Raw genomic sequence first — 57671 nt, forward strand, 5'->3', positions numbered from 1 at the left:
GTTGGCGTGTTCGTTGGCGTCACAAACGCCAATTATCCTTCAGGGGCTAGCTACTGGTCCATTGCAAATCGGGTCTCCTATCTCTTAGATTTCCATGGCCCGAGCCTGGCCGTCGATACAGCTTGCTCTTCATCTCTTACGGCTATTCATCTGGCACTCGAAAGCTTGTATAGCGGCACGAGTACCTGCGCTATTGCTGGTGGAGTAAATTTAATCGTCGATCCAGCACACTACATCAAGTTATCAGAGCTAACAATGCTCTCGTCGGGCGAGCAGTGTCGGGCCTTTGGTGATCAAGCTGATGGTTTTGTGGATGGTGAAGGAGTAGGAGCAATTGTACTGAAACCGTTGCCGCAGGCTATTGCCGATGGCGATCATATCTATGGTGTCCTTAAGGGAAGCATGCTCAATGCTGGAGGTAAAACCAATGGCTATACGGTTCCTAATCCTCATGCTCAGGGTGATCTCGTACGAGCAGCGCTGGAGAGAGCTGGCATTAATGCTCGTACAATCTCTTATATAGAGGCACATGGAACCGGAACAACTCTCGGCGATCCGATTGAGATTACAGGACTGACACGCGCATTCACACCAGATACAACTGATACACAATTCTGTGCCCTGGGTTCAGTTAAATCTAATATTGGACATACTGAGAGTGCAGCGGGCATCGCGGGTTTGAGTAAAGTCCTGTTACAACTCAAATATGCTCAATACGCTCCTTCACTACATTCACAAGTGCTAAATCCTTATATCAACTTCAATACAACTCCATTCACAGTTCAACAGGAACTCGCTGAATGGAAGCGTCCGCTGATCAAAAGCGATGGGCAGATACGGGAATATCCACGTCGCGCCGGTATCTCCTCCTTTGGTGCCGGGGGGGCCAACGCTCATATACTTGTCGAGGAATATATTCCTGCGCAACAGACTCTGCCATCATTTAGTATTACGTCCCTCAATCCAGCAATAATTGTTTTATCAGCCAAAAGCGCACAGCAATTACAGGAACAAGCACAAAGATTATTAGCCTCTATTCAAGAGCAAGCTGTTACCGCATCTGATCTGGCTGCAATCGCCTACACGCTTCAAGTAGGGCGCGAGGCCATGGAGGAACGGCTAGCCTTGCTGGTACACTCATTGGCAGATTTACAGGAAAAATTGCAGGCATTTGTGTCTGGGAAAGAGGATATTGCTGATCTCTATCGCGGTCAAGTCAAGCAGAACCAGGAAACTATCACGCTCTTTGCAGATGATGAACTACAGATTGCGGTAAAACGCTGGATTGAAGCACGAAAATATACAAAAATCGCAGATCTATGGGCCAGAGGGCTAACATTCGATTGGAACTATTTCTATGATCAACACAAACCTGGGCGCATCAGCCTGCCAACCTATCCTTTCGCCAGGGAGCGCTATTGGATGTCCAGAGATGAGATGCCAGCAGCCGGATCAAGTATTGCTGCTGTCAGTCATGTGAGCGAGAGTTCCAATCAAACTCAACTGCCCACCAACACAGAACTTCTGGTCTTTGAAGAGACCTGGCAAGAAGCTACAGCAGGACTTTCTGCTACTCCTGGTCTCTGGACACCGCGCACTCTGGTCTGCTTCCTTTCACAACCCCAATCCCAGCAGGAGATCACTACTGCTCTGCGTGTATTTGCACCAAACTGTACCATTATCTTCCTCTCACAGGGTTTATCTTTTGCACAATCCTCTCCCAACCACTATACGCTCGATCACACGCTCCCCTCGTCCTATCAGGAGGCATTGCAAACATTGCAAAATCTATATGGGCACATCGACACAATTTTTTATCTCTTTCCGTTAGAAGATCCCTCGTGCCGACGTGATCCTGCCTCCCTACTCTCACTCATTCAGGCACTACCAGTCACACCAACACATACAACTACACGCCTGCTCTGGGCCTCCTCCTTCTCCTCTGATCTGGAGCAGGCAACCCTGGAAGCATGGATCGGTCTGGAACGTTCGCTGGGTCTGATTCTGCCTCAACTTCAACTCTCTGGACTCCTTGCTCGCACTTCAGAGCAAGAACATTCGTTACCTATTGCACGCTGGGCTCAGTGGCTCTGGCAGGCGCTGCAAATGCCCAAAGCAGAGAGCCTTCTTTATACAGACACAGCTACGCCTAAATATTTGCGAACGCAACCAGTCCTTCTGCAACCAACCACAGCTAGCCTTTTACGTCAGGGAGGCACCTATTTGATCACAGGCGGTCTGGGCGGACTTGGTGTACTCTTCGCTACCTATCTCGCTCGCATGTATTCGGCGCGCATACTTTTACTGGGTCGCTCATCACTAGATGAATCCCGACAAGCCGCACTCGCCTCTATACAGGCTGCAGGCGGCGAGGTACTCTATCTACAGGCAGATGTCTGCAATGCCATCCAGCTACGAGAAGCACTTCTCCAGGGTAAAGAGCGCTTTGGCCCATTGCATGGTGTGATTCATGCTGCGGGACTGTCTGGTCATGAGACGATCTTACAGAAGAGCCATGCCTCCTTCCGGCACACTCTGGCTGCTAAAATCCAGGGCACGCTCCTTCTCGACGAGTTACTGGCACAGGAACCATTGGACTTTACCTGTTACTTCTCTTCTTCTGCAGCCATCCTCGGTGACTTTGGCGCGGGCGACTATGCTGTAGGCAATCGTTTCTTGATAAGCTATGGTAGCTTACGCGAGCAATGGCGGCAGCAGGGAAAACGGAGCGGGAAGACTCTGGTAATCAATTGGCCTCTCTGGAGAGAGGGTGGAATGAGGATGGATGATGCAGAGCAGACACAGATGTATCTGGCCTCCAGCGGACAACGCTATCTGGAAACTGCAGAGGGACTGCGCATCTTCGAACAATTACTCACTCAGGCTGGCACCCAGTATCTGATCCTGGCAGGTCAAACAGATCGCATCACACACTTTCTCGGACTGACAGATGATAAGCCTGCTCCCACTCATGAAGGCATACACCATACCCATCATAACGGCACTGGCAGGCAGGCATATATGAAAGGCTGGACAGTTGAACAATGTCTGGAATGGGATCTCAGCACTCTGATAGGTCAGGTGCTCAAACTGGGACGAGAGCGCCTGGATCAAACAGCAAACCTGACGGATTTCGGCTTTGATTCTATCAGTCTGGCTGAGTTTGCCAGAGTGCTTTCTCAACACTATACATTGAATATCACTCCAGCACTATTCTTCGGCTATCCAACCCTGCGAAGACTGCTACACTACTTCCTTTCTGAGCATGCTGCAGCCATTCATACATTTTATGAAGAAGAATCCACGCCTGTCGCATCCATCACCACACCGGCGGCGCCCGCACCCGCTGCAACGTTACATCCATCTCATAAGATTTACGAGCAGAGTAGTGAGTCAACTCTATCCGAGCCCATCGCGATTATTGGAATGAGCGGGCGTTTCCCTCAGGCACGCAATATTGACGAATTCTGGAACACGCTAAGTGAGGGTCAGGATGTGATTAGCGCACCACCAGTTGAGCGCTTCTCACAACAGAAGCAAAACTGGCGCGGCGGCTGGATTCCAGGGGTACGGGAGTTTGATCCAGCTTTCTTTGAAATATCTCCACGCGAAGCCGAGTTTATGGATCCACGCCAACGTCTTCTTTTGCAGGAATCCTGGAACGCTCTAGAAGATGCAGGCTATGGTTCTCAACAGATCACTAACAGTAAAATTGCAATGTTTGTCGGAGTGGAGAGCGGCGACTATCAACTTCTAACGGGGACACAGACGCCCATTACCTCTAATCACGATGGCATTCTGGCTGCTCGTCTGGCGTATTTCCTCAATTTACACGGACCGGTAATGTCTATCAACACCGCCTGCTCATCTGGACTGGTGGCCGCTCATCAGGCTTGCTTGAGCCTGCGCAACCAGGAGTGCGATACCGCTATCGCCGCCGGAGTGAGTCTTCTCCTGGCAAGCGAAACAATGGAAGCAATGGATCACGCGGGAATGCTCTCTGAGGATGGGCGCTGCTATGCGTTCGACAGACGTGCTAATGGGTTGGTGCCCGGTGAGGCCGTTGCGGTTGTTGTCCTCAAGCGGCTTTCACAGGCCATAGCTGATGGCGATCCCATCTATGCTCTCATTAAGGGTAGCGGCATTAACTACGATGGTAAAACCAACGGCATTACCGCACCAGGCCTGATAGCGCAAACAGATTTGCTGCAAACTATCTATGATCGTTATCAGATCAATCCAGAACAGATCAGCTATATTATTACTCATGGCACAGGGACCAGATTGGGAGATCCCATTGAGATTCAGGCTCTATCTGATGCCTTCAAAAAATATACCCATCGTGAAGGCTACTGTGCATTGACCTCGACTAAGACAAATGTGGGTCATACCTTTGCAGCCTCAGGTCTGGTCAGTCTTATCGCACTGGTCCAGGCGCTGCGTCATAATACTATTCCCGCCAGTTTGCATTGTGAAGAGGAAAACGATTTTATCAACTGGAAACAAAGCCCATTCTATATCAATAAAACGGCCCGACCCTGGACTCCCCCTCTTTCGCAGCCAGCTCTCGGTGCGGTCAGCGCTTTTGGTGTCAGCGGAACCAACGCTCACATGGTGGTGGAGCGTTACGATGTGGAGCGTTACGATTATGCATCAGTTACACGACATACAAATCCACATCCTGTCTCGCTATTACTTTTCTCGGCACGCACCAGTGAGGAACTAATCGCTAAAATCACTGCCATGCTCACTTTCTTACAAGCCCATAATGCACAGGATTTCGATCTTACTGCTCTCAGCTATACATTAATGATAGGGCGCCAGCATTTCGCTCAGCGCTGTGCCATGGTAGTACAGGATTATGAGGATGCTCTCCAGGCACTACAGCGGGCGGCACAAATGGAGGCGTGGCCAGGCATATTAAGAGGAAATGTAGCTCGCGATTTTAGCAGCCAGAAAGCACTGGAAACTTTTGCGCAAGATCTGCTGGTACAATGCCGCTCGCTACACACAAATAAGCAAAAATATCAGGAAAATCTGCACGCGCTAGCTGATCTGTACTGTCAGGGATATACACTGCCCTGGCAAGAACTCTTCACACCAGAGACGCCAGAGCGGCTTCACTTACCAACGTATCCGTTTGCTAGAAACCAGTACTGGATACAGGTACGGGAGAATCGAACAGCCAACAACAAGCCAAAAGATACTTCAATACTCGAATCACCTATCGATCTTCAAGGCACCAGCACTTTCACCTTGCCGTCACTTATTCCTGCATCACAGATACACAACGGCGAAAAATCCGCAGTCCAACCACAGACAAAACCGCGGGAAATCGTTTTGAGTACCTTAACAACTGATCCTATAATCCCAATGCCCGAAGCAACAACTCGGCTTGAGCAAGGGAAAACAGTATTGCCACCGCTCGGACTCACACCACAAGTTCAAAATGAACATCCATCACAAAATACAGCACAATTAAGCATGGAGGCTCCTGCCATGGATATGATAGAAACGTTGCAAGAGGACCTGGCTCTTAGCCTGGCAGATATCCTCTATATGGAACGCAATGAAATTGACCTGGATAGAAAATTTGTCGAGTTGGGATTGGATTCAATCATTGGCGTGGAATGGATCAAAACGATCAATAAACAATACACTATGTCACTTACAGCCAGCCGCGTCTATGATTATCCTACGATCCGTGAATTTTCAGATTTTCTGGCCAGACAAATCTCTAAGCAGGGGAAACAGCCAGCCGCCGCTGCCCCCCCATCACGTAGTGCCCCACCACCGGAGCCCGCACCATTAGAGTCTGAAATCAAACCATCATCACGTATGATCCAAAGTTCGAATACTTCCAGCGCAGCCTGGACCAGCCCGAGCGAAAAACCACAGGTCCAGTTACTAACAGGCACTGAACAATCACGCGAGGCCATTGCACAGCCACAGGAAGAAATCCTGCCAGCGCGCCTGGGAAATCCTCTTTTTCAGACCCGCTATCACTGTAAATGGAGCTACTACGCCGGTTCCATGGGAGATGGAGTAGCTTCGGTAGAGTTGGTTACCGCCTTAGGCAATCACGACCTTCTGGGTATTTTCGGCAGTGCTGGACTCCGTAGCGAGCAGGTTGCAGACCATCTGCAACGCATTCGTGCTCGACTCGCGCCAGATAAAATCTACGGCATGTGCTTGCTATCTAATTTTCATCATCCAGAAGAGGAACAACGTCTGGTTGATTTATTCCTGAAATGGCAGGTTCCAGTTATCGAGGCCGCAGCATTTTCAGCGGTCACTGAGCCACTGGTCTACTTTAGAGTCAAAGGTCTTTCACAGCAAGCTGGCCGAATTATTATTCCCCGACGTATTATCGCTAAATGTTCACACCTCAATGTCGCGCGTCTCTTTCTGTCGCCACCACCGCTGGAGCATGTACAGCGCTTGCTACAAGCTGGCTTGATTAACGCCGAAGAGGCTCAACTTTCCCAGCAAATCCCACTGGCAGATGACCTGGCCGTGGAAACAGATTCGGGCGGTCATACTGATCAGGGAGTTGCCTTTGCCCTCCTGCCTGATGTCATTGCACTCAAGGCGGAGTTGCAACAACACTATGGATATCAGGAAGAGATTATGGTGGGTTGCGGCGGCGGCATTGGGACCCCGGCAGCCATTGTCTCCGCTTTTGCTCTGGGTGCTGATTTCGTCTTTACCGGTTCCATTAATCAATGCACGCTTGAAAGTGGCGCTCACCCGGTCATCAAAGATATTTTGAGTACCGTATCATTACACGATACAACGATCTCAATCGCTGGCGATATGTTTGAGATTGGGGCCAGGGCTCAGGTTGTGCGCAAAAATAGCCGACACGCACTTCGCGCCAATACACTCTATCAGTTGTACACACACTATAAATCTCTGGATGACCTTTCAGCTAGTATCAAAAGAGATCTCGAAACCAACTACTTTAAACGTTCCCTGGCCGAGGTCTGGCAACTTGTTTGCGATTATAAGCGACAGCGCAATCCAGAACAGATTGAGGAAGCTAACGAGAACGCTCATCTAAAAATGGCGATGATCTTCAAATGGTATTTCGCCCATTGCAGTCAGATTACCCGTGATGGCGATCTCTCGGAAGCGGACAATTTCCAGATCTTCTGTGGCCCGGCTATGGGCGCGTTCAATCGCTGGGTCGCCGGGACACGCTACGAACAATGGCAAAACCGCCATGTACATGAAGTGGCTGCCTTATTGATGAACGCAGCCTACGAGTATGCTCAATCCAGACCAACTGCATTGCGCGTTGGAAAAGAATCACAGCGTCCAGATGCGCCTCCGCAAAGCTCAAATCTGGCTCCCACCTTAACGACTTCGCCACAACATACGGAGGCGGCCATTGCGATTATTGGGATGTCAGGAAAGTTCCCTGCATCAAAAGATCTAACAGAGTTCTGGCACAATCTAGCGCAAGGTATGGACTGCATTTCAGAAATTCCAGCTGAACGCTGGCCTATTGCTGACTATTATGATCCAGATCATGAAGCCCCAGGAAAAACCTTTGGACGCTGGATGGGTGCATTGGATGATATTGATAAATTCGACCCGTTCTTTTTTCGTATCACTCCGCATGAGGCTGAGCTGATGGACCCTCAGCAACGTCTGTTCCTTGAACACTGCTGGAGCGCAATTGAAAATGCTGGCATCAAACCTTCAGGATTATCTGGGACACGCTGTGGTGTCTTCGCTGGCTGTGCAACCGGAGATTATGGTAAGCGCGTCAGCCAGCAAGAGCTTAATGGACTGGCGATGATGGGCGAGACTACCTCGATCCTGGCTGCGCGTATCTCATATCTCTTAAACTTAAAGGGCCCAAGCATGGCCATTGATACCGCCTGCTCTAGTTCACTGGTCGCCATTGCAGAAGCCTGTAATAGCCTGCTTCTTCATAACAGTGATCTGGCATTAGCTGGCGGGGTCAATGTTATGGCAGGTCCATTACCCCATATTTTGATCAGTAAAGCTGGCATGATGTCAAAAGATGGTCATTGCTATACGTTTGATAACCGAGCCAATGGCTTTGTTCCTGGCGAGGGTGTCGGCGTGATACTTTTAAAGCGTCTCTCAGATGCCATCCATGATCAAGATATCATTCATGGGGTCATTCGTGGCTGGGGCGTCAACCAGGACGGAAAGACCAATGGGATTACCGCTCCGAGCTCTAACTCACAACGAGACCTCTTACAGCACGAGGTTTATAGCCGCTTTGGTATTAATCCCGAAACCATTACTTTACTTGAAGCTCATGGCACCGGGACAAAGTTGGGCGATCCAATTGAAGTGGAGGCACTGGTTGAGGCATTCCAATCTTTTACAGACAAAAAACAATACTGCGCTCTGGGTTCGGTAAAAAGTAATATCGGGCACCTGCTAGCAGCGGCTGGCATCGCTGGCGTTATGAAGGTCTTGCTGGCCTTGCAGAACTCAATGCTTCCTCCAACCATCAACATGAAGAAGCTCAATGAACATATTTCGCTTACCGAGAGCCCATTTTATGCCAATACCACCCTGCGTCCATGGCAGGCAACGCCAGATAGTCCACGCCGTGCAGGTGTCAGCTCTTTTGGTTTTAGTGGTACAAATGCCCATCTGGTCATTGAAGAGTATCTCCCAACTTCAGTACCAACAATGAGCAGTCAACCACACACGAAAGGGAATCCACTCGTCTTTGTCCTTTCAGCCAGAAGTGAAGCCCAACTACAGACGTATGCGAAAAGTATGCAGGCCTATATTCAGCAGCAAAAAGAGTTGGATCTGCAGGCTCTCATCTATACACTGCAGTGTGGCAGAGATGCAATGGAATACCGCCTGGCATTCCTGGCAGAATCCAGGGAAGAGCTCCTACAACGCTTACAAAGCTTTATCATGGAGAAACCAGATGCAGGAGTACGAACTGGACAAACCAAAAAGAGTCAGAAAACGCAACTCTTCGAAAAAGATGACGATGCCCGGTCCTTGCTCTATACCTGGTTCCAGCGTGGCAAGTTCAAAAATATTTTAGAACTCTGGGTCGAGGGTGTGGAAATCGACTGGCAGTCACTATATAATGAACCAAAACCTCGCCGTCTCAGCCTGCCTACATATCCATTTGCCCGTCAGCGCTACTGGCTGGAAAGCAAAGCGCAACTTGATACCCATACCAGCACCCCGCCCACTCCCATACAAACGCGCTCAGTTTCTTCCCAACCAGTACTAACATCGCCAGTTGCATCTGTTGCCACGTCAGGAAAACAGCATGGTATTTCGCTACCACCGCTATCAGATATTATGCCCGGCACACAAGGACCATCACATCAGCCCGGTCCACATATAACGTTAGCGCCACTTTTCTCTCCAACAGCACAGGCTACTAATCATCAGGCCGCACAGCAGACACAAAATGGCGCGCATGACAGATCTATTTCTGCCCACCAACCCACTCCTGCTGTACAACATATACAAGACGAACTGATTGAAATTGTTGCGGAATGCCTTTATCTGGACCCGAAGGATGTTGATCTGGATAGCACCTTTGTCGATATGGGCATGGATGCTATCATTGCAAGCGAATTGGTGCATGCGATCAATAAAGGCTATGGAGCCTCACTTCCAGCGACAATTCTCTATGAACATCCCGGTATTCGTGAGCTCGCTGAATTCTTACAGCAGGAGCAGGAACCACGCGCCCAGTCTTCTGCTCAAATGGGCCCACAAAACCTTATCATCAATCCGCCAGCCTCACTCGCTGCTCATCCTCTTCCCTCGCGGATGGCTCTACTCGATGAATTGGGTCTTAGTCTGGCGGAAGCACTCTTTAAAGAAGAGGGCAACATCGATGTCGATGCTTCATTTGTTGATATGGGCATGGATTCAATTGTTGCCGTCGAATGGGTACGGTCAATTAATAAGAAATATGGAACCTCACTCCTGGCTACAGCAATCTATGATTTTAGCAGCCTGCGAAAACTGGCGGAATCACTCTACCAGGAATTCACCCAACGCGGTTACGCCTACCCCCATCAATCTCAGGCGGCGATAGCCAAAACTACGTCACCAATGGAGCCACAGAGACCGATCACACCCATCGTGTCTCCAGAACATCAGCCAGCAATAAAACCAGTTATTGAAACACCAGCAACTCTAGCGCCACTTCAACGAGAACCACAACAGACTCAGCCCAAACAGAGCATCAAGGAGGCTACAACAGGCTCGAACGAAGCAGAGGCTATTGCGATTGTGGGCATATCCGGTCGCTATCCCGGTGCAAGCGATCTGAATCACTACTGGGATAATCTCGCACAGGGTAAAAATTGCGTGCGAGAGATTCCCCGAGAACGCTGGGACAGTAACCGCTATTATGATCCACGTCCGTTTCAGGAGGGCAAAATCAACTGCAAATGGCTCGGTGCTCTTGATGATATTGAATATTTCGATCCACTCTTCTTCAATATCTCCCCTGGAGAGGCAGAAGTCATCGATCCACAACAGCGTCTCTTCCTTGAAGAGGCTTATAAGGCCTTTGAAGATGCAGGCTATAGTCCACAATCCTTAAATAATCTGAAGTGCAATGTATACCTGGGCATTATGGGAAATGAATACGGACAGATGGTCTCACAGCGACACTCAGGAGTCGCGAGTACGACCGGGAACAGCTTTGCGATTGCTGCAGCACGCATCCCTTACTTTCTTAATCTTAAAGGCGCGGCTATTGCAATTGATACCGCCTGCTCCTCTTCGCTGGTGGCAACACATCTAGCCTGCCAGGCTCTGGCACACCATGAGACTGACATGGCGTTGATTGGTGGTGTAACCTTGTACCTGGCACCGGAAAGCTATCTGGATATGTGTGCGGCGGGTATGCTCTCACCCGATGGTCAATGTAAGACCTTTGATACGAACGCCAATGGCTTTGTCCCTGGTGAAGGGGTAGGAGCGGTAGTTCTCAAGCGATTAAGAGATGCCGAGGCGGACCACGATCCTATTTATGGGGTGATCATTGGATCGGGCATCAACCAGGATGGCAAAACAAATGGGATTACCGCTCCGAATATGAGTGGGCAAATGGAACTACTCCGCGAGGTCTATCAACAGTACCATATCGATCCTGAAACAATTAGTTATGTGGAGACACATGGCACGGGCACGAAATTGGGCGATCCGATAGAGCTGGAGGCACTCTCGCGCGTCTTTAAGGAATACACGACGAAAAAACAGTTCTGTGCGATTGGCTCGGTCAAGAGTAATATCGGGCATACCTCTGCGGCTGCTGGCGTTGCCAGCCTCCATAAAGTTCTCTTGTGTTTGCAACATCAACAACTTGTCCCCAGCATTCATTTCCAAACTCCCAATGAGCATTTTGATTTTGCGAACTCTCCTCTCTATGTCAATACAGAAACGCGCCCCTGGACCAGTTCAGGAGATGTACCACGCCGTGCGTGCATCAGTTCCTTTGGCTATAGCGGTACCAATGCACATCTGATCATCGAGGAATATCGCTCACGCACATCCAGTCCACAACGTATCAGACAGGATCATGACCTTCAGCACGCTATCCTGTTCACCCTCTCGGCTCAGAGTGAACCACAACTACTCACCTATACTCGTTCTTTACACAATTGGATTGCAACTCATCCAGATTTCTCCCTGAAGGATCTGGCCTATACCTTACAGGTTGGTCGACGTGCCATGGACTATCGTCTGGCTTTTGTGGCCCATTCACGAGAAGAACTACTTCAAACATTGGCTGATCTGCTCACCAAACAGCCTGCATATGGCATTCGTATGGCTCAAGTTAAAAAGGGCAAGCACGGACGCGGGCTCCTTGAAGGAGATGAACAGGCCCAGGTCAGATTGCGCAGCTGGCTAAACAATAAAGATCTACACCATATAGCCGATGCCTGGGTCACAGGACTTGATGTGGATTGGTCACAGCTCTATGATGATCACCAGCCTTATCGCCTCAATCTACCAACCTATCCCTTCGCCAGGGAACGTTACTGGCTTGTAGAACAGAACATAGGTGCTGCATCCAATCATAGTGCACCAATTGCCAGTTCAATGGCTATCCATCCATTAGTACAAAACAATATTTCAAATCCAACGGGTCAGCACTTCTACTCGACCTTTACCGGGAATGAGTTTTTCCTGGCTGATCATGTAGTAAAAGGCGTTCGGACGTTGCCCGGGGTAGCATATCTAGAAATGGCTCGTGTGGCATTTGTAGAGGCCGCCGGACCTTTGTATAAAACACAGGCCCGGCTACAACTCAAAAATGTTGTCTGGCCCAGTGCGCTTATGGTGGAGGACCATCCACGTGAAGTCCATATCAGACTCACGCTGAACCATTATCCTGACGTTTCCTATGAGATTTACAGCTCGAAGCCAGAAAATGAACAGGAACAACAAATTCTTAGCCAGGGATTGATCGTGCCGAATACTGAACGGCTGACTCCATCAATGCTGAATATTGATACGTTAAAAACACAATGCAAGCAAGATCATCTCTCTTCAACCGAGTGTTACTCAGCCTTTAGCTCGCTGGGTATTGAGTATGGCCCTGGATTTCAGAGTATCCAGGATCTCTTTATCGGTCAGGGGTGCGCGCTAGCAAAACTTTCACTACCAGCATCAGTAATTGGGACGCAGAATGACTATCTCCTGCATCCCAGCCTGCTTGATGCCGCCTTCCAGGCTTCTCTTGGGCTGCATATCGGCGGGCATGGTCACGCTTTATCTCTTCCATTTGCACTTGAAGATTTGGAAATTCAGCGGCCCTGTACCTCAACGATGTGGGCCTGGGTTCGTTATAGAGCAGAAAATAATGCGACCAATCTATCCGCAACCCAACATACCCTGGAGCCACGCATAGACATTGATCTATGCGATGAAGTTGGAGCTCTCTGTCTCAGCCTGAAAGGTTTTCTTACACGAACATTGCGCGACCAGAAGTTTCTGACCAGTTCCCAGGCGTCAGAAGGCGTTCTTATGCTGCAACCACATTGGCAGGAGCAACCTGTTACGGGAAGCACACAGACGCCTGACTATACGACGCGACGGGTCATTTTTCTTGAAGAGGATACTGTACCATCTACAAGCAACTGAAAGTACATGAAGTGAGTGAAATACATTGTCACACGAGAAAGATATCATGAGTATTTGGGAACGCTTTCAAACATATGCTATTCAAGTATTTGAGGAGATTCAGGGGATCTTACGTTCAAATCCCACTGGCAAAGTGCTGGTACAATTGGTCTTACCTTTCCAGGCTGATCAACCACTGTATCCTGCACTCTCGGCACTCTTAAAGACGGCCCAATTGGAAAATCCACACTTTATCGGTCAGGTTATTGAAGTAGAAGCAGGTGATCGTCAGGAGAGTATTGAGTCAAAGCTATACGAAAATAGCCTCTGTCCTGCTGATCACTGGATTCGCTACCAGAATGGGCAGCGTTATGTTGCCCGTTGGAGTGAGCTAACCACGACGACAGATCAACTGACTATTCCATGGCGAGAAAGGGGAATCTATCTGATTACAGGTGGGGCCGGTCGACTGGGTCTGCTCTTTGCCAGAGAAATTGCCAGCCATATCAGCCAGGCTACGCTTATCCTGACAGGCCGCTCTCCCTTGAATGCCGAGCAATCTATACGCTTGCAGGAGATTGTAGAGTTGGGCCTGGAGGTACACTACTGGCAGGTTGATGTAACCGATGAACAGGCAGTTACCACTCTGATACAACGTATTCAGACCATCTATGGAAATCTTCATGGAATTATTCATAGTGCTGGTATCATTCGCGACAATTTTATTATTCAAAAAAGTCGGGAGCAGTTTTTAGAAGTATTAGCTCCTAAAGTGGCAGGGCTGGTTCATGTCGATCAGGCCACGCAGCGGCAAAAGCTCGATTTCTTTGTCATTTTCTCCTCTGCCGCTGGCAGTTTTGGCAATGCGGGCCAGGCTGACTATGCCACCGCGAACGCCTTTATGGATGCCTATGCTCACTATCGCAATACATTGGTAGCCCAGGGTCAACGCCAGGGCCATACGCTCTCGCTCAACTGGCCTCTCTGGAAGGAAGGAGGTATGCATCTTGATCCCGAAGCTGAAGATCTGATTGAACAGGCCACAGGTTTGACTGCAATAGACACCTCAAATGGTATTAAAGCCTTTTATCAGGGACTGGCTTCAGGGCAGGAACAGATCGTGGTGATGAAAGGCGATTTGCCACGCCTTCAATCAACCTTCCTGGCACAATCGAAGCAGGCTGAGCCAGTCCAACCACACTCAGCCAGTACGCAGAACAATACAGCTTCATCTGACGAGGAAACTCAGTTCGACGAAAAAGCGCTTTACTACTTTAAGAAGTTGCTCTCCCCGATGATCAAAGTGCCAGTCGAGCGTATTCAAGCTGAGGCCGCCCTGGAGATCTATGGCATTGACTCCATTATGATTATGAAGTTAACCAATCAGTTAGAAAAAACCTTTGGGCCATTGCCGAAAACCCTTTTCTTCGAATATCAAACCACTCAGGCACTCACCTCATATTTTATTGCTACCTATAACGAACAGTTGAAAACGGCTCTACATATCACGACTCCTGCGACTCAAGCCGTAAGCGGGGACAGCGAAAAATCTGCGTCGCTGCCCGCGAAACCTTTCAAACAAACAAATGGACTATACAAATCTACCCATACGCTTACACTTCAACCATCCACTACGCCACCTGCAGCGCTACAGTCCAGAGAAATTGCCATAATTGGGCTGGCTGGTCGCTATGCTGGAGCCCAAAATGTGCAAGAATTCTGGCAGAATCTATCCACAGGCACTGATTCGGTTAGCGAAATTCCATCAGAACGCTGGGATTCCACTCAGTATGCTTCTGGCCATTGGGGCGGCTTCCTTCAGAATGTGGATCATTTTGATCCACTCTTCTTCAATATTTCCCCTCGTGATGCGGAAATGATGGACCCTCAGGAGCGTTTGTTTCTGGAGTGCGTTTATGAAGCGCTAGAAGATGCTGGCTATACCCGTGAAACGCTCCAACTCTCGGAGGAAACCGATTATGCAGGTGATGTCGGTGTCTTTGTCGGCGCGATGTATCACGAGTACCAGTTATATGGGGCTCAGGAACAACTGCAAGGCCATGAAATTGCACTTTCGGGAAATGCCGCAGCCATTGCCAATCGTGTCTCTTATTTCTGTAATTTCTCTGGTCCCAGTATTGCGCTTGATACGATGTGCTCTTCTTCACTGGCAGCCCTGCATCTGGCCTGTCAGAGTATCTTGAACAAGGACTGCAGAGTGGCCATTGCAGGAGGTGTAAATGTCTCTATCCATCCCAACAAGTATGTCGCGCTGGGGATGGGTAAGTTTCTTTCCAGCAAAGGACGCTGCGAGAGCTTTGGTGCTGGTGGGGATGGCTATGTACCAGGAGAAGGTGTGGGAGCTGTACTCCTCAAATCTCTACCCCAGGCCATCGCTGACGGTGATCATATCTACGCCGTTATTAAAGGTACAGCTATCAACCACGGCGGTAAAACCAATGGCTATACAGTGCCTAACCCTCATGCTCAAGCTAGCGTCATCGAACACGCATTCGCCACTGCGCATGTTGAACCGCGCGCAATAAGCTATATCGAGGCTCACGGCACAGGCACATCCCTGGGTGATCCAATCGAAATTGCGAGTCTGAGCAGAGCATTCCACAAATATACGCAGGAAAAACAGTTCTGTGCTCTGGGCTCGGTAAAATCTAATATCGGACACACCGAGAGTGCAGCAGGTATTGCCGCGCTCACCAAAGTACTCTTACAGATGCAACATCAACAAATCGTCCCGTCTCTTCATTCACATACCCTCAACCCACATATTGATTTTGCCCACACACCTTTTTTTGTGCAGCAGGAACTCACGGAGTGGCAACGGCCCACTATCTCTGTACAGGGAAAGATACGTGAATATCCAAGAATCGCTGGTATTTCATCCTTCGGTGCCGGTGGCTCTAATGCCCATATTGTGGTTGAGGAGTATATCCCGGCAGTTCAGGAGTCACCTCTGACCAGCACTCCCCAACATCCAGCCCTGATCATCTTGTCTGCGAAAAGTCAGGCACAATTGCGGCAACGCGCCACACAACTGCTGACCGCTCTGCAAGAAACATATACTCAGACAGCCGATCTGACGGCACTGGCCTATACGCTCCAGGTCGGACGAGAAGCAATGGAAGAACGTCTGGCTATTGCGGCAGCAACCCGTACCGTCCTGATAGAAAAACTCGGGGCGTTTGTGACGGGTCAGGAAGAGATTGAGGAGACCTACAGCGGTCAGGCTCGATCATATAAAGAACTCCTGGAAGTCTTCACTGCCGATAAAGATATGAACACGACCCTGCAGGCATGGATAGACAAAGGTAAATATCACAAATTGCTCCAACTCTGGGTCAAGGGTCTACAGATTGATTGGAACAGGCTTTACAGTGAAAGCCGCCCGAGACGTATCAGTCTCCCAACCTATCCATTCGCCCACCAACGCTATTGGGTTCCTGCTGCCACATCAACAACGATAGCAGCACCATCCAACACGCCTGCAATCTTGCATCCGTTACTACAGTACAATGTCTCCGATTTCTTCGCGCAACGCTTTCAAACAAGGTTGACTGGCCAGGAGTTTTTTCTGGCTGATCATGTAGTGCAGGGACAGCGCATCTTGCCCGCTGTAGCATATCTGGAGATGGCTCACGCTGCCGTCATGCAAGCCATGAGAGCAACAGAGAAAAATAACCACATGGTCCTGCGTTTATACAATGTTGCATGGGTACGCCCTCTTGTCGTTGACAAGCAAGCGGTAGAGCTTCAAATTGAACTGGCTTTGCAGGAAGAGAAGAGAATCGCATTCGCGGTCTCAAAACAGTCCTCAACAATAGAGGATACATCATTTCTCTATTGTCAGGGAAACGCACAACTGTTAAGCGATGGGGAGATTGAGCATTCTTCCATCAATTTACCCATGCTGCATAGCCAGTGCCAGCAACAATCTCTTTCGGCGTCATCCTGCTACCAGACCTATCAGACATTGGGAATACAATATGGATCACGCATGCAAGGGCTCGAACACATACTGATTGGAGATGGACAGGTTCTCGCTCGCTTATCCCTACCAGAATCTTTCTCGCATAATACAGCGCCCTTCATGCTACATCCCAGCCTTCTGGATGCGGCAATCCAGGCTGGAATTGCTCTGACGCCATGGGCGGGTACTGGAAATGTACCACACCTGCCTTTTGCGCTGGATGAACTGGTTCTACTCAAACCAGTACCAACACGGGCCTGGGCCTGGGTGCGTGGTCGGGGAACGTCAATCCATAATAAGCTCGATATCGATATCAGTGATGAACAGGGGCAAGTCTGCGTTCGTCTGCGCGGACTTGCCACTCGTGCATCGCATCCTACGAATGAGCAGCCTGATGAACCGCAGAACAGTGATCCCGGCTCGCAAAATTCAAATTCTGAGCGCTTACTACTGCTTCATCCTTACTGGGAGCCGGTAAACATCCTGGAAGAAAAAATCACTCCTGCCGTGTCCGAACAAATACTCATTGTCGGAGGCACTTCAGAATATATTCAGGCGCTCACAGGCCTCTATCCTCATGCTGTAACGCTTCCCATTCAGGCGCATCAAACGACAGAGCAAATAGCCAGGCAGCTTGAGGTGTTACCATCCATTGAGCATCTCTTCTGGATCGCTCCGGCAGCCCATCTTTCTGATGATGTGGATGAAGGTCTTATTCAATCCCAACACGAAGGTGTGCTCCACTGCTTCTGTTTGATCAAAGCTTTGATCAAACAAGGCTATGCAAACAAACGACTTGGCTGTACCTTTATGACCAGCCAGGCCCAACAGATCCATCCAACTGACCAGCTAGATCCAACGCATGCCAGCCTCCATGGACTGGTTGGCTCGCTTGCCAAAGAGTATCCATCCTGGCAAATTCGCCTGCTAGATCTTCCAGCACAGGAAACCTGGCCGCTCCATCATTTACTCACTCTGCCATATGATCCGGCTGGTCGTGCCCGGGTGTATCGCCAACAACAATGGTATCGTCAGGAACTACTACCGCTATCGATCCCAATCCCAACTGTCTCGCAGGCCCCCTATCGTCAGACAGGAGTATATGTGATTATCGGGGGCGCAGGTGGAATCGGACAGGTCTGGAGCGAGTATTTGATGCGCACCTATCAAGCACACCTTATCTGGATTGGACGGCGACCGCTAGACACGAGTATCCAGGCACAACGAGAGCGGCTGAGCAGTTGGGGACCACAACCCGACTATATCCAGGCCGATGCCACCAATCGTCAGGAGCTTACCGCTGCTTACCAACAAATCAAGCAGAAACATCCAAGAATCCATGGTGTCATTCAATCAACTGTGGTTCTACACGATCAGAGTATCGCACGTATGGATTTGGATCATTTTCAGGCTGCTCTGGCTGCCAAAGTCGATGTGAGTGTCCGTCTGGCCCAGGTCTTTTCACCAGATGAACTTGATTTTGTGCTCTTTTTCTCTTCGCTCAACGCTTTTGCAACCCGGGCTGGACAGAGTAATTATGCGGCGGCCTGTACGTTTGAGGATGCCTTCACGCGCCATCTGCGCCAACGCTGGTCATGTCCGGTCAAAGTCATGCATTGGGGTTACTGGGGCAGCGTTGGTATCGTAGCCACTTCGAGTTATCGCGAGCAAATGGCCAGATTGGGTCAGGGTTCGATTGAGCCACCAGAGGCAATAGAAGCCGTACAAACCTTGCTGAACGGACCAATAGATCAACTTGCCCTGCTAAAAACGAATTCAAACTGGCAGCCCACAACGCCAGCGGCACAGGATATATTAACACTCTATGCACAAGAGCTGCCATCTAGCCTCCAACAGATTCAACAGCACACACTGCTCTCATCAGCTACAGATACTTATCCTTCTGCTAGCAAGGGCCAGCAGAAAGAGGAGCTAGAAAAGCTTCTCTCACGTGTGCTCCTTGGCCAATTGCATGCAATGGGTCTCTTCAACACGCGGAATACCGACCTCCACACGGCCAGAGTAGAACTAGGAATTCGTGAAGCATATGATCAGTGGCTCCGAGAAAGCATTGTTCTTCTGGCTCAGCAACAAGAGATCAATCCTTCAGAGGATGGTGCCTGCTCTCATTTACTGCTCACCTCTGTAGATAGTCATACGGCCTGGATAGAATGGGAAAACAAAAAAACTTATTGGCTTAATGATTCCCATTTGAGCACGCAGCTGCGTCTGGTGGAAACGATGCTGCGTGCCCTACCCGCTATTCTCACTGGTTCCCAGAGTGCCACCGAAATTATGTTCCCTCATGGCTCAATGGAACTCATTGAAGGTATCTATCAATACAATCCGGTTGTCGATTACTTTAATGAGGTGCTTGCAAACTGTGTTGTCGCGTATGTACAAAACCAATTAAAACATACGAAGAACGGCACCATGCCCCAAATACGTATTCTAGAGATTGGAGCTGGCACGGGCGGGACCAGTGCAGTCGTATTACGAAAACTACTTCCCTACCAGAGCTATATTCAAGAATACTGCTATACTGACGTTTCAGAAGCGTTCTTGCAACATGCACAGCGGATGTATGCTCCCCTTTATCCATTCCTGACAACACGATTATTCAATGTTGAACACGCTCCGGCAGAGCAGGAAATCGATCCAGGAGGCTATGATCTTGTCATTGCCGCCAATGTCCTGCATGCGACACGCCAGATCCGTCGCACGCTGCGCAACGCGAAAGCAATCATAAAAACACATGGGTTGCTACTCTTAAATGAAATCACCAGTGTCAACCTGTACACCCACCTGACCTTCGGCTTGCTCGATGGATGGTGGGCCTCAGAAGATTCAGCTATACGCATGCAGGGAAGTCCTGGATTAACTGTCGAAAGATGGGAAAATGTGCTCCAGGATGAAGGCTTCCCTTTTATCTTTGTTCCGACACGTGCACTTACCACAGCAGATCAACAAATCATCGTAGCGGAGAGCAATGGGCTGGTACGTCAACCTCAATCGCATCAGACAACGGAATTACCACTCGAACCATTGCATAAGCCAGCACAACTGCTCACCCCGGCTCCAACCACATCGATCCCACCTACTTCGTTGCCAGGGGCCAGTAATACACTGATAGATATACGAGATCAGAGCATCGCCTTCTTCAAAACGCTGATCGGCAATGCGCTCAAAATCGCCACAGATCAAATTGACATTTCTGAACCATTCCAGACATATGGCTTAGACTCAATCTTGATTGTCCAATTGACGGACAATCTGCGGGATGTTATGGGGGATATCAGCAGTTCTCTCTTCTTTGAATATCCAACTATTACTGCGCTGATAGATCACTTCTTACAGACCAGACCAGAGGCGCTACGCCAACTCGTCACGCCCGCGCAATCAACTCAATCAACTCAACCATCACAATCAACTCAACCATCACAGCCAGCGAAAACGACACCAGCCCGGCGCTTTCTCGCGCAGCAGTCTGAAGCCGATATCGCAGTAGCACTATCAGAGGCTTCTCCATCAAATGAACCTATCGCTATCGTCGGGTTGGCTGGTCGCTATCCAGGTGCGCCTGACTTGAATAGCTTCTGGGAAAATCTGCTGGCTGGTCAGAGCGCCATCAGCGAGATTCCAGCCGAGCGTTGGAAGTGGCAAGATTATTTTGAACCAACCAGAGGCAAACATGGCTCACATTATACACGCTGGGGCGGTTTCCTCTCAGAGATTGATGCCTTTGATCCACTTTTCTTTGGTCTCTCGCCACGCGAAGCTCGTCAGATGGACCCACAAGAGCGTCTCTTTCTGGAAACCACCTATACGTGTATTCAGGACGCCGGTTACATACCCCAGCAACTCGACGAGCAGCAGCGTGTGGGTGTCTTTGTAGGTGTGATGAATGCCAACTATCCCAGCGGAACTCGCTACTGGTCTATTGCCAACCGCATCTCTTATCTGCTCAACTTTCATGGTCCCAGTATCGCTCTGGATACTGCCTGCTCTTCTTCATTAACGGCTATTCATCTGGCAACAGAGAGCCTACGCAATGGGACCTGCACCTGCGCCATTGCTGGCGGAGTCAATTTGATCGTTGATCCAGTGCATTATCTACGCCTCTCAGAGGCTACCATGCTTTCCTCTGGTGAGCAGTGCCGCGCCTTTGGAGAGCATGCTGACGGTTTTGTGGATAGTGAGGGTGTTGGGGCAGTGCTGCTGAAATCGCTGCCTCGTGCGCTCGCTGATGGAGACCACATCTATGGCCTGATCAAAGGGAGTATGATCAATGCGGGTGGCAAAACGGGTGGCTATACGGTACCAAGCCCCCAGGCACAGGAACAGGTGATCAGTGAAGCCCTGCATCGTGCCCGCGTCCCGGCACGGAGCATTAGCTATTTAGAAGCACACGGCACAGGAACCATTCTAGGCGATCCAATCGAGATTGCAGGACTCACACGTGCCTTTATGGCCGAGAGTACAGATACGCAGTATTGTGCGCTGGGCTCAGTCAAATCCAATATCGGTCATGCAGAGAGTGCCTCAGGTATGGCAGGTCTGACTAAGATCCTGCTTCAACTCAAACATCAGCAACTGGTTCCTTCTCTACATGCACGTACACCTAATCGTCATATCAATTTCGCTTCCACACCATTTATACTCCAGCAAGAACCTGCTCCCTGGCCGCAACCCTATCTGCAACTTGATGGTAGCTTCCAGCATGTCCCGCGTCGGGCAGGAATCTCTTCTTTTGGTGCCGGGGGAGCAAATGCCCACATCATCATTGAAGAATACCAGCCGGATATGCCTGAACACGTTACGGTTACGGCACCACAACATCCTGAGCTTATTCTCCTTTCAGCTAGAACAGAGGAACAGTTGCGCGAAACAGCTCGAAATGTATTGCACTACATCCAAGTGAACAACTACAGTCAGAAGGATCTACCAGCTATCGCCTATACCTTGCAGGTCGGGCGTGAAGCTATGGAGGAACGCCTGGCATTCCAGGCCGAGTATCTTGAAGAGATGGTCGCAAAACTCACAGCATTTCTCAACGATGATCTTACAACTAGCACCATCTATCGCGGACGAGCCAGACAGAATGCGGAACACACGCTCACCCCTGACAACAAGCAGCAAGCACTTGAACAGTGGTTGACTAAGGGAGACTCTGTGGAACTCCTGATGGCATGGAGCAAAGGACTTACTATCGATTGGTCTCTGCTCCATAAGACTGATACACCACACCGGATCAGCCTACCAACCTATCCTTTTGCCCGCGAACATTACTGGTTAACTGAAAGCCAGGCAAAAATAACAAACGCGATTGCTCCGTTGCATGCTCTGGTACAACAAAACACCTCTCACTTTAATGAGCAACGCTTCAGCTCGGTCTTTAGTGGACAGGAGTTTTTCCTGGATCATCATGTGGTGAAAGGAAAACGCATGATGCCAGCAGTAGCCTATCTGGAAATGGCACAAGCAGCGATCACAATCGCACTGGACCACAAATTTTCATTGCAGAATCAGTTCAGTATCCAACTGAAGGATGTTAGTTGGGTTCGTCCTATTGAGGTGGAGAAACAACCAGTACAGGTTCAGATCAGTCTGTCACAGGAAAACGCAAACAGCATTGACTATAAGATCAGTAGTCAATCTAACACGATAGATGGCAAACCCATCTTATATAGCCAGGGACGTGCCAGTGTGCAACCCCTAACAAGGATTCCCACGCTAGATGTATCTGCCATACAAATGAACTGTCAGCAGCAGATACATACGGCATCACAATGCTATGACACCTTCCATGCACTGGACATCGATTATGGTCCCGCTCATCAGGCAATTGAAGCGATCTATGTGGGACTCAATCAGGCGCTGGCTCGACTTTCACTACCAGTATCGGTAGCCCATACACTTGATCAGTTTATCCTTCATCCCAGCCTGCTCGATGGTGCACTACAGGCCATGCAGGGGCTACAACATATGGATACTATGGGAAGCCTCAAAACCGCGCTTCCATTCTCACTAGAAGAACTCAATATCTTCGGTACCTGCTCATCTGAGATGTGGGCCTGGGTTCACTACAGCGATCATCAGACAGCAGGCAATAGACAACAATCGCCCATACAGAAAATAACTATCGAGATCTGTGATTCACAGGGTAATATCTCTGTGCAGATGAAAGGAGTTGCATGTCGGGTGCTTGAAGAGAATAAGACATGGATAGAGGATGGAGAGCGCGCAAGGCTCCTCCCAGAGGCACAGCCTGATTTAAACTCACCCGCGCAACGATCCGCACCAGAGAGTGATGAGAATGAATTTCAGTATTTCCTGCAACTGTCCAAACAAATTTCAGCAGGAGCTATCACTGAAGAACAACTAGCGCATATCCTTTTGCAATAGCATGAAAGCAGAATACGCCATGAATCATGATATCCAACTCTTATATCAACAGATCAAAAATAAACAGATCAGTCACGAAGAGGCGGCACGTCATCTTCAACTGCTGCTTGCTCAAAAGAAGCAACTCCCTGCGTCCTCGATGACAGAAAATGAGCATACTGAGAACCTGGCGAGCACGCTACCACCTGCCCCTGCCACAGAGAACAGGGATTTAGCAGAAAAAGCCAGTCGCTATCTACGCCGCCTGCTCTCTAAGGTTATTGAACTACCAGCAGAACGTATCGAAATAGATGTGGCTCTAGAGAAATATGGTATTGACTCTATCATGGCGATGGAATTGACCAATGAACTGGAACAGACCTTTGGTCCACTCCCTAAAACACTATTTTTCGAGTACCAGACTATTCAGGACCTTACCACCTACTTTTTAACTATTCATCACGAGCAATTGCGTGCAACGCTGGGGCCAGCAGTCACCCAGCCAACCATAGCACGAGATAACCCGCGACGACAAACAGCCATTCCCTTTCAGGAATCATCGGTACAGGAACAGATCAACCATGTACAGGCCACTTCTGATCCATCTACATGGGAGCAAGGCAAAACGTCGCCTCTTGCCATCGCAATTATTGGTCTGGCTGGCAAATATCCCCAGGCAGAAAATATTCAACAATTCTGGGAAAATCTCGCTGCCGGGAAAGATTGTATTCGTGAGATCCCTGCAAATCGCTGGGATCATAGCCTCTATTTTGACGAAAAAAAGAACATTCCTGGAAAAACGTATAGTAAATGGGGTGGCTTCCTGGATGGCATCGAAAACTTTGATCCTCTCTTCTTTAACATCTCACCGCTGGATGCTGAAATTATGGATCCTCAGGAACGCCTCTTTTTACAGTGTGCCTATGAAACGCTTGAGGATGCTGGCTATATCCGACCTATCCAGGACAACTCGACCGGAAATAGTCTGGATCACAATGTCGGAGTCTTTGTGGGCGTGATGTATGAAGAGTATCAGCTTTACGGGGCCCAGGAACAGATCAAAGGTCAGCCTATCGCATTGAGCGGTAATTCATCATCGATCGCCAATAGAGTGTCCTACTTCTGCAACTTCAATGGGCCAAGTGTCGCATTGAATACAATGTGCTCTTCCTCCCTGACAGCGATCCATCTGGCCTGTCAAAGTCTACAGCGTGGCGAGTGTAAGAGCGCTTTAGCAGGAGGTGTCAACGTTTCGCTCCATCCAAATAAGTATTTGCTCCTTGGTCAGGGCAACTTCGCATCCAGCAAAGGACGCTGTGAGAGCTTTGGCGCCGGGGGCGATGGATATGTGCCCGGTGAAGGCGTTGGAGCCGTGTTATTGAAACCGCTCCACCAGGCGATCGCTGATCAGGATCATATCTATGGTGTGATTAAAGGTACAGCTATCAACCACGGTGGCAAAACCAATGGTTATACGGTACCAACTCCCAATCTCCAGGCCGCGCTGATTACGCAAGCGCTGAAAGATTCTGGGATCAATCCACAGATGGTCAGTTACATTGAAGCCCATGGCACTGGTACCGCGCTCGGTGATCCCATCGAGATTGCTGGATTAACCAGAGCTTTTCAAGCATATACATACACAAAACAATACTGCTCGATTGGTTCTGTGAAGTCGAATATTGGACACTGTGAGAGCGCCGCAGGGATTGCGGGCCTTACCAAAATCTTATTGCAAATGCAGCATAAACTCCTGGTACCTTCGCTACATTCCACCACGATCAATCCCAATATTGATCTTGCAAGCACACCCTTCTTTGTCCAACAGGAATTAGCCGCATGGCAACGCCCACAGTTCAAAGACGATGCGGGCATCCACGAATACCCAAGAATTGCAGGCATCTCGTCATTTGGGGCCGGGGGCTCTAACGCCCATATTCTGATCGAGGAGTATATCCCCTCAAGCCCTGTATTGCTACCACTGCCTATTACACCAGAGAATCCTGCGGTTATTGTCCTTTCTGCTCGTACAGCGGACCGACTACGTGCGCTGGCCCGCCAGCTATTAGCCACTCTGGATACCCGGACGTTTACCGACGACGACCTGGCAGCGCTGGCCTACACACTTCAAGTGGGCAGGGAAGCGTTAGAGGAGCGGCTCGCATTTACAGTAACCTCTATACAAGAACTTAAAAATACGCTAAAAGCATTCGTAGAGGATAAGCAAGCTGCCAGTGATTTCTATCGAGGACAGGTGAAGCAAAATAAAGAAACCCTGGGCCTCTTTACTATCGATGACGAACTACAAACCACCATCGACCAATGGGTACAGCGTCGCAAATATGAACGTCTACTAGATTTCTGGACAAAAGGGCTGACTTTTGATTGGAACAAACTCTATGGTACGATCAAGCCTCAGCGCATCAGCCTGCCTACCTACCCTTTCGAAAAAAAGCCCTATTGGCGACCAGCTAAAGATATCCTCACACCTCTCACAACAAAAAACGCATCATCTCAGCTGCATCCACTATTGCATCGCAATACGTCTGACTTCTCTGAACAGCGTTTTAGCTCACGTTTTAGCGGGCATGAATTCTTTTTACGTGACCATGTCGTGCAGGGTCACAAAGTCCTACCCGGAGTCGCATATCTGGAGATGGCACACGAAGCGCTTAAGCAATCGCTAGACCTGGACGATGGGGCAACACAAACTATAATCTCGCTTAAAAATGTCGTCTGGCTACGTCCCATTATCGTTGATGAAACGCCGGTCGACGTGCATATCAGCCTCTCCCCTGAGGAGAATGGCAACATCGATTTTGAAATCTATACACTGCCAGCAGCATCAGAATCAACTGACGAGATCATCATCCATAGCCAGGGAACAGCTATCTTACGAGAAGAAGTCAACCGTACTTCAGTGGATTTGATGGCGCTACAAGCCGCTACACAGCCATGCGCCATCAGTCCGGCAGCGCTCTATCAAACCTTTGCGGACTTAGACATACACTATGGTCCCACCTTACAAAGTATTACGGATCTCTATACAGGTCAAGATTATATTCTGGCAAAGCTGACATTACCCGCCAGCCTGGCTGCGGAACAATCTCGTTTTGACTTGCATCCCAGTTTGCTCGATGCTTCCTTGCAAGCCACGCTTGCTTTGCTGTTAAAAGAGACTGAAGATACCTCTTCACTTACTCTGGCTCTCCCATTTGCCCTGCACGAACTGGAGGTCCTTCAGCCATGTCCACCGACCCTCTGGGCACATATTCGCTTCACACCCACTAGCTCATCCGTTCAGAACCTGCAACAGATAGATCTTGATCTGCTGGATGAGAGCGGTAATCTTTGTCTAGGTTTACGTGGTTATACCTCTCGTACACTGCCAGCCTCTACGCTCGCCAAAAACAATCCACAACAAGAGTCCAGCATCCTTACATTTATCCGAGACTGGCAACCAGCACCACAAACTGTATCCACGATTGTCGCTACTCATGCTGCGCATGCTATTCATCACTTACTCATTCTCTGCGAAACAGCCTCGCTTTCACCTGCTCAGGTGACAACCCGTTTTCCGCAGGCTCAAAGTCTCTTCTTGCAGGACGGGACTTCTGACCTGGCTCAGCGTTTCCACGGCTATGCGGAACGCACTCTCTCAACAGTGCAACATCTGCTACAGGAACACCCACACAAGCCACTCCTGCTTCAACTCCTGGTACATACCGATCCACAATCAGCTCTCTTCGCAGGTCTCTTTGCTATGCTGCAAAGTGCCCAGGCTGAATATCCCACCCTCAATGCTCAACTGATAGTAATGGATACAGATACAGCTGCTACGCTTCTACTCGATAGATTGGAACATGACAGCCTTCAGCCCTGGCAGAATCATTTGCGCTATCAGGGAGATCAACGTCTGCTGGCTACCTGGCGAAATGCATCATCAACCTTGAGTAGTTCCCCTCTACCATGGAGAGAGAAAGGCATCTATTTAATCACTGGTGGCCTTGGTGGTCTGGGCTTCCTCTTTGCGCAGGAAATCATCCGTCAGGCTCCCCAGGCAACGCTCATTCTTCTGGGTCGCTCTGCTCTGACCGACACGCAACAGGCTCAATTGCAAAGTCTGGCAATCGGTGGAGCGCATATCGATTATCAGCAAGTTGATGTTGCGAATACGCAAAATATACACACACTGGTACAGAATATCGTCCAGCGTTACGGAGGATTACACGGTATTCTGCATAGCGCTGGCGTGTTACGCGATAGTTTTGTGCTCAAGAAAACGACACAGGAGTTACATGAGGTGCTGGCGCCTAAAGTTGATGGTGTCATTAATCTGGATGAAGCCAGCAAAGAGCTTCAACTTGATTTCTTTGTTCTCTTCTCTTCACTGGCCGCTGTATTGGGTAATGCAGGTCAGAGCGATTATGCTACAGCGAATGCCTTCATGGATGCATATGCAAGTTACCGCACCGATTTGGTCGCGCAAGGACAACGTCAGGGACGGACCCTCTCGCTCAACTGGCCGCTCTGGGAAGAAGGCGGCATGCAGGTAACTGAAACTACCAGACGACTACTCTTACGTACTATGGGAATGCTACCACTACACACAGCCTCAGGTATGCAAGCTTTCTATCACAGCCTGCAAATGGATAATACCCAGGCTCTGGTCATTGAGGGATATGCAGAACAAATCAAAGCACACTTAAGCACTTTGTTAGCACCGGATACTGTGCCAATGGCATCAATCCCACCAGCCACACAGCCAGAAGTTCCCTCTACAATCCAGACGCACCAGGATGAGATACCAGAGGCAAACGATCTTACGGACAGGTTACAACATGCACTTATCCAGATGGTTAGCAAGCTCTTCAAGGTCAGTGCCCAGGAGCTAGATATTCATGCTGAATTGAGTGACTACGGTTTTGATTCGATTGCCTTGACGCAATTTGCGAACGCATTGAATCATGATTTCGATCTCTACCTGACACCAACAATCTTCTTTGAATGCCCTACTCTGCATCACCTGACAAAATATTTGCTTGAACACCATCAAGCAGCCATGAGCGCGAAGCTTGGCTCTTCCATCCCTACATCAGCACGTCAACAATATGATGGCCTGGATCAGAAAGAAAACAGTAGTAATCATGCGGCAAAAGAGGATCATGAAATCAGCACATCGCCGGCCCCCCATGTCCGCAAAAGAGCAAAAGGACGGCTGACTCGTAGAGGGGAGCTGCCACTCTCTCAATTAAATGAACCATCAGTTACAAAACCACTAGCCGAAGCCATTGCGATTGTCGGTATCAGCGGCACCTTCCCTCAGGCCGGTGATCTAAACGCTTACTGGCACAATCTACTAGAGGGGAAGGATTGCATCAGTGAGATTCCACGCTCGCGTTGGGATTGGCGGGACTACTACGGTAATCCTGTGCAGGAAACCAATAAAACCAATGTCACGCAGGCCGGTATTATCGATGGTATTGATGAGTTTGATCCGCTCTTCTTCAAGATCTCTCCACAGGAAGCCGAGCTGATGGACCCACAACAACGCTTGTTGATGACATATGTCTGGAAAATGCTAGAAGATGCCGGTTATACAGCGCAACATCTGGCTGGTAGCGACACGGGGCTGTTTGTTGGGACCGGAAGCAGTGGCTACTATGAACTGATCACACAGGCAAATCGAGGCATTGAGGGCTACTCCTCTACAGCACTTATACCATCAATGGGACCCAGCCGAATGAGCTACTTTCTTAACTGGCACGGCCCCAGTGAGGCGATCGAAACTGCCTGCTCAAGTTCATTGGTAGCTATCCACCATGCCGTAGGAGCGATTGAGCGTGGGGATTGCACGATGGCAGTTGCTGGCGGTATCAACACGATTGTGGTGCCCGATTTGCATATTAGTCTGAGTAAAGCAGGAATGCTCTGCGCAGATGGGCATTGCAAGCCTTTTTCAGCCCTGGCCAACGGATATGTCCGAGGGGAGGGTGTTGGCATGCTCTTGCTGAAAAAAGTAAAGGATGCTGAAGCGGATGGAGATCACATCTATGGTATCATTCGCTCAACAGCGATGAACCATGGAGGTCATGCTAATTCACTAACCGCACCTAACCCTGAGGCTCAAGCGGAACTCCTAATCTCAGCATATACCAGAGCGGGCATCGACCCACGTACCATTGGCTATATCGAAGCACATGGAACAGGGACCCCCCTTGGAGATCCCATTGAGATCAATGGACTTAAAAGCGCGTTCAAGAAACTCTATCAAGCTACCGGAAGCTCAGAGATCACAGATGTACACTGCGGACTGGGATCGGTTAAGAGTAATATTGGACATTTAGAGCTGGCCGCCGGTGTGGCCGGGGTCATTAAAGTTCTGCTACAGATGAAACACCAGACACTGGTGAAAAGTCTGCACTGCGAACAGGTGAATCCTTATATTCAGTTGGATGGGAGCCCTTTCTATCTGGTCCGCGAGAAGCTTCCCTGGAAAGCGCTGAAAGATGAGCAGGGCAACGAACTTCCAAGGCGCGCTGGCGTGAGTTCATTCGGCTTTGGTGGCGTAAATGCTCACGTGGTCATTGAGGAATATCGCCCTCCCGTACGAGCAAAGCTAACAACAACGGCACCAGAGAACCCGGCACTCATAGTGCTCTCCGCCAGGGATGAACCCCGTCTGAAGGAGTACGCCCATCAACTGTTGACCTATCTTGAGGAAGAGGAAGAGACACATTCCTTCTCTCGGCTCGCGGAGATTGCTTATACCCTCCAGGTGGGTCGAGAGGCCATGGAAGAGCGGTTGGCACTCCTGGTACATTCACTTCCTGAATTGCAGACTGAATTGCATAACTGGCTTCAGGGTCAGCAGACACAATTTGCGCTCTATAGAGGACAGGTCAAGAACCATAAAGATGCAGCCTCGCTCTTGAGCAGCGATGATGATCTACAAGAAGCTATGCAGGAAACGGTAAAAAAATGGCTGCAACGCCGGCAATACGGAAAATTGTTAGAGTGGTGGGTCCGAGGTCTGAAACTGGATTGGAACCAGTTATATGGACCACAACGTCCTGCGCGCATCAGCCTGCCAACCTATCCCTTTGCCCGCGAACACTACTGGGTCTCACCACCCGCCAGCCAGTTACCTGCACCAAAAGCACAGACGACCGGGCAGCTTGCGCCGGTTATCCATCCTCTGGTTCAACAGAACATCTCAGATTTCTTTGGTCAGCGTTTCCGCACAACACTGACAGGGCAGGAATTTTTCCTGCGCGATCACATCGTTCAACAACAACGTATCCTACCAGCTGTGGCCTATCTTGAAATGGCTTATGCCGCCATCACAGAAGCGCTACAACTTCCGCACCATGCCCCCCTGCGCTTGAGTCAAATCGTATGGCTACGCCCAATCTCAGTTGGTGAGCAAGCTATATCACTCCAGATTGAACTAGAACTGCTCGAAAATACTCTCGTTGCGTTCAAAATTACTGATCAGAACACTGAACCTACCATTTTTTGCCAGGGTAACGCAACCATCCTTGATGTGACACAGCTGCCTTCTCCTCTGGATATCAGCAGACAGCAACAGCAATGTCAACACTCGTCGCTCAGCGCACAACAATATTACGAGCAATTCAGCAATCTGGGCATAGCATATGGACCAACATTACAGGCACTAAAACAGGTCACAGTGGGAGATGGGCAGGCGCTGGCTCGCCTGGCATTACCAGCCAGCGTGCTTGAAAACGCCAGGCAGTATACGCTGCATCCCAGTTTTCTAGATTCAGCCTTTCAGGCAGCGCTTAGCCTGGCGCAACAGACACAGACACAGACAGGAGCAGAGGCATATTTGCCCTTTGAATTGCAGGAATTGGAGATCTTTACCCCAACACCTGTACAAGGATGGGCCTGGATTCGTGCTCGGCAGGCTCAATTAGCCAGCCATCAATTCGACCTTGAATTATGCGATGAACAGGGCCAGATATGCATTGGTTTACGTGGTCTGACACTGCGCCCATCACTATCATCGGCCACTCCCCATTTAGAGGCTGCCCCATCATTACCACATACGGGAACCATTAAGCTTACTCCCATATGGGATGCTCAGCCGCTAGAGCAAGGTCCTGTATGGCCTCTTCAGTCTGCTCATGTAGCACTCATTGGCGTAACACCAGAACAACAGCAAACGCTCAAAAATTTCCATCCCAATGCCAGGATACTCCCAATTGAAGCAGATGCTTCAATTGAAGATCTGAGTGCCTATCTTTTGGAAATGCCTCACTTTGAGCATATTTTCTGGGTTGCCCCTGAGAGATCCCACAGCGATCCAGACAGTAATGAGCTCATCACAACCCAGAATACTGGCGTCATGCACTGTTTCCGCTTCATCAAGGCTCTTTTGCAAACAGGCTATGCCACCAAAGCGCTGGGCTGGACCGTGCTCACCCAACAAACATATAGTCCATCTATCACAGATAAAATCATGCCCACCCATGCAGCGCTCTATGGCTTGCTAGGTTCACTGGCAAAGGAGTATCCTCACTGGCAACTACGCCTGGTAGATTTGCCTGCAGGAGCAAACTGGCCATTCGATCAATTGTGGAGACTGCCTGCGGATCCACAGGGCAATGGCTGGCTCTATCATCACCAACAGTGGTATCGGCAACGGCTGATGCCTCTGGCTACGGCATCAGCTACAGATAACATTCATGCCTATCGAACAGGTGGTGTCTATGTAGTAATCGGTGGCGCAGGCGGCATCGGCACAGCATGGACAGACTATATGCTCCGTCATTATCAAGCGCAGGTCATCTGGATCGGACGCCGCAACAAGACTACCATTATTCAAGAACGCTTGCAGTATCTGGCACAACTGGGACCAGCTCCAGAGTATATCACTGCTGATGCCAGCGATGAGCAAGCACTCACACGTGCATACAAGCAGATTAAGGAACGCTATGGACAGATCCATGGAGTTATCCACGCAGCAATAACATTGCATGATCAGAGCCTGCAAAAGATGGATGAAGAGAGCTTCCGTACAGTACTCACGGCCAAGGTGGATGTGAGTGTGCGCCTGGCTCAGGTTTTTCAGCAGGAACATCTGGATTTTGTGCTCTTTTTCTCCTCATTCAATGCCTTTGCCAGACTGGCTGGTCAGAGTAATTATGCGGCTGGCTGTACCTTCGTGCAGGCATTCACAGAATGTCTACGCCAGGATTGGTCCCATACAGCGGTAAAGGTTATCAATTGGGGCTACTGGGGCAGTATCGGGATCGTCTCGACACAGGAATATCGCGAGCGCATGGCACAAGCAGGGCTTGGCTCGATTGAGCCAGCAGAGGCAATGATGGTATTGGAAGAGTTACTGTCCTCTCCAATCAATCAATATGTTCATCTAAAGGCAACACAGCCACAGGCGACCGCCACGATAGATTGGAATGATCAGCTTACGACGGTATCCACAACACAAATGTCTCTGATCAAGTATCTACCAGCACGCCTGCCTGATCTAAGTCAATCATTTGCGCAACTCCAGCGCGATCTAACCCCTCCCGCACAGCGTCTGGATACGCTGCTCGGGCGTCTGCTCATGGCCCAGTTGCAAACCACAGGCTGGTTCTCCAACACACCAGTTACGCTGGAAAGCCTGAAGACCCGTCCGGGTTTTCCTTTACTCTACGATCGCTGGCTCTCTGAAACGATAGAGCAACTTGCTCAGAAGCAGCATCTTCACTACAACAGGCAGACCGCTACCATTACTGATCCAATCACCGTTGATAGCCAGTCGGTCTGGCAGGAATGGGAGGAACAAAAAGCTCTCTGGTCGAAGGATCTGGGCTTGCAAGCTCAAATAACCCTGGTGGAAACAGCGCTGCGCGCGTTGCCAGACATTCTCAATGGTCATATTCCTGCAACCGATGTGCTTTTTCCACATTCATCGATGCATCTGGTTGAAAGTCTCTATAAACATAATCAGCTCGCCGATTTCTTTAATAAGCTCCTGGCTGAGGCTGTGCTGGCTTATCTCACTACACGAATTGAACAGAATGGGCAGACACGCCTGCGTATTCTGGAAATTGGTGCCGGTACTGGTGGTAGTAGTGCACTTATCTTCGAGAAGCTACGCCCCTACCAATCCTATATCCAGGAATATTGTTATACTGATATCTCACAGGCATTTCTATGGCATGCAGAGCAGGCATATGGCCCACAATACCCTTACCTGACCTATCAACTCTTTGATATTGAAGCATCTCCAGCTGAGCAAGGAATGGCTTTGGGAACGTATGATCTGGTCATCGCGGCTAATGTGCTACATGCAACCCACAATATGCGCCAGACGGTACGCCATGCCAAATCTCTCCTTCAGGGAAACGGTCTTCTTCTACTTAACGAACTTAGTCAGAAGAGCCTCTTTCTGCACCTTACCTTTGGCCTGCTTGAGGGCTGGTGGCGCTACGAAGATCCAGAACTGCGTATGTCAGGAAGCCCGACATTAACCTTAGAGGGCTGGAAAGAGGTACTCTACAGCGAAGGATTTGATAATATATATGCAGTAACCAGGGGCCTACCGGACGTCAGTCAACAGGTGCTTGTAGCAGAGAGCAATGGAGTGATTCGCCAACGTCAATTACCTGCACAGGCCCTGGATGCTCATACAGCACCACAACCAGTACAACCCTCACCAATGCCGATCATAACCCACATCGGCTCAGAAGAGGAGTTGCGTCAGCAGAGCACTGCATATTTCAAAACCGCAGTCGCAGAGGTCTTAAAGCTGCCAGTATCGACGATCGACGAAGATGCCCCACTGGCAAACTATGGCCTGGACTCGATTCTGGTCGTTCAATTGACAGAGAGACTACGCCGCGTCATCCCCTCGATCAGCAGTACAGTGTTCTTTGAATATACAACTGTCAGTGCCCTGGTCGATCACTTCCTGCAGGTTGAGCATGAGGCATTACGGCAGTTGAGCATATCCACACCGTCTACACCATCCCCGGTCACACCTGCTGTACATCCAACCCGATCACCCGCAACAATGACGCCGACAAAACGCTTTTTAAACCAGCCTGTCCCTGCTGCATCTCAGCCTGCACCTGATACCACCAATGCGAATGAACCCATCGCCATCGTCGGGCTGGCTGGTCGCTATCCAGGCGCTCCTGATCTGGATACGTTCTGGCAGAATCTGCTGGCGGGACGGAGCGCGATCAGTGAGATTCCTGCTGAGCGCTGGAAGTGGCAAGACTACTTCGAACCAACCCGAGGAAAATCAGGTTCTCATTACACGCGTTGGGGTGGTTTCCTCTCGGAGATCGACACCTTCGATCCTACATTCTTCGGGCTCTCGCCACAAGAAGCGCGCTTAATGGATCCACAGGAACGCCTCTTTCTGGAAGCTGCCTATGCCTGCATTCAGGATGCAGGTTATACGCCAGAACAACTGGATACACAGCAGCAAGTAGGCATTTTTGTGGGCGTGATGAATAGCAACTATCCCAGCGGAGCGCGCTACTGGTCTATCGCCAATCGCATTTCCTATCTACTCAACTTTCACGGTCCAAGTATCGCTGTTGATTCTGCTTGCTCTGCTTCATTGACGGCTATCCATCTTGCGTGCGAGAGTTTACGCAATGGGGATTGCGCCTGTGCGCTTGTTGGTGGGGTAAATCTGATTGTAGATCCTGTCCATTATCTGCGTCTCTCCGAGGCTGGTATGCTTTCAGCCAGTGAGCAGTGCCGCTCCTTTGGGGAAGAGGCAGATGGATTTGTGGATAGTGAGGGTGTTGGTGCGATCCTCTTGAAACCGCTAACAAGCGCACTCGCGGATGGGGACCATATCTATGGCCTGATTAAGGCAACGGCGATCAGTCATAGTGGGAAAACTCATGGCTATACCGTTCCTAGTCCACAGGCTGAGGCTCAAGTGATCGCTAAGGCACTACAACGCGCCAATGTTCCGGCTCGTAGCATTAGCTATCTGGAGGCACACGGTTCCGGTACAGCGCTGGGAGATGCAATTGAAATTGCTGGCTTGAGCCGGGCCTATGCTGAACAAACTACAGACACCCAGTACTGCTCACTCGGCTCGGTCAAATCGAATATTGGTCATGCGGAGAGCGCCTCAGGTATGGCAGGTCTGACCAAGATTCTGCTACAGTTCAAACACCAACAATTGGTACCATCTTTACATGCGCATGCCCCCAACCACCATATCAACTTCAAAACAACACCCTTTGTGCTCCAAAAGGAGACGGCACCCTGGACGCAGCCCTATCTAGAACTTGATGGCAAGTTTCAACATGTTCCACGTCGGGCAGGGCTCTCTTCTTTCGGGGCCGGCGGAGCAAATGCACACCTGATCGTTGAAGAATATATCTCCAACCAGCCCACAAACCCAATGATTATCTCACCACAACAACCGGCACTACTGGTACTCTCGGCAAAAACCGAGCTGCAATTGCGTGAGATAGCACAACAGTTGCTCTCCTTCCTGCAAGAACACCGCTATACGCAAAGCGACCTACCGGCGATTGCCTATACCCTGCAAGTGGGACGAGAAGCGCTGGAAGAACGTCTGGCCTTACAGGTAACCACCCTATCCGATATCCAGACCGGATTAGACGCATGGCTTGAAGGACAGGATAAGGTTCCCAATCTTTATCGAGGACAGAGTAAACACGCGAAAGAGGCTGCCGCGCAGTTTGTTTCCCTCGCAGAACAAGATCAAACTATCGGGACCTGGATACAGACCAAAAATTATGCACAACTTTTACAATGGTGGGTACAAGGCCAACACCTCGACTGGAACAGGCTGTACAGTCCAACCTTCTCGCGACCGCGGCGCATCAGCCTGCCAACCTATCCCTTTGCCCGCGAACACTATTGGCTGACTGTACCTAAAACATCTGACATGGTGAAGAGTACGACTTCTGAACCGGTTGCTTCTGAGTCCAAAAAAACTCATCTTGACGCTGCTTTAAATCAGGCAGGTCAGGAGTTGCCAACAGCTCCTCTTGCTCGCAAGCAAGACACCAATACCTATGCACTGATCTCTCATACTGAGACAAAAGACCTTCAGGAACAGGTGCAAGTAATCTTAATTCAAACCCTTTCCATGCTATTTAAGGTATCTGATGAGGATATAGATCCTCAAGCTGAACTGGGTGACTATGGCTTTGACTCCATCACCTTTGTTCAATTCACCGACGAGCTTAATAAAATATTGCAGCTTGATTTAACGCCTCCTGTCCTCTTCGAATATACAACGCTCCATAGCCTGACGGCCTACCTGATGGATAATTATTACGAAACCTTGCTCACAGCAGTTAGCACCAGGCAGTCCACAGCAGCCAGTACTGAACCGGCAATAAAGATTGAACCAGAACGAAGCGCACCAGATCTATCGGCATCTGATGCGATCAGACAGACTGTGGTGGAGGAATCTCCTGATCACGAAGCTATTGCGATTGTTGGAATGAGTGGTTCATTTCCAATGGCGAAAGATCTGGATATGTACTGGCAGAATTTGCGAGAAGGGAAGGACTGTATCAGTGAAATTCCTCCCTCACGCTGGGATTGGCAGGCTCTATACGGCGACCCTGCTCGTGAAGCTAACAAAACCAACATCAAATGGGGCGGTTTCATTGATGGCGTGGCTGAGTTCGATCCGCTCTTCTTTGGCATTTCGCCCCGCGAAGCAGAGTTGATGGATCCCCAGCAACGCCTGCTAATGACCTATGCCTGGAAAGCCATCGAAGACGCAGGCATCGCGGCCTCCAGCCTGGCCGGAAGTCAAACCGGGATTTTTGTGGGAACGTCAGTCAGCGGTTATAGTGGATTGCTGGCTCAGGCTTATCTTCCTACAGATAACTATTCATCCACGAGCTTTGTTCCTTCCATAGGCCCCAACCGTATGAGTTTCTTCTTGAACATTCATGGGCCCAGTGAGCCTGTTGAGACTGCCTGTTCCAGTTCTCTGGTCGCCATTCATCATGCAATGGATGCGATGGCCAATGGCAGTTGTGAGATGGCCATTGTTGGAGGTGTGAACACCATCGTTACTCCGGACGGTCATATCAGCTTTAGTAAAGCTGGTATGCTGGCTCCAGATGGCCGTTGCAAGACATTCTCCGCGCAAGCTGATGGTTATGTACGCAGTGAAGGGGTAGGGATGCTTGTCCTGAAAAAGCTGAGTGCTGCTGAACGCGACGGCAACCATATCTATGGCTTATTACGCAGTGCAGCAGAAAATCACGGCGGACGAGCCAGTACATTGACCGCCCCTAATCCTAAAGCAGAGGCAGATGTGTTGGTCTCGGCCTATACCAGAGCAGGGATAGATCCTGGCACTGTTACCTATATTGAGACGCATGGCACGGGAACTGAATTAGGCGATCCGATTGAGATCAATGGACTTAAAGCCGCATTCAAAGAACTCTATCGAGCCAACACTCAAACTCAGATGCCAGTCGCCTATTGCGGCCTGGGCTCGGTCAAATCCAATATTGGTCACGCCGAACTGGCTGCTGGTATTGCTGGAGTCATCAAAGTCCTCTTGCAATTAAAGCATAAAACGCTTGTTAAAACGCTGCATTGCGAGACGGTGAATCCTTATATTCAATTGAAGGGTAGCCCGTTCTATCTGGTACAAGAGACACAACCCTGGGTAGCACTCACAGACCAGAATGGTCACGAACTACCTCGTCGTGCGGGGGTCAGCTCATTCGGTTTCGGTGGTGTAAACGCACATGTGGTAATTGAAGAATATCGACCAGCAATAGTACCCACTCGGGAACTCCCTACGCCATCAGAACCAGTCTGTATCGTCCTTTCAGCGAAAAATAAAGAACGCCTGCATGAGCAAGCAGAACAACTACTGACCTTTATTCAACAACCTACCTCACCAGAGGCTATCAATCTAACCAGTATAGCTTTCACGCTTCAAGTGGGACGTACTGCGCTAGAAGAACGCCTGGCCTTCACAACCAACTCTCTTACAGATCTCACGGAAAAATTGACACAATACATCCAGGGTCTGGACAGCAAGGATCTGTATCAGGGACGCATCAAACGCGCAAAGGAACTTCTACACGGCTTTTCTTCTGAAGAAGCCCTGCAAGAGATGATTGAACACTGCCTGCATCAGCGAGAATATGAGCCATTGCTAGATCTCTGGACCAAAGGTCTGACCTTAGACTGGAACAGGTTCTACCATGAACCCAAACCAGCACGTATCAGTCTGCCAACTTATCCCTTTGCTAGAGACCAGTACTGGGTACCAGCTAATAAGCCAGGCACAAGTAATGGGGAAACAACAGGCTGGCTTCATCCACTACTGCAACAGAATACCTCAGATTTTACAGAACAACGTTTCAGTTCGCGCTTCAGTGGTAACGAGTTCTTTTTGCATGATCATCTTATCCAGGGGCACAAGGTTCTGCCTGCTGCTGCCTATCTGGAGATGGCTCATGCAGCCATCTCACAAACACTGGGTCCAGATACTGAACAAGAACAATCATCTATTGTCCTCTCAGATGTTCACTGGCGGAGACCAATTACTGTCGACGAAGGGCCGATCACGGTACACATCAGCCTGACCCCCATAGAAGATAATAGTATTACTTTTACTATCTATACTGGCTCACCTGAGTCTACAAGCGACCGCATCATCCATTGCGAAGGAAAGTCTACCAGGCGGAAAAGGACCGCGCAGACATCTCTTTCTCTGCCTGAATTACAAACAATCTGCAATCAGGATGAGATCAGTCGAGATCAATTGTATGCCGCCTTTCACGCTGTCGGCATAGACTATGGGGCGAGGCAACAGGCAGTACAAACCATCACCCCGGGTACCGACCAGGCACTGGCCAGATTAGCACTACCAGAAAATATGAGTGCCAGTCAATTCAGCTTTGTAATGCATCCCAGCCTGCTCGATGCAGCGCTTCAAGCAACTATTGTCCTACAAATTGATCCAAATCAATCTGATCAGCCAATGGCACCAGCCCTGCCCTTTGCCTTACATGAGATTGAGATACTTCATCAATGGTCATCTTCGCTCTGGGCATTTATTCGCCGCGCCCCTGACAGCACCACAGATCAAGAGCTACAATTAGACCTCGATCTGTTCGACGAGGCTGGTACGCTCTGTGCCCGCCTGCGTGGTTACACGACACGCATGCAGACAAACACATCACATCCACAACAAGCAGACCCAGCTACCCTTCTATTGCTGCCTGAATGGCAACCGGCCCCTCTGACTACAACCTCTACAGTATTCTCGTCACCTCCAGAACAGCATCTGCTCATTCTCTGCGAGCCTGCGATCCTGTCGGCTGAGCTTATTGAGAACCGTTTCCCTCAAGCAAAAACGCTCATTCTGCATGATCAAATCCCTGATCTGGCTCAACGTTTCCATAACTATGCTACTCATATCCTGCACACAATCCAAAATGTATACCAGGAGTATCCACATCAAGCGCTCCTGGTTCAACTCGTAGGGTATGCCAGCCCACCATCATCTCTCTTCTCAGGACTCTTTGCTTTGCTACAAACTGCCAGAATAGAATATCCAGACTTGATTCCTCAGTTACTTATGGTAGATAGCAATATATCAGCTACAGGATTACTCGATCTGCTAGAACATGATCGACTCTTGCCACAACAGAGTCACCTGCGCTATCAAGAAAATCAGCGTCTGATCGCCTCCTGGCGTGAAGCACCCACTGCCACCACAACTCCTCCTCTACCATGGAAAGAGGATGGTATCTATCTGATCACTGGTGGTATGGGTGGGCTGGGCCTTATCTTTGCACAGGAAATTGCTCGTCGGGCACCACAGGCAACGCTACTTCTTATTGGCCGTTCTGCTCTGACCGATACCCAACAGGCTCAATTGCAAAATCTTGCTACCAGTGTTGCTCATGCCGGTTATCAGCAGGTCGATGTCACTGACACAGCAGCAGTACACACACTGATTGGAGACATTGTACGACGCTTCGGAAGGCTGCACGGCATCCTGCATAGCGCGGGTGTGTTACGTGATAGCGTTATCTTGAAAAAGACCGCACAGGAACTGGATGAAGTCCTGGCACCTAAAGTGGATGGTGTTATCAATCTAGATGAGGCCAGTAAAGATCTGGCACTCGACTTCTTTCTCCTCTTCTCCTCTCTGACAGCGATCACAGGCAATGCTGGCCAGGGTGACTATGCTGCGGCAAATGCGTTCCTGGATTCCTATGCGGACTATCGCGCAGGATTGGTCAAACAAGGTCAACGCCAGGGACGCACGCTCGCGCTTAACTGGCCACTCTGGGAAGAAGGTGGTATGCATGTAACTGAGTCAGCCAGAGCAATGCTTAAAAAGGAGATGGGACTGCTCCCTATGCCAACAAGCAGCGGCATCAATGCTTTGTATACAGCACTGGCGTTAGATGCCCATCAGGTTGCGGTCCTCTGGGGAGAACGCCAACGTCTGCAATCAGCTTTGCTCGATGCTCCCTCTGCAAACACTGGAGAAAAAACAGAACCAGCTATACAACAGACGACCGCGCACCCTGACTCAAGCAGCTCACTTCGCGCTAAAACGCTGCATTATATACGACAATTACTCTCTTCAGTTGCCGGATTGCCACTCCATACAATCGAGGCTGATGCACCACTGGAACAGTATGGCATCGATTCACTGATGATTCTAGACTTGAATCGACAGCTAGCATCAGCATTTGGGCCACTATCAAAAACGCTCTTCTTTGAATATCAGACACTGGATGCTCTCAGCGATTACTTCCTGATCAACCATCTGGAACGTCTCAAACAGCTTATAGGAGCATCAGCGTCGGAGAGTTCTCCTGCAACACAACCAGCAAACAGAGCCACGAAAGCACCTGCTCTAGCCGAGCACACGCGTTTTAGCACACAGCCAGTTGCCTCACAGATCAAACCTCAAAAGGAGCAACTGGCTCTGGATATCGCAATCATCGGTGTGGCCGGGCGCTATCCACAGGCGCAGGATCTACAACAATTCTGGCACAACCTTGCCGAAGGAAAGGATTGCATCACAGAGATCCCCAGGGAGCGCTGGGATTATCATCTCTACTATGATGAAGATAAAAATAAAGCAGGCAAAACCTACAGCAAATGGGGAGGCTTCATCGAGGGCATCGATCAGTTTGATCCGCTCTTCTTTAATATTTCTCCGCGCGAGGCAGAGATTATGGATCCACAGGAGCGACTCTTCTTACAATGTGCCTATGCCACACTGGAAGATGCTGGCTACACACGTGATGCGGTCGCTCGCCGCCAGCAACAGGGCATGGGCAGTAACGTGGGAGTCTACGTCGGAGTGATGTATGAGGAATACCAATTATATGGAGCACAAGAGCAGGTGCGGGGTCGCTCAATTGCTATTCCTGGTAGTCCTTCTACTATCGCCAATCGCGTTTCCTATTTCTGTAATTTCTCCGGGCCAAGCGTGGCAATCGATACGATGTGCTCTTCATCGCTAACCGCAATCCATCTCGCCTGCGGTGCTCTGCTACGTGGGGAATGCACGCTGGCTCTGGCAGGTGGAGTAAATGTCTCGCTCCATCCTAATAAGTACCTTAATCTCGCACAGGGCAAATTTGTCTCAAGTAAGGGTCGCTGCGAGAGTTTTGGAGCTGGTGGAGATGGCTATGTGCCAGGTGAAGGCGTCGGCGCAATTCTCCTCAAACCACTCGCGGCAGCCCGGGCTGATGGGGATCATATCTATGGCATTATCAAAGGTACGGCGGTCAACCACGGTGGCAAAACCAATGGCTATACGGTGCCTAATCCAAATGCGCAGGCCAGCGTTATCAATCGTGCACTCACCGAAGCGCAGATCGATCCACGCACAATCAGTTATATAGAAGCTCACGGCACGGGCACATTCCTGGGTGATCCAATCGAGATCGCAGGTCTGACCAAAACATTTCAGGCCCAGACGCAAGAGCGACAATTCTGTGCGATTGGATCTGTCAAATCGAACATCGGGCACTGTGAAAGCGCAGCAGGCATTGCTGGAGTAACCAAGGTCTTGCTTCAGATGAAGCATCGCCAGCTTGTGCCTTCTCTGCATACTGAAGAGCTTAATCCTAATATCGACTTTAGTCAGACGCCCTTTACGGTTCAACAACAGCTCACGCCATGGCACCGTCCCACCATTCAAACAAATACGATCAGTCAAGAATATCCTCGCAGGGCAGGCATTTCAGCCTTCGGAGCAGGTGGCTCTAATGCTCACATTATCATCGAAGAATATGTCCCAGAAATGTCCCCTGCCCAATCTATCGAACAACCACAATCACCTGCCTTGATTGTTCTATCAGCGAAAAACACGACGCGCCTGAAAGAACAAGCCCAACGTTTATTGGCAACCATCAGCGAGCAACCCTTCTCACAAAACGATATCACCAACATTGCTTACACCTTGCAGGTGGGCAGAGAAGCCATGGACGCACGTCTCGCCTTTCTGGTACACACTCTCGCTGAGCTTAAGGAGCAATTGCAAAAATATGTCGCCGGAACAGATTCAACTGGACCGTGGTACCAGGGACAGGCCAGACGCAATCACGAAACATTCTCGCTCTTTGCTACTGATGAAGAACTGCGCGATGCTATTGAGAAATGGATTCAAAAAGGCAAATATGACAAAATCCTACAGGTGTGGGTCAACGGCCTGGCACTCGATTGGAACAAACTCTATGCAGTTAAACCACAGCGCATTAGCCTGCCTGGCTATCCATTTGCCAGGGAACGCTACTGGATACCAACGATGAATATACATAATCCAGCCAATGGTGCCATCGGTATCGATTTTACAGGCCAACCACTATACAACGAATCTCAACCAGATCAATCTACACATATAACTGAAACAGTGACACCATCTTCAGAGGCATTTACCTCAACAATACGTAATTTGCAACAACGTCTCAAAAACACAATCAAGCCGCTACAGCTTGCAGTGGCTTCAGAAGGACCAACACCAGCCATCAAACAGCAGGAGCTACAGCAATGGTTACAAAACGCATTGATGCGCACAATATCCGGATTACTAATCGTGGATCTTGAGCATATCGATATTCATATGGAACTCAAGGAGTATGGCTTCGATCAGCTAACACTGGCGACCTTACGTGATAAACTCAATCATGAGTATCAACTTGAATTAAGTCCCACCATCTTCTTTGATTACCCAACCGTCTCTACTCTTGCTCACTACCTGATAAATACATACGAAGATCGGTTGGTACCATACTTTCAACGCATGACACCTATTGAAGCATAAAAGCTGCTTTCCAGGGTAGCAATAAAAGGAGAATGACTGATGGAGCAGATGGACCAGGTTCTGAGCAAATTGCTATGGGGGCAGTTGCGCTATAGTGGACTATTTACGCATACCCGGGGCAGTATTACTGATCTTACGAGCAGCCATGGAATACACGAGACCTATACACAATGGCTGATAGCGAGTCTTGCCTTTCTGGCTCAAGCAGGCTATCTCAGCTATAATGAGGATAGAGATACCTATACAGTGTTGGATAGCACGCCTCTTGATCATGACGCGCTCTGGCAGGAGTGGGAACAACAGAAGATAGTCTGGCAATCTAATCCTGATACCAGGGCTCATATTCAACTCGTTGAGACCATGCTCCGCAGCCTGCCCGCTATCCTGACTCGAAAAAAGCTGGCCACTGACATTATGTTCCCACATGCCTCGCTACAACTGGTGGAGGGTATCTATAAAAACAACGTCGTAGCGGACTATTTTAATGATGTCCTGGCTCAGACGCTCATCCTTGCTCTGGAAGAATTGTTACAGCAAGATCCAGTTGCAGAAATTCGCATCCTTGAAATCGGTGCGGGGAGCGGAGGAACGAGTACGATTCTCTTTAAAAAGCTACAGCCATATCAGACGCATATCAAAGAATACTGCTTCACGGATATTTCTAAAGCTTTTCTTCACTATGCCGAAAAAACATTCTCGCCCAGCTATCCATATATCACATACGCTCTCTTCAATGTAGAAAACCCACCGGCACGCCAGGAGATCAAAGTAGGAAACTACGATATTGTGATTGCGGCAAATGTCTTACATGCAACGCATAATATCAAACGTACCGTGAATAATGCTAAAGCCCTTCTGCGCAAAAATGGATTACTTTTACTGAATGAGATTAGCAACAATTCGCTGTTTACTCACCTGACCTTCGGCCTTTTGGAGGGTTGGTGGTCATATGAAGATCCCGCTTTACGCATTCCAGGCTGTCCCGCTCTAGCACCTGATACCTGGCAACAGGTCCTGGATAAGGAAGGTTTCCATTCAATATTTTTCCCTGCCGCAGAGTCACATGCGTTGGGACAACAAATTATTGTTGCCGCAAGTGATGGCGTGCTCCGTGTGGTAAACGATCAATCACCTGCTGCCAGTATCCCTGCTCCAAAGCACACAGAGCAAGCTTCATCTCCGCCTGCTAAGCCACAACGATCAAAAATTGCCAGTACTGGCAATGCTCTAGATCAGATGGCGGAAGAGTATGTTAAAGAATTATTACTAGAGGCTGTATCCGAAACCCTCAAAATAGAGCGCAGTCTGATCGATCTGGATAGCTCATTCGCAGATTATGGGCTTGATTCAATCCTGGGTGTCAACCTGGCAAAAACTATCTCAGAAACTTTCCAGATCGATTTCCCAACAACTGATCTGTTCGACTACAGCTCAATTAACCTGTTAGCACGCCATATCGCAACAACTTATACCGAAGTAATCGTCCCGCAAGGACAAACCAGCAACGGACGTTATCATACGCCTTCACCTGCACCTTCTTCACAAATAGACACCAGCCAGATTGTCCATGAACATGATATTCTACAAAGAGCGGCAGACACGAGTAGCCAATCTCTACACGAACCCATTGCGATCATTGGCATGAGCGGTCGCTTTGCCCACTCAGAAAATGTTGAGGCATTGTGGCAACATCTGGCTAACGGCGATGATCTGGTGGACCCCATTAAACGCTGGGATCTCTCTCAGTATTATCCTGCTGATGCCACATATTGTAACTATGGCAGCTTCCTGGACAAAATTGATACTTTCGATCCTCTTTTTTTCAATATCTCAGGAATGGAAGCAACTTATATGGACCCGCAACAGCGCATCTTTCTGGAGGAATCCTGGCGAGCACTGGAGGATGCAGGCTATGCAGGCACAAGCATCGGAGGTAGTCAGTGTGGAGTCTATGTCGGTTGTGCAGCAGGTGATTACACAGCATTATTTGCGGGAGATCCACCACCTCAAGCGCTGTGGGGCTCCTTAAATTCGGCAGTCGCCGCACGCATCTCTTATTATCTGGATTTACAGGGGCCAGCTCTTACGGTCGATACCGCCTGCTCTAGTTCACTGGTCGCCATTCATCTCGCCTGTCAAAGCCTCTGGTCAGGCGAAACAGAGATGGCATTGGCGGGCGGTATTTATATTCAAACAACCCCGCAATATTATCTGCTGGCGAACCGGGCAAGTATGCTCTCACCGACCGGACACTGCTATACTTTTGATGATCGAGCCGATGGGATGGTGCCAGGAGAAGCAGTCGGAGTTGTGGTGCTTAAACGACTCAGTGCAGCCCTGGCTGATGGTGATCATATCCACGGTATTATTCGTGGCTCTGGCATCAATCAGGATGGTACGACCAATGGCATCACTGCTCCTAGCCTTAAATCGCAGGAACGACTGGAGCAGTATGTCTATGATACATTCCAGATAGATCCAGCGGAGATCCAGATGGTGGAGGCCCATGGCACCGGTACAAAACTGGGCGATCCTATTGAGTATCAGGCCATCAGCCGTGCTTTCCGCCATTACACTGAGAAGAAAGCATATGCAGCCATTGGTTCACTAAAAACCAATCTAGGACATACCCAATTGGCTTCTGGAGTAGCTGGATTGATCAAGATCTTGCTATCTCTGAAACATCAACAGATTCCACCATCGCTCCATTTTCAGTCTGGCAATCCAGCCATCCAATTCTCTGAGAGCCCATTCTATGTCAATACACACTTGACTCCCTGGGAAATTCCATCAGGCACTACACGCCGGGCAGCCATCAGCTCTTTTGGTGCAACAGGCACTAATGCCCACATGGTCATTGAGGAGGCCCCCGCAGTCACATGGCGCCATCGTGCAAAACCAGGCTATCTCATTGTGCTCTCCGCTCAGACCCACGAACAATTGCGTCAGCAAGCCGAGCAACTCGTGACTTTTTGCCGTCGAGAGCCTGAAAGCGACTGCGGCAATATGAGCTATACGCTGTTCGTGGGACGAAAACACTTCAAGCATCGATTGGCCTGCGTTGTGAGCAAGCCAACAGAACTTATAGAGGTGTTAACAGCCTGGCTGGAGAAGGGCAAAGTCACCCAACAGCTTCTGCTTTCAGAGGTTCGTGAGAACGAACGGCGTGAGCAACTCTCATTAAAACGCTATGGCAACCAGTGTATCCAGAACTGCTTGCAGGTACAGGATGCAAACGAGTACATAGAACAACTCACAACTATTGCAGACCTGTATGTACAGGGATATCGTCTGGAATACGCTCAATTATTTACCAGTGACTCCAATGATATCAACCAGCAATACATGCGTCTGTCTCTCCCTACCTATCCCTTTGCCCTTGAGCGTTATTGGGTCGCTGAACATGGTCAGGAGTCTCAAACCACCTCGGCAAACAGGGTACAAACCACATCTTTCCTGCATCCTTTACTTCAACAAAATACCTCAAATTTGACCGAGCAACGCTTCAGCTCAACCTTTACGGGTTACGAGTCATTCCTCCCCATCTATCACTGGCAGGGGCAGCGCGTCTTCCCTGGCACGACGTATCTCGAAATGGCCCAGGCCGCTGTGGCATACTCACTTAAGGATACCGATGCAGAGCAAACTGGCTTTTATTTTAAGCAGCTCACATGGAATACACCGGTATTCTTGCCCCCTGATCCATTCACGCTCCACATTAGCCTTACCCCTCAATCGGCTGACACACTGCTATATGAAATCTATACAGATACCCCGGCATCAACTACGGATACAGATCTCTCTTCTTATCACCGGGGAAATGTGATATTGCACGCTCCTCCCGCTCTGCCAGCGCGTAATTTGGCCGAAATCCAGGCACGTTGTCAGACACAGACATTCTCTTCTCAAGAATGGTCGGAAATGCTAACAACGAAGGGAATGAGCATTCCAGCACTGACACAGGTCATAGAGACGCTAGCAATTGGGCCAGATCTGGTAATAGCCAGACTCTCTTTATCGGAGAACCTCTTAAAGGAATGGCCCGCTATCAGCCTCCCTCCCATCCTGCTTGAGGCAGCTTTACAGCTCTCGACTGGCTTGCAGTTGTCCTCAAATCAACCACTTTCACCTTCTGTATTGCAAGCAGTTGAGGAAGCAACCATCTTCAGTCCTTGCCGCGCCAATATGTGGGCAATCCTCCAGACAAGCCAGACAGATCCCGCCAGACTGGATCTTGATCTCTGCGACGAAAATGGAAACATCCTGTTGCATCTGTCGGGTATCACGCTACAAACCCCAATGACGAAGGCGCTAGCACTTCCGAGCGTTGAAAAAACTATGGAGACTCCTGCCAATACCGCAACAGCTTCAGAGCTACTGGTCTTTGGAGAACACTGGCAAACGACATCAGAACTTCCAGGCTCACCGACCTTACAAGTGCCTCGTACGTTGCTCTGCTTCCTCTCCAATCCACACGCTCAACAGGAACTCGCCACGGCACTCCATGCCTTTGCGCCCAACTGCACCCTCCTCTTCATCACACAAGGCACTTCTTTCTCACAGCCAACTCCTTATCACTATACGTTAGATCCAACATCGCCCTCTGCCTATCAACAAGCGTTACACGCACTTCACCTCGAACATGGACACATCGATACTATCTTCTATCTCTGGCCGCTGGAAGATTCTACCTACCGCTATGATCCCACCTGTCTAACCTCTCTATTGCAGGCGTTGCCCACTCCTTCTCTCTCTCTACCAACCCGCTTACTCTGGGGAACGACATTTGCCAACGAGTTGGAACGTGTGGCGGTGGAAGCATGGATAAGCCTCGAACGCTCTCTTGGCATTATTCTGCCTCAACTTCAGCTCTCAGGCATCATTGCGCCAGCAGTTTCAGCAGAAAATATCATCCGCTGGACTCAGTGGCTCTGGCAATCGCTGCAACTCCCACGCGCACAAAGTGTCTTTTACACAGATGATGCTCATCCTGCACTTCTGCGCATTCAGCCGCTCTCGTTGCAGCCAAACGTCAATTCCCCCTTGCGTCAAAAAGGCACCTATCTGATCACAGGAGGCATGGGTGGACTGGGACAACTCTTCGCTGCTTATCTGGCGCGTACCTACTCGGCACGCTTGCTCTTGATCGGTCGCTCACCATTAGATGCAATAAAACAGGCTGCTTTCGCCTCCTTAGAAGCCGCCGGGGGGAAAGTGCTCTATATGCAGGCAGATGTCTGCAATCCCAACTCACTGCGCGAAGCTCTACGTGTCGGTAAAGAGCGATTTGGTCCTCTCCATGGCGTGATCCATGCAGCCGGGCTGCCCAGTCACCAAACCTTCTTGCAAAAGAGTCGGGACACGTTTCAAGCTATCCTGGCACCCAAGATCCAGGGCACACTCCTCCTCGACGAATTGCTCGCCCAGGAGCCACTGGACTTCGCCTGCTATTTCTCTTCTTCCTCAGCTATCCTTGGTGACTTTGGTGCAGGGGATTATGCTCTGGGCAATCGTTTCCTGATGACCTATGGTCGACTGCGTGAACAATGGCGGCAACAGGGTAAGCGCTCTGGAAAAACGCTGGTGATCAACTGGCCATTGTGGCGAGAAGGTGGCATGGATATTGGTGATACTGAACAGACACAGATGTATCTGGCATCCAGTGGACAACGCTTCCTGGAATCCTCAGAGGGGTTGCAACTCTTTGAGCAACTCCTCTCTCAGCCTGATCTTGATACTCAGTATCTGGTTCTGGCCGGTCAGCCCGCTCGTATCAATCACTTTCTCGGTCTTCAGGATAAGGAACCTGTCCCAAATCTGTCTACAACGCACATAGTCAATCCTGGTCGAACGGGCAGACAGGCACATATGAAGGGTTGGCGCATCGAGCAATGTCTGGAATGGGATCTCAGTAATTTGATCAGTCAGATGCTGAAGTTAGAGCGAGAGCGCATTGATCGCAGCACCAATCTCACCGATTTCGGCTTTGATTCAATCAGCCTGGCCGAATTTGCCAGGGTGCTTTCTCAGTACTATGGGCTCTCCATCACTCCAGCATTGTTCTTCGGCTATCCAACTCTGGAGCGACTGGCAAACTATCTCCTTACCGAACAGAGGGAGGCGATGAATACGTTCTATAGCGAGCACGTGGACAATCTCTCAGCAGCAATTCCCCTGGAGAAAACACTTTCCCCCCAGACGAAAAAGCTGCCGCGCCAACGATCAAAAAAGATGCGGTTTCTGGCCGGGAATACGCCGCTACCTGCAACAGAGCCGATTGCAATCATTGGTATGAGTGGTCGCTTCCCGCAAGCCCGTAACATCGACGAGTTCTGGACCATTCTATCTAAAGGGCAGGATGCAGTCAGCGCGCCTCCAGCGGGACGTTTTCCACAACATTCAGAAGCAACATGGCGTGGCGGCTGGGTTCCTGGCGTAAGTGAGTTCGATCCAGCCTTCTTTGGTATCTCACCACGTGAAGCAGAGTTTATGGATCCACGGCAGCGACTTCTCCTACAGGAAGCCTGGAACGCCCTGGAGGATGCTGGCTACGGTCCCGAGCAGATTGACCATAACAAAATTGCGATGTTCGTCGGAGTAGAAAATGGTGACTATCAGTTCTTAACGGGTGCCTCAGGTGCCAACGCTCCTATCACCTCTAACCACGATGGTATCCTGGCTGCACGTCTGGCCTATTTCTTAAATTTACATGGGCCAGTGATGTCCATCAATACCGCCTGCTCATCCGGTCTGGTAGCAACTCACGAAGCCTGTTTGAGCCTGCGCAACCAGGAGTGTGATACAGCCATCGCAGCAGGTGTCAATCTGATCCTCTATGAGAGAACGTTTATGGCGATCAATCAGGCAGGCATGTTATCGCAGGATGGCACCTGTTTCGCCTTCGATAAACGTGCCAATGGGATGGTCCCTGGTGAGGCAGTAGCTGTTGTTGTGCTTAAACGCCTTTCACAGGCTATCGCCGATGGTGACCCCATTTACGCCCTCATTAAAGGTAGTGGCATCAATTATGATGGCAAAACCAATGGAATTACCGCCCCTAACGGTGTAGCACAAACAGCTCTGCTTAAAAGCATTTATGACAAATATCAGATCAATCCAGAACAGATCGAGTATATCGTTGCTCATGGCACAGGGACGCGTCTGGGAGATCCTATCGAGGTTAATGCACTCTATGATACCTTTAAAAGCTATACCCAGAAACAGGGCTACTGTGCGCTGACTTCAACCAAAACGAATGTGGGTCATACCTTTGCAGCCTCAGGTCTGGTTAGCCTTATTGCATTGGTCCAGGCACTACGCCATAATACAATTCCAGCTAGCCTGCATTGTAAAGAGGAAAACGACTTTATCACCTGGGAAGAGAGCTCGTTTTATGTCAATAAATCAGCCCGACCATGGCTGGCATCGCCTACTCATCCACGCCTGGGTGCAGTAAGTGCTTTTGGTGTTAGTGGCACAAATGCACATATGGTTATAGAGGATTATCTTCCTGAAGAGATACATGATCAACAGAACGATACGCCTCCTTTCCGACTATTGGTCTTCTCTGCCAGGACCGAAGAGAAGCTCATAACCAGAATGGCGGATATGCTCGCCTTCATGCGTACCAGCAACGCACAGGACCTGGATATCGCGGCTCTCAGTTATACATTGATGACAGGACGCCAGCATTTCTCCTGGCGCTGTGCCATAGTGGTACAGGATTATGAAGATGCACTTCAGGTCTTACAGCAGGCGACACAGAAGGGAAAACATCCTCATCTATTTCAGGGTAGCGTCGCCCGCGATTTTGCTGGCCATCAGGCGATGTATCAATATATCCAGGATGCAACTGAGCGTAGTCACACCTTAACACAAAACAGTAGCAAGTATCTGGAAACGCTGCAACTCCTGGCGGATCTCTATTGCCAGGGTTATGAAATTCCGTGGAAACACCTCTATGGTGTTAGAAAACCTGTACGCTTGCATCTCCCCACCTATCCATTTTCCAGAGAAAACTATTGGGTCCGAGAAACACCTATCGTCATACCTATGGCACAGGCTCCACAGACATCACAATCATCCTCTCCACAGGCTCCACAAACATCACAGGCTTCAGCGACGCCACCTGACTCAACACAGGCCGCTCAGCGTCTACAGCCTCTCATGCCTTCTACCAGCATAGATCCGCAGAGAATCACCCTGGAGCCCACTGTTGCTATTCCAGCAATCCATAATTCGCAGTTAAACAAGCCGATTATTAGTCTAGCAACAAACACTCTCCCAGAAACGCCGCTCTCCCTGGTTCGTAAGACAGAGCCACAGCCACTGCCCACCCTGGATCGTGAGGAGGAGTCACAAACTGCTTCAGCGCTACCAACCCTGGCTTCAGAGGAGGAACTTCAACATCAGCTGTTACTGAGTCTGGCTGAGGCTTTAGTAATAGATAGCAATGAACTAGACGTAGACACCAGTTTTATTGATCTTGGCCTCGATTCCATCATTGGTGTGGAATGGATACAGACCATCAACAAAACCTACCAACTCACACTCTCAGCACCAACGCTCTACGAACATCCAACTATTCGCGAATTAGCTAGCTATGTGAGTCACGAACAGGTACAAGCAGGAAAACACATACCCGAAATCCCAATCCAGCCTGTTGCTGTGTCACATACACAACCCGCCATCCAACTCTCAAGCATAGAAACAGAAGCACCACGACATACACACCCAACAAGCAGCGATGCAAGTACACCAATCCCTACGCCACCGGCATCTACCAGTAGAACATCTCAGGCGGCGCATCTGGAGAAGCTAACGTATCTGCTCGCCGAAGCACTGGCCATGGATCGCGCCGGGCTCGATGTGGATACCAATTTCATTGATCTTGGCCTCGATTCCATCATAGGAGTGGAATGGATACAAACGGTCAACAAACACTATAACCTGTCTCTGACAGCCAGTGTCCTCTACGATTATCCCAATCTGCGGGCCTTCGCAGCATTCCTGGAACAGGAGCAGATAGCGCCAATGGGAAGCCCTCAGATAACGTCAGCCTCATCATTGCAGGAATTAATCCGGCAGGTACAACAAGGAGTACTCAGCGCTGAACAGGCCAACCAATGGCTGCAAGAAATGAGTCAGCACAGCGATGGAAACACCGCTACAACGCTGAACAGTCGATAACCAGAAAGGAACATAGACTTGACAAAAACGCTTAGTGATTGTAAAGTTCATGTGTATCTAATTACTCTTGTTACCATACATGGAAGATAGAAAGATCAATATCGATAAAAATATCGATATTATCAAACTAACCATTTTAGTATTAGTTTGTTAAAAGGTTATGCCATACTTGTAAGGTGTCAGGGGATTTTGTTCGGCTTTTTTTCCCCTCACTGTCCATCATGAAGGGATTGGTTTTGCTTCTATGAAAAATCACCACCTACCCGACTTGATCATTACTGGTCTGGGCATCACTTCCCCCATCGGACAAGGAAAAACAGCCTTTACAACCGCTCTTATGCAAGGGCACCATGCTTTTGGCGTTATGCAACGTGCCGGCAGGCAGAAAGACACGGAGTTTCTAGGGGCAGAACTTCCAGCGCTCACCTTTCCTGAGCAGTTTCCCCAACGGCTCCTGCGCACACTTACGCTGTCCGGCCAGGCCGCACTGGTTACGCTCCATGAAGCCTGGAATGATGCACAATTAGCTGCCGTTGATCCTCAACGTATTGGACTCGTCGTTGGCGGCTCCAATCTGCAGCAGCGAACATTACTTCAGACCTACGAAGCCTATTCCGACCGCATCGACTTTCTCCGTCCCACCTTTGGCTTCTCGTTCATGGATAGTGATCTCTGCGGACTCTGTACCGAACAGTTCAATATTCAAGGCAGTGCCTACACACTCGGAAGCGCATCCGCCAGTGGTCAGGCAGCCATTTTGCAGGCAATGCAAAACATACAAACCGGCCAGGTCGATGTCTGTATTGCGCTAGGTGCTCTGCTCGATCTCTCATATCTGGAATGTCAGGCTTTACGTACGTTGGGCGCAATGGGAAGTGATCGTTACGCTGATAACCCGGATCTAGCCTGTCGCCCCTTTGATGCGCAACACGATGGTTTCATTTATGGCGAGAACTGCGGAGCGGTGGTCATTGAACGTGCAAATACAGACCATGCACGCTCGGTCAGTCCTTATGCCAGTATCCTGGGAGGCGCCATGACAATGGACGGCAATCGCAATCCCAATCCTTCTTATCAAGGAGAGGTGCGTGCGATCCAAATGGCTCTGGCACAAGCAAACATCTCGGCCAATCAGATCGACTATATCAATCCTCATGGCACCGGGTCCCTGATCGGCGATGAGACAGAGATCAATGCTATCATCGATTGCCAGCTTGCGCATGCTTCCATCAACACAACAAAATCACTCACCGGGCACGGTTTAAGTGCGGCTGGCACGGTCGAGTTAATTGCAACCCTGATACAAATGGAAGCGCAACAACTTCATCCCAGTAGAAATCTGAAGGAACCAATCCAAGCTGACTGTAACTGGGTACGCGAAAAAGCGCGGCCACAGATTATTGAACACGCTCTGACGTTGAGTATGGGCTTCGGCGGAGTAAATACAGCTATCTGCTTAAAACGATGAACTGGATACGACACATCAGGAGGTATTACCTTGGTCGCTGTTGGCATTGAAGCAATGAATGTATTCGGCGGAACGGCTTATTTGAACGTTATGGAACTGGCTAAATATCGGAAATTGGATACAACACGCTTTGAGAATCTGCTCATGCATGAAAAAGCGGTCGCACTTCCCTATGAGGACCCAATTACCTTTGCCGTGAATGCCGCCAAACCTATAGTTGATGCGCTTAGCACGGAAGAAAAAGATCGCATTGAACTACTGGTTGCCTGCACAGAATCAGGTATTGACTTCAGTAAATCGATGTCCACTTATATTCATCACTATCTGGGACTCAATCGCAATTGCCGCCTTTTTGAATTAAAAAACGCTTGCTACGCCGGAACAGCTGGTTTTCAGATGGCTATCAATTTCATTCTCTCTCAGGCTTCCCCCGGCGCGAAAGCCCTGGTAGTAGCTACCGATATTTCCCGCTTCATTGTAGCAGAGGGCGGCGAGGCTTTGACCGAAGACTGGTCTTATGCAGAACCCAGTAGCGGCGCAGGCGCGGTCGCAGTACTGGTCAGTGAGAATCCTAAAGTCTTTCAAGTTGATGCCGGAGCCAACGGCTACTACGGCTACGAAGTCATGGATACCTGCCGACCACTCCCAGATGGTGAGGCTGGTGACTCAGATCGTTCTTTACTCTCCTACCTGGATTGTTGTGAAAATGCGTACCTGGAATATCAGAAACGTGTCGCTGGTGTCAATTATCGTGATACATTTCAATATCTGGCGTTCCATACACCCTTTGGCGGCATGGTCAAAGGAGCACACCGCAGCATGATGCGGAAGATGGTCAAGGCAACACCCGCGGAAATCGAACAGGACTTTCAGCAACGCATTACACCGGGGTTGGTCTACTGCCAGCGCGTCGGCAATATTATGGGTGGTACAGTCCTCCTTTCGCTTGCCAGCACCATTGACAATGGTCAATTCGCAACCCCTAAACGCGTCGGTCTCTTCTCATACGGATCAGGCTGTTGCTCAGAGTTTTACAGTGGGGTCATCACAACCCAGGCTCGTGACCTCCAACGCCGCTTCGCGATCGGACAGCGACTCAATGAGCGCTATCGCTTGAATATGGAGCAATATATGACGCTGCTGATGGGCAGTGGTGCTGTAAAATTCGGAACTCGCAACGTGACACTGGATCAGAACTTACTTCCTGAAGCATTTGAAACATCTCAGGGCAAGGGGCTCTTATTCCTTGAAAGGATTCACGAGTTCCATCGTGAGTACAGGTTTTTCTAATGGAATACCAGACAATTCATGTTCGCTTTCAGGGAACCATCTGTTTCTTGCAACTGCATCGTCCACAGGCGAATAATACCATCAATGATCAGTTGATTGCAGAGTGCCTGCAGGTACTCACAGCCTGTGAGGAAAACATTACCATAGTGGTCCTGGAAGGACTCCCAGAAGTCTTCTGCTTTGGTGCCGACTTTCAAGATATTCACGATACGGTGGGTAGAGGACTGCCAACAGAACATGATCCCGAACCTCTGTATAATCTCTGGCTCAAATTAGCTACCGGCCCTTACATCACCATTGCTCATGTGCGGGGCAAAGCTAACGCTGGCGGAGTCGGTTTTGTGGCCGCCTGTGATATCGTGCTTGCCGATCAAACGGCGGTCTTCAGCTTATCTGAACTCTTATTTGGACTATTCCCAGCCTGTGTGCTCCCATTCCTGATTCGCCGTGTAGGACTACAAAAGGCTCACTATCTGACGCTCATGACACAACCAGCGACCGTTCAACAAGCACATGCATGGCATCTGGTTGATGTCTATGAGGAACAAAGCACAATATTACTACGCAAACATTTACAGCGTCTTCGCCACCTGTCCAAACATGGAATTAGCAGCTACAAGCGCTATTTGCACCAATTGGATAATAGCCTGCAGCAATCAAAGATGCAGGCTCTGACAGCCAATCGAGACATGTTTGCGAATCCTCAGACTCTTGAGGGTATTTTCCAGTTTATTGAACATAAACAATTTCCCTGGGAGAAATCATGACGCAATCAGTTCTTGACATCCACGAAGTGACCCCTGAGATTGTACAGGTAACAATGCAAGATCGGGCTCATAAAAATACTTTTTCCCGCCAGTTAGTTGATGGCTTGCTCCAGGCATTTGCCGCTATCTCCACCAATCAACGCTATAAGTGTGTTGTTCTTACTGGCTATGATGGCTACTTTGCCTCTGGTGGTACGCAGGAATCACTTCTCGCAATCTATGAAGGACGAGAAAAATTCACGGATACCAGTCTCTACAGCCTGGCTCTGGATTGCCAGATTCCAGTCATCGCAGCGATGCAGGGACATGCGATTGGTGGCGGTTTTGTAATGGGGCTGTTTGCCGACTTCGTTATTCTGGGGCGTGAGTGTGTGTATACTACAAATTTTATGAAATATGGTTTTACACCCGGCATGGGCGCCACTTTTATTGTCCCACAGAAATTGGGTCTGAGTCTTGCTGAAGAGTTATTACTCAATGCAGGCAACTACCGTGGCGCTGAACTGGAGAAGCGTGGCATCCCTTTCACAGTCTTACCCAAAGCCGAAGTGCTGAATCATGCACTGGATCTGGCGCAACAACTTGCTGAAAAACCACGGCACTCTTTATGCATTCTAAAAGATCATCTGGTGGCTCCACTACGCGATCAGCTTGCTCGCGTGATCGAGCAGGAAGTAGCCATGCATGAAAAAACCTTCCACCATCAGGAAGTAAAACAGCGCATCTCTACCTTATTTGGCAAATAATCTCTCTATCGTACACCGCGCACTGAGAAAACAAGTATAAGAGTAAAGAGTAATTGGATGGATTCAAAAGAGATCTTTCATGCACTACAAAGCGGCACAATGAGTTCTGAGGATGCGGAACAGGCCCTTCTAACCCTGCTGAATACAACGCCCACACCATCTGCAAAGGAACATTCCTCAGAGACGTCAAAAACACAACAACTAGCATCAGAACTGTCTGAACTCGGTACGGTAGAAAACCGAGATCATCCACTAGCGAATTTCATTGACTCACTCCAGGCAAGGCCCGTTGTCGATCTTGTGGATTTCACGCCTGAAATTGTTCAGGTCACCATGAATGATCGGGCCAATAAAAATACCTTTTCGGTTGATTTAATCATTGGTTTGATGCAAGCCTTTCAGACCA

The 57671-nt window shown here is 49.5% G+C and carries 7 protein-coding genes and 2 pseudogenes (2 of these 9 cut by a window edge); all 9 read left to right on the top strand.

Annotated elements, in window-relative coordinates:
- Positions 1–12969, top strand: a pseudogene (locus tag F1593_RS28845) (PfaD family polyunsaturated fatty acid/polyketide biosynthesis protein); its annotated part reaches 9780 nt to the left of the window's first position; the annotation flags it as partial.
- A 211-nt stretch (positions 12970–13180) separates the two neighbouring features.
- Entirely contained in the window at positions 13181–23503 is a 10323-nt protein-coding gene (locus F1593_RS03595; protein WP_149400180.1) for an SDR family NAD(P)-dependent oxidoreductase, read from the top strand.
- A 211-nt stretch (positions 23504–23714) separates the two neighbouring features.
- Positions 23715–43745 (top strand): annotated as a pseudogene (locus F1593_RS03600) (SDR family NAD(P)-dependent oxidoreductase); the annotation flags it as partial.
- A 99-nt stretch (positions 43746–43844) separates the two neighbouring features.
- Positions 43845–52994 (top strand): SDR family NAD(P)-dependent oxidoreductase, encoded by a 9150-nt coding sequence (locus F1593_RS03605; protein WP_149400182.1) that lies wholly within the window; start codon positions 43845–43847, stop codon positions 52992–52994.
- Positions 52995–53238: 244 nt separating this feature from the next.
- Positions 53239–54462 (top strand): beta-ketoacyl synthase N-terminal-like domain-containing protein, encoded by a 1224-nt coding sequence (locus F1593_RS03610; protein ID WP_149400183.1) that lies wholly within the window; start codon positions 53239–53241, stop codon positions 54460–54462.
- Positions 54463–54492: 30 nt separating this feature from the next.
- Positions 54493–55752 carry a hydroxymethylglutaryl-CoA synthase family protein gene (locus F1593_RS03615; RefSeq protein WP_149400184.1) on the top strand — a complete coding sequence of 420 codons (1260 nt, stop codon included), beginning with the start codon at positions 54493–54495 and terminating at the stop codon, positions 55750–55752.
- Entirely contained in the window at positions 55752–56519 is a 768-nt protein-coding gene (locus F1593_RS03620; RefSeq protein ID WP_149400185.1) for an enoyl-CoA hydratase/isomerase, read from the top strand. The genes F1593_RS03615 and F1593_RS03620 overlap by 1 nt, the downstream gene beginning before the upstream one ends.
- Positions 56516–57265: a polyketide synthase gene (locus F1593_RS03625; protein ID WP_149400186.1), complete on the top strand. Its 750-nt coding sequence runs from the start codon at positions 56516–56518 to the stop codon at positions 57263–57265. The genes F1593_RS03620 and F1593_RS03625 overlap by 4 nt, the downstream gene beginning before the upstream one ends.
- A gap of 57 nt (positions 57266–57322) precedes the next feature.
- On the top strand, positions 57323–57671 hold the 5' portion of the coding sequence (locus tag F1593_RS28165) for a polyketide synthase (RefSeq protein WP_172631837.1). It continues 1676 nt past the right edge of the window; the window shows 349 of its 2025 coding nt (coding positions 1–349); its start codon is at positions 57323–57325; its stop codon lies off the right edge, out of view.

It is taken from the genome of Dictyobacter arantiisoli (assembly GCF_008326305.1).
In the GTDB taxonomy this organism is placed as follows: Bacteria; Chloroflexota; Ktedonobacteria; order Ktedonobacterales; family Ktedonobacteraceae; genus Dictyobacter; species Dictyobacter arantiisoli.

Bases quoted from the DNA above. Each gene is read 5' to 3' on its own strand.
- F1593_RS03595 (WP_149400180.1), top strand. From the start codon at position 13,181: ATGAGTATTTGGGAACGCTTTCAAACATATGCTATTCAAGTATTTGAG.
- F1593_RS03620 (WP_149400185.1), top strand. From the start codon at position 55,752: ATGGAATACCAGACAATTCATGTTCGCTTTCAGGGAACCATCTGTTTC.
- F1593_RS03605 (WP_149400182.1), top strand. From the start codon at position 43,845: ATGGAGCAGATGGACCAGGTTCTGAGCAAATTGCTATGGGGGCAGTTG.
- F1593_RS03625 (WP_149400186.1), top strand. From the start codon at position 56,516: ATGACGCAATCAGTTCTTGACATCCACGAAGTGACCCCTGAGATTGTA.
- F1593_RS03610 (WP_149400183.1), top strand. From the start codon at position 53,239: ATGAAAAATCACCACCTACCCGACTTGATCATTACTGGTCTGGGCATC.